The organism is Rhodoferax sp. (assembly GCF_028688795.1).
GTDB lineage: Bacteria > Pseudomonadota > Gammaproteobacteria > Burkholderiales > Burkholderiaceae_C > Rhodoferax.
In genome coordinates this window covers 1-44,967 of sequence record NZ_JAQTXM010000035.1, presented here as the reverse complement: position 1 = coordinate 44,967, position 44,967 = coordinate 1, and the positions used below count along the sequence as shown (strand labels likewise).

Genomic DNA, 44,967 nt, shown 5'->3' with positions numbered 1-44,967 from the left:
TGTAGAGAAAGAAACCTTGCATTGGTATGAATTTGCCAATGACAGGCAACTCACTTCAAACGGCAATTGCCCATAACTGGGAACTGTGCATAACAGCCTCTATGTACATCTCTGCATAAAGACCCATTGCGGTCATCCAAGTTTCCAGACAGCAGACATTCAAACTACCAGATCTGATACCTTAACGTTGGAGGCAACCGGACCTCAACCATTGCGGCGAAGCCGCCTCCTGCAGTTGTAGTTCCGTATTGGCCGACCAGTTATGACTCATTGCTCTTCCCATATGGACCAACTTTCCGTCCAAGTACTGAGCCGACGAGCGCGAACGGTATGTAAATGACAAAAACAATGAAGGCGCCGGTCAGGGAAGCTTGCGGCGTGACCCAGTCCAGTGCCATTCCCATTTGGCCGGCCGCCCAGTGTATGACGGCACCCATCAGTGCCAGAAGGCCCACAAGAACAACCGTCCACATGAGGTGGGTTCGATAAACAATAAAGCCTACGGTGAACCCGTACAGCACCGACGCAGGGAACATCCAATAATTCTGCGCGAAGATGCTCCATTCAGATCTTCCCGGTATTGGCCCGGTCGTCTTCGACGCGTACCAAAAGCAAAGCAACGCGGCGTGCAATACGGCGACGCTCGCCAGTACATAGATCGTTCGCTTAGTGAGAACGCTGCGCATTGAGTCTTTACGATAGATGTATCCCGCAGTTTCGCGGGATAACAAGGCAACCAGTCAGATGACACTGAGGAAGAATTCCAATAATCCCTTTGAAAATCATGTGCTTACGTCTGACGGCTGGTTGAATGTACAGGTATATTGGAAACGACAAAGTCGCCGGGAAGCTTAGCGTATTTTTGATACGTTCTGTGCAAATTGGAAGCCAAGTCTGTATGGCCGCAAACGCTGCAAAAGAGCCATTGACGCCTGGACCCGAAACCCACAATTTTTCGATGGCCGACTTGGTGAAGCACCAGAGTGCAACCCAATGTCGACTCAAGCCGCAAAAGAGGCCAATGCCTGCACTCCGACTACTATCATATGAATAGCTAGTTGCGCTTATTTTAAAAGGCCTGTAGGCTAATTTCATACATAAATTTCCCAAGCACTGCAAGATGGCATGCGCTTGCGCCCGCTCAGATGTAAGTCGAATTGACGCGTGTGGGCGCGTGCCGCATGTGCAGCGACAGGCCCAGGGCAGCCATATGGTGTGAATTGCGCCCAAGGATGGTTTGCGACAGCGGCAAAAATGCCTGTTCCTCAAACTCGGCGTGGGCGCGGTACTGGCTAATCAGACGCCCGATGTCTGCCGCGCTGATGTCACTTTGCTGGCCTTTGGCAACTTTTTTCAGCTGTGACTCCAGCCGTTTCCACATGCCTTCCAGTTCACGGTGTTCATCCGTGAGGCGTTTGGCCATGGACTTGACGTGTGCATACTCTTCGCCCTCGTTGGCGCTGGCCAAAACAGCGGGAAACAGCTCGCGCTCTTCGTCCAGGTGGTGCTCAAAAATGGCTTCGCGGAAAAATTCAAGCGCCTTTTCCGCAATATCGCGCGCGCGGGCAGCGGGCTCCAGCAACGCAGGCAACTCACCCAGCATGTCGAGTTTTTTCAGGATGCCGGCGTGGCAATGCGAGAAGTCCTGGATCGGCTCATTGGGTGCCGCAGGGGTGGATGGATTGGCCATGTGGAGTCCCTTCAATGCGAAAAAATAAGTCAGGCCAGGCTACTTGGCGGTCATCAGCGCAGGCAGCCAGGTCGACAGCGCCGGCACGGCGGCAATCAGCACAAGCACCAGCAGCACTGCCGCTAGAAACGGCAGGGTGGCCTTAAACAGCGGCCCCATGCGGATGTCTGCCTGCACCATGGCGATGTACAGTCCCGGGCCCACCGGCGGCGTCACCAGACCAATCACCGTAGCCAAGGTGCACACCACACCAAAGTGAATGGGGTCGATACCCAATGTGACCACCACCGGCATCAGCAACGGCACGGTGACGATCAGCACGCTGATGCTTTCCAGGAACATGCCCAGAATGATCATCATCAAAATCACCAGCAACAAAAAGACAAACGGCGAATCCGTCAGGCCCTGCATGTAGGCCACCACCAGATCGGGCACGCCCTGAAAGGCCAGCACCCAACTCAGCACCGACGCAGCCGCAATCAACCCGGTGATGGTGGCGGTGTTGGTGGCCACGTCCAGAAAGATCTTGCTCAGGTCACGCAGCTTGATTTCGCGGTACACAAAACCCAGCGCCAGCGAGATGATGGCCGCCACCGCACCGGACTCGGTTGGGGTCATCACACCCAGCATGATGCCGGCAATCACCACCAGCGGGATCACGGCGGGCACCAGGCCTTCGAGCAACACCTTGATGGAGGCGGAGCGGCCGCTGCGGGTGCCCGCAGGTAAACCGGGGCCGAAAAAGTTGTGCGCAAAAATCACCAGCGCCAGCGCCACCACAATCAGAATGCCCGGCAATATGCCGGCAATGAACAGCGGCGCAATCGGCTGCACCGCCACCACGCCATAGATGATCATCAGCATCGACGGTGGAATGATGGGCCCCAGCAGGCCAGACGTGACCGTGACCGCACCGGAGAATGCGCGGTTGTAGCCCATGCGCTCCATGGCCGGAATCATCACCTTGCTCATCACACCAATCTGCGCCACAGCCGAGCCCAGAATCGACGCCGCCATGGCGTTGGTGAACAGGTTGGCATAGGCCAGCCCACCCCTCATGCTGCCCACCAGCACCTCGGCCACGGCGATCAGGCGCTGGGTCAAACCGGCCTTGTTCATGATTTCACCGACCAGCAGAAACAGCGGAATGGCCAGCAGGCTGTTGATTTCCAGCGCACCAAAAAACTGGATCGGGATTGAGTCGTACAGTACCGACAAATCGTTGGTGAGCATGAAGGCAAGCGCGCCCGCCAGAATGGCGCCGACAATCGGCAGGCCCGCAAACAACAGGCCAAAAAAGACAATCAGGGTGATCATTTGGACGCTCCCGTCAAGGCGCGCAGGTCACGCAAGATAGCGGCCAGTTGGTGCCAGGCCATGCATGCAAACGCCAGCGGCAGGGCCGAGAAGTTGTACCAGCGTGGCAGTTGTGTCGTGGCGCCGCGCTCCAGCCGGACGTCGGCACGGTTAACCCACTCCCACCCCAGCCAGGCAATGAAGACCAACAGCGCAAGCATCACCAGGCCCAGCACGGCCAGCAGGGCATGGCGGGCGCGTGGCGGCAAAGCCCGGGGCAAAAAGTCAATGGTGACCAGTTGCACTTGCTGGATGAGTAAAGAAAGACCGAACAGGGTCACAAAAACCAGCAACTGCACCGCAACCTCTTCGGCCCAGAAGATGGGTGCGCTGAAAAAATAGCGCATCACCACCTGCGTCATCATGATGCCGGCGATGCCGGCGGTGAGCGCAATGACCATTGCGCGCTCCAGCACGGCCAGGCGGCGGTCGATCAGTTGAATGGTCTGGAACATTGCCAGGGGCTCCTGTAGAAGGGATGTCGTCTCTGGCTGTCATCCCGGACCCGATCAGGTATCCATGGATGGCGGGCAGTGACCCGCAATGACAGCCGTTATTTCTTGCTGCGGCGTGGCATTGCGGCCACGCCAGTTGAAGCCGGAATCAAAGATCCTTGGCTTGCTTGTAGAAGTCAGCAATCAGCGGGTTTTTAGCGGTGTACTTGTCACGCACCTGTCCGCCAACAGCCTGGAAGGACTTGATGTCAAAGGGGATGACCTTGGCGCCGTCGGCCGTGGCTTTTTTCAGGTTGTTCACATCAGCATCAATGGCGGTCTGGTAGCCCCATTTTTCGGCATCCGTCACCACTTTGGTGACCATGGCGCGGTCCGCATCACTGCGGGTTGCCCACCATTTTTTCGACACCACAATCACTGCCGGAAAAGCCATGTGGTTGGTCAATGTCAGGTTGGGGGCTTGCTGGTGAAACTTCAGGCCGACGAGGGCATCCAGGTCCACATCGACCGCATCAAGCAGCTTTGTGGTCAGGGATGGCGCCACTTCTGACAAGGGCATGGCGGTGGGTGCGGCACCGTTGGCAATCCACCAGTCGTTGTAGATCGGGCTGGGGAATGAGCGGATTTTTTTGTTGGTCAGGTCTTTGGCACTGGTCACCGGTTGCAGCGACAGCACATGGCGCATGCCGGCAAAGGTGTAGCCCAGGCCAACGAGGCCGTGCTGGTCCAGGCGTTTGAGCATTTCCTTGGCAGCAGGCGTACCCGCCGCGCGAGATGCGTGCGCCACATCTTTGAACACATAGGGCAAGGACCAGCCCAGCAAGGATTCTTCGCGGTTGGACAGGCCACCCACGGTGAAGATGCCGAACTGTTGTGCACCTGCTTGCATCAGGTTGATCATCTGGGCTTCGGTACCGAGCTTTTGCAGGGGGCTGACCGCAATTTTCATCTTGCCGCCGGAGGCAATGTCCAGGTCAGCGGCGATTTTTTCCGACACCTGATGCCAGACGTGGGTGGGTGGCACGATATGGCCAAGCTTCAAGGCCTGGGCGCTGGCACCAAATGCGGTGCTGGCAAGCGTGGCAGCAAGCGCCAGAACGCGAAAGGATTTCAATGATTTCATGACAGTCTCCGATAGTTTTTTAGGCTTGTGGCAAGTTGCCATTCACCCTTGGTTTAAGAACTTTTTTTGCTTTCAGGCGGCGTCAGGCTGCACGGCGGGTGCAGCTTGTTTGAACGCATCCAGTTCTGCACAGGCACGGTCCACCGCGGTGATGAGCGGCCACCGGCTGACATCGACCTTAAAGCGGCGAGCACTTTCCACTTGCGGAATCAGGTAGACATCGGCCACCGTGGGGGTGTCGCCAAAGCTGTAGCTGCCACGCTTTGTGTCCGCGGCCAACAAGGCTTCATAGGCGTCAAAACCCGCCGTGATCCAGGTGGCACACCAGGTGTTGACCGCGGCCTCGTCTGCGCCCAGGGATTTGCGCAGGTACTCAAGAATGCGGCGGTTGTTGATGGGATGAATGTCACAGCCCACCAGCGCGGCCAGCGCCCGCACATGGGCGCGGTCATCTACACCGCTGGGCAGTAGCGCCGGGCTCGGGTGGGTTTCTTCCAGCCACTCGATGATGGCGGGGGACTGAATCAGCACCTTGCCATCAACCTCCAGCGCGGGCACCAACATTTGCGGGTTGACGGCCTTGAACTCGTCTTTGAGGTGCTGTTCGGTACGCAAATCAACCGGCACGTACTGCGTTTGCAGCCCTTTGAGGTTGAGCGCAATGCGCAGCCGGTGCGAGGTGCCGCTGCGAAAGAAGTTGTAGAGCTTCATGCTGGAGCGGGTGTTTATTCGGCGGAGCCAACCGTCAGGCTGACCTCTGACACGCCTTCAACACGGCCGGAGATCTTGTCGCCTGCCAGCACCGCGCCCACGCCTTCTGGCGTGCCGGTGTAAATCAGGTCACCAGGTTGCAGGTGGTAGAACAAGGACAAGTCGGCGATGATTTCGCGCACGTTCCAGATCAGCTTGTCGACGTTGGATTTCTGTTTGGTGACGCCATTGACCTCCAGCGCGATCTCGCCTTGGTCGATCACCACACCCGGCATGGGCACAATTTCAGAGCAGACCGAAGACTGCTCCACATCTTTGCCCAAATCCCAGGGGCGGCCCTTGTCACGGGCGACAAGTTGCAGGTCGCGCCGTGTCATGTCCAGGCCTGCGCCATAGCCAAAAATAATGTCGTGGGCATCTTCGGCCTTGACCCGGAAACCGGGTTTGCCGATGGCGACCACCATTTCCATCTCGAAATGGTAGTTGCTCGTCTCCGGCGGGTAGGCCACGGTTGCACCACTTTCAGTCAGTGTCTGCGGTGCCTTGGTGAAGTAAAACGGCCGCTCGACTGTTTTGTCGACCGGGCGGCCCATTTCGACGGCATGCGCATGGTAATTGCGCCCGACAAAAAACAGGCGGTTGATGGGCAGGCGCTCGGTCATGCCGCGTACCGGCAGGGATTGAACGGCGGGTGGGGTCCAGAGGTATTGGGTCATAGGGTCTTCCTTTAAGTGGTGGGCAGGCGCTTAGCCACGGTTCTCAAACACACCCAGCTTGCGGTGCAACGGCGATTCATCGGCGATAAAAACGAACGATGGCTTGTCAGCCGACAGGTTGGACAGCGTCACCCGCTCGTAGCCTGGCGCGCAACAGGTGTCGGCTTCTGCCAAGGTGAAGGTGCTGTCGACAATTTGGGCCCGGACGCTGCCTTCGATCAGGTGAAAGACTTGCGCTGGAGAGCGGGCGGGCAAGGTCAGCACCTGACCAGGTCGCAGCATCAACGCGTAGAACCCCAGGATGTTTTCCGCGTCCAAGCCGTTCTCAGGCTGGGCATAGGTGACTTGCACGGCTTCCACGTTCGAGTCGTCGTCTGCCAGTTCCAACAGGGCGGCGCGGGCTTGCGCCCAGGGGTAGCGCAGCATCGGGTAGGCCTTGGTTGCACGCTCAAACATTGGACTGGGGCGCAGACCGCCACGCGCATAGGCCTTGTGGCCTTGGCCTGGCAGCACGGTCTGATTCGGAACTTCCTCGTGGTACGAGGCTTCCATGTAATAAACCAGCGGCAGGTCCAATACATCAAGCCAGACCACGGGTTTGTCACCATCGTGTCCATGTTCGTGCCACAGCCCGGTTGGCGTCAGGATCAGGTCGCCGCGGCTCATCGGGCATTTTTCACCGTTCACGATGGTCCAGGCACCGTCACCCTCAACCACCATACGCACCGCGTTTGGCGTGTGTTTGTGGGCTGGGGCGCGTTCACCCGGCAACAGCAATTGCATCCCCAGATACATGGCGGCGCTGGCCTGCATCTTTTCCAGGCCATGGCCCGGGTTGGCCAGCACGAGCACACGACGTTCGGCTTTTTCAATCGGGGTCAGTTCACCGGCTTTTATCAGCAGCGGCCGGATAGTGTCATACGCCCAGCAAGTCGGCTGGGTTTTGCGGGCAGGGATTCCGGGTGGTAACACGGCCCGCAGACTGGGCCACAGCGGGACCAGATTTTTGCTGGTCAACTCATCGCGGTAGTCCTGTGGCAGGTCTTCCAGACGGCCCAGGGTGTCAAAACGATCTTGCGGTTGCATGAGATTTCCTTCAGTCGTGGTTGGTGAAAGTGGTCAAGCTTTGGCCAGGCAATTGGTCACGTTCCAGCCGTAGAGCCATTCCATTGCGTCGTAAAACCGCTCAGCCGAACGACCTCTCCACAAATCGTTGCGCACCAGCCGCTCCACCCCTTCAGCGTGGTACAGGCGACCCATTTCTCGCCCCGACAACACGATGCGGGCGGTGCGGGCCACACGTGAGCGTTGGTACAAGTCAAGGGCCTTGGGCCAGTCGTTGTGGTTCACGCGCAGCGCTTCACCCAGCGTCACCGCATCTTCCAGTGCCATACACGCACCTTGCGCCATGTACTGCGTGGTGGGGTGTGCGGCATCGCCCAGGAGGGTGGCGCGGCCAAATGCCCAGGTGGCGATGGGTTCGCGGTCGGCGGTGGCCCAGCGTTTCCAGCTCTTGGGCAGGTCGATCAGCTGGCGCGCTTTGGGGCAGATGTCCTTGAAATAGCTTTGCACTTCTTCCTTGCTGCCGTCGGTCACGCCCCACTCTTCGGTCTTGCGGCTATGGAAGGTGACCACCACGTTGTACTGTTCCCCGCCACGCAGCGGGTAGTGCACCAGGTGGCATTTGGGGCCGACCCAGATGCTGGCGGCGTTCCATTGCAGGTTTTCCGGAAAGTCTTTTTTGTCGATCACCGCACGGTACACCACATGACCAGTCACCCGGGGCGGGTCGTTGACGTATTGCTTGCGCACCACCGATTTGCCGCCATCGGCACCAATCAGTGCCACGCCCTTCCAGGCCTTGCCGTTTTGGTCAAACACGGTCACGCTGGTGTCGTCTTGCTCGACGCGCTCAATGCGTGTGTTGGTGTGGAAATCCACCTTGCCGGTGTCCGTTGCCCCTTCAAGCAGCGTGGTGTGGATGTCCACCCGATGGATCACCGCGTAAGGGTTGCCAAAACGTTTGCGAAAGGCCTCGTCGGTCGGAATCTTGCCTACCTGGTATTCGTCCAGCGCATCGTGCATCACCATGTAGTCGGTGAACACCGAGCGGCTACGCGCCTTGTCGCCCACACCCAGGGCGTCAAAGGCATGAAAAGCGTTGGGGCCGAGCTGGATGCCGGCACCGATTTCGCCGATTTCTGGCGCTTGCTCCAGCACCGTCACCCGAAAACCCTGGCGTACCAGAGCCAGGGCGGCCGCCAGGCCACCGATACCACCGCCCGCTACCAAGACGGGCAGATTTGATTGTTTGTCGCTCATCGTTTGAACTCCTGGATTGGTCTTTTCCGTTAATTATCAGTACACTGACGATAAGTATACTGATGCTTTGATTTTCCAAACCTAGGAGAAACCCTTAGATGAGGTGCTCCCTAAAATCAATTGAATGAACACCCCTGCCTTGAAAAACGTGCGTCTTGAGTTGCAACCTGGTCACGCCATTCGCCGGCTACACCAGATTTCTGTGGCTTTTTTTTCCCAGGAGACCCAGGGCTTGGGCATCACCCCGGTGCAATACGCCATTCTGCAAATGGTTCATAACCACCCGGGCTTTGACCAGCGCACCCTGGCGCGCAACATTGCGCTTGACACCTCAACCACGGCAGGCGTGGTGGACCGGCTGGAAGCCCGCGGACTGATGGCGCGCAGCGCATCGCCCGACGATCGCCGGGTTCGGCTACTAACACTCACCCCTGAAGGGGAACAGCTGCTGGCCGACGCCATTGGACCCATGGAACGCGCGCAAGAACTCATCCTGGCCCCGCTGACAAGCCCGCAACGTGATGAATTCATGCAGCTGCTGTCTTTGCTGGTCACCGACAACAGCATCCAAAACCCTGCTGCAACCGACACCAGCGCATAGTCTGCAAGTGCGAATTTGCCGGCTGCGCAGCCTGTGCATGGTAAGCATCCCCCCGCCTGACAGGTGCTTGCATCGGCCTTAATTTGCTATGTATAAAATAGCTACTTACGCATATAAAACAAGGGATACAGGCCGATTTATCATAAATTTTTAATACAGATGAACAAAGTGACATGGTCCCGGCGCACTTGAAAAATGGGGGTGATGGGGCCATCTGCCAACTTGTTGAAACCCATTCGGAAGCGATTCATGCCAGTTTTCATCGTTGCCTGTCTGGGCCTGCTGCTGGTGCTGTGGCTTTTGGGCGCGCCTTGGCTGACCGAGCGCAAACGCGCCAAACTGCGCGCCCAACCGTTTCCAGCCACCTGGCGCGTCATCTTGAAGCGGCGTGTGCCTTATGTGCGCCACTTACCGGCCGACCTGCAACTGCAACTCAAACAACACATGCAGGTGTTTCTGGCGGAAAAAGCTTTCATCGGCTGCAACGGCCTGCACATCACCGATGACATACGGGTCACGATTGCCGCCCACGCCTGCCTGCTGATCCTCAATCGCCCCAGCAACTATTACCCTAACCTGCGCCAAATCCTGGTCTACCCCGACAGTTTTGTGGTGGAGCGCGACCAGATTGACCCCGTCGGGCTGACGCACCGCGCACGTCAGGTGTTGTCAGGTGAGTCGTGGTCAGACGGCCAGGTCATCCTGTCGTGGCAAGACACCCTGGCCGGTGCCGCCGTGGTGGACGACGGGCAAAACGTGGCCATTCATGAATTTGCCCACCAACTGGATCAGGAAACGGGTAGCGCCAACGGTGCGCCAATGCTGGCCCGGCGCGCGCATTACAAGCGCTGGTCAAAGGTATTGGGAGCCGAATTTGCTGCACTGCAGGCGCGCGCTGCGCGTGGCGAAGCGTCGTTGCTGAACGACTACGGCGCCACCGACCCTGGCGAATTTTTCGCCGTGATCTCAGAGGTCTTTTTTGAGCAGCCCGCCCCCATGGCCGAGGCACACCCAAGCCTTTACCGTGAACTTTGCCAGTTTTACCAGTTGGACCCGCTGAGTTGGTAGCAACAAATCAGCGCTGCAGCCAACCAGATGCGTGAACCACGCGTGGCACCCCCCGCTGTTTGAGCCCGCCGCAGCGTTGCATCGCCACGGTGGCAGTGGTTACCATTGCCGGCAATGATCAAACCTCAAAAATTCACCCCGCCCGGGAAACCTCCCGCCAAACCTCCAGCTAGAACGCCAGAGCCAAGCGGCGAGCGTCTGTCCAAACACGTGGCGCACCTTATGCACTGCTCACGCCGCGAGGCCGAGCAATACATTGAGGGTGGCTGGGTCAGTGTCAACGGCAAAATCGTTGAAGAACCGATGGCGCGTGTGCTCGACCAGACCGTGGTGGTCGACCCACACGCCAGCCTGATGGCGCTCACCGACGTCACGCTGCTGTTGCACAAACCTGCTGGGTTTGAGGCCATGGCGGCACCGGGTGAGGCGGGCAAACGGGTCAAACCCGCACACCAGTTGCTGCTGCCCGCCAACCACTGGACGCAAGACCCATCAGGCATGCGCCTGCTGAAACACCACTTTGCCAAACTCACCGCCTGCGTGCCGCTGGAAGTGGCCGCCACTGGACTGGTGGTGTTCACGCAAGACTGGCGCGTGCTGCGCAAGCTGACCGAAGACGCTTCGGTGATGGAACACGAGCTGGTGGTGGAAGTGGCCGGTGAAGTGCCGCCCGAGGTGTTGCAGCGCCTGAACGCAGGCCTGACCACCGATGGCCACCCACTGCCACCGGTGAAGGTCAGCATCAACAGCACGTCAGACACATCAACCCGCTTGCGCGTGGCACTCAAAGGCACGCACCCGGGGCTGATGGCCTACCTGTGCGAGCGCGTTGGGCTGCAAATCAAAAGCCTGAAACGCCAGCGGGTTGGCCGTGTGGCCTTGTCCAATCTGCCCGAGGGTCAGTGGCGCTATCTGCAGGACGGAGAGCGGTTTTAGGCCGTTCAATCCATCAAGCAACTTCCCTCGGCGCCGTCGCTGAGCAACGGGTAACGGGTCGCGTCGGGCAAGTTGTAGTGCCACCACTCGCAGGGGTGATGGGTCCAGCCCGCCAAGGTCATCAACCCCAGCAACAAGCAACGGTGCTGCTGCGCCGCCGGGGCGATGTCAGTTGCCCCATGAAACGACTGCACGGTCATCTCGTCAAAGTCCGTGCCCATATCCAGCGCGTTTCCTGAAGCATCAACCAGCGTCAGGTCAACCGCCACACCTCGGGTGTGGATGGAGCCCAAGTGCGGGTCGGCGACAAATCTGGGGTCTGGCACCGCTGCCCACAAGCGCCATTGAGCGGCAGTTGGCCGGTACGCATCCAGCACACGCACGCGCAGGCCTTGCGCAGCAGACAATTCAGCAACCCGCACCAAGGCGGCCAAGGCATCCTGGTGCAAATAAGCCACAGCGTGGTCGTATATGGTTTTGCCGGTGAAATTGTCTGGCGTGGCATAGCGCAGGTCAATGTCAATGGCGGCGTGGGAAATTTCTCGCAGAGGCATAGGATGTGATTATCCGGGTGCGGCCAGCCAGCCAGATCACACGCTGAACAGCTGTCCGCGAGCCGCATCGGTGATAGCCAACACGCATGGGTGCGTGATGCGCCGTTCAACCGACACCGCAAAAAACTCTTCAACCAATTCAGACGTGCGGCCAATCACCGTCACACCAAATTGGCTACAGGTTTCCTCCTCAAGCACGCTAGAGGTCATGAAGACGCCCTGGCCTTCGCGGCCAAAAGCCTTCATCAGCGCGGCATCATCAAACTCACCCACCACCACAGGTGCAATTCGGTACTGGGCAAACCAACCCTCCAACTGCCGCCGCACGGACACTGCAGCCCCAGGCACCAGCATCGGCACACCATCAAGGCAAGCCGGAAAACTGCCCTTGATGAGCGATGCCACGGCAGGCGCGGCAAAAAAACTCATGGCAGTGCGCCCCAGCGGGTGGCTAAAAGCTTTCACACTCACGCGCTTGGGCATGGGCTCGTCAGCGATCACCAAATCCAGCCGATGCAGGGCCAGTTGCGCCAGCAAGTCGTCGAACTTACCTTCGCTGGCCAACAATTTAACCGGTTGATCAAGCAAAAACGCCGGCTCCAGCAAGCGATATGCCACCGATTTGGAGACCGAGTCAGCCACCCCCACCCGAAAATCCAACCTGCGTTGGGCGCCGCGAGTCTGCCGCAGCGCGGTTTCCAGGTCTTGCCCCAAGCTGAAGATCTGATCGGCATAACCCAGCGCCAGCCGGCCGTGCTCGGTAAGCTCCAATTGCCGACCCTTTTTTTGAAACAGCTTGCGCCCCAACCAATCTTCCAGCAACTTGATCTGGCCCGAGAGCGTTTGGGGCGTGGTGTGCAGTTGCTCACCCGCGCGCATGATGCCGCCCGCTTTTGCAGTGACCCAAAAATAGTAAAGATGCTTGAAATTCATGCGGATCACCTCATTTATATGACCTATTATTCATTTTTTACGAAGTGAATTAGTCAATATTTCGAATTTACGCGAAGTGATTTGAACTTTATAGTTTGGACTGTGTCTGACTTACCGACATTGACAGGAGTAATAAATATGCGTTTAAGTACAAAAGGTCGTTTTGCCGTCACCGCGATGATTGATGTGGCGTTGCGTGAAAAGCTGGGCCCCGTGCCGCTGTCCGACATTGCTGTACGTCAGCAAATTTCGCTGTCTTACCTTGAGCAGATGTTCAGCAAGTTGCGCCAACAAGGTTTGGTGAGTAGTACGCGTGGGCCAGGTGGTGGTTACACGCTGGGCCATCGCACTGATGCCATCACTGTGGCAGACATCATCACTGCCGTGGAAGATGCGCCGCCAAAGACCAAGGTCCAGGAAACGGCGTCAGCGCAGGACATGGCGCAAGACTTGTGGGATTCCATGAACGCCAAAGTGCTGGATTTCATGCAGTCAGTAACCTTGCGCTCATTGGTGCTAGAGCAGTTGGCCAAGGGCGTGAAGATTGAACAAAAGCCTGCGCCAAATCGTGGCGTGTTCAAAAAGCCAGGGCACCAGCCGATGCGCACCAACGCGCCCAATTCGGTGTTTGCGCTGGGCCAGACACTGCTGGCACGCGGTTAAACGGTGAATCCTTGACGCCCGCCTGCCATGGCGGTGGCGCGAAGTAAAAAAGTGTGAAGCCCACCGATAAGCCGGATTTTGTGCACACCAGCACATCTTGCGATGTGCCAGCATGTGACTGCCATTAATCTGGGCCACTGATCACTCAGTGGCTCGGTGCTACCTACCCGCACACTCCGGGGGCCCCGTCAACGTGTGCCTACTTGGTATTGCTGCGCGTAGAGATTGCCCGTTTCACCCGAACTAAATCGGCTCGTCTCTGTTGCTCTGATCCTCACCTTATACCCAGCTCTTTCAAGCCAGGCTTTCAGTGGACAGCCGTTAGCTGCTACGCTGCCCTATGCAGTCCGGACGTTCCTCCAGTGCGGTGTTTCCACCCGACGCTTGCGCGTCGTCCTTGCGGCTTGCACCAGCGACAGTCTGGCGGGCTTCACACGTGCATTATCGGGGGTTCGAGCCGGCTTAAGGTCTAAGCCTTGTAGACAATTAATCAATTGGTAGAAATCGCCATTTGATCAACAAAAGACAAAGAAAAAGCCTGCAACTCTTTTGAAGTTGCAGGCTTTACTTTTTTGGTGCGGCTGGCAGGAATTGAACCCACGACCCCTTGGTTCGTAGCCAAGTACTCTATCCAACTGAGCTACAGCCGCGAAGCTATGAATTATAGCCTAAATAAAATGGTGGGCCGTCACAGACTTGAACTGTGGACCAAAGGATTATGAGTCCTCTGCTCTAACCAACTGAGCTAACGGCCCGAACCAGCATTGGATTGTAAGGGAGCTACTTGTGATGGCTCAGCGCGTTACTGACCAATTTGGAAGTGATATCCACGATCTGGATCATGCGGTCATAGGGCATGCGGGTGGGGCCGACCACACCCAACGTGCCAACCACCTGACCATCCACTTCATAAGGCGCACAAACGATCGACAAGTCTTCAAATGGAACCACCTGACTTTCCCCACCTATAAATATGCGAACACCCTCAGCTTGACCCGTCACATCAAGCAGACGCATCAATTGCGCTTTCTGCTCAAAAAGGTCAAAGGCCCGTCGAAGATGTCCCATGTCGTTGGAGAAGTCGCTCACAGAGAGCAAGTTTCGCTCACCTGAAATCACGACTTCGTCCTTGGTTTCAGACAGCACTTCTGAATTAGCCGCCACGGCGGCATTCATCAAGCTGGCGATTTCAGCGCGCAATGAGTCCACCTCATTCTTCAAGCGCTCGCGCACCTGCTCGATAGCCAGCCCCACGTAGTTGGCGTTCAGGTAATTGGCAGCTTCTACCAAATGCGCTTGGGAAAAGTCGACTTCGGTAAAGATAACCCGGTTTTGTACATCACCCTCAGGCGAAACGATGATGACCAATAAACGGCGCTCTGAAAGACGCAAGAACTCGATGTGACGAAACACCGAGGTCCGCCGAGGTGCAATCACGATACCTACAAACTGCGACAGGCTCGACAACAAATTGGCAGCATTTGAGATGACTTTTTGCGGCTGATCGGGCGCCAGGCTGTGGGCACCCAAATGTCCCCGTTGCACCGTCAACATGGTGTCAACAAACAACCGGTATCCGCGCGCTGTAGGAATACGTCCAGCAGAGGTGTGTGGGCTTGCAATGAGCCCCAACTCTTCCAGGTCGGACATGACATTGCGGATGGTGGCCGGCGACAACTCCAGCCCAGACGCGCGTGACAAGGTGCGAGAACCCACGGGTTGCCCGTCGGCAATATAACGCTCAACCAGCGCTTTTAACAATAACTTGGCACGGTCATCCAACATCGTTTCATTTTAGTGATGTAATTTGAAAATGAAGTCTAAATTCCATCACGTGGCATTGATCGGTAAATACCAGGCCATGGCTTCGGGCGCATCTGGCACAAGTTCGCGCAGCGCGCTGGAAGCCATCCTGGATTTTCTGGACGAACAGGGCTGCGAGGTGGTCATAGAACACGACACCGCCCGCAACATGGATTTGGCAGGTTACCCACTGCTCAGCTTGGCGGAAATCGGTGCGCAATGCGATTTGGGGCTGGTCGTGGGTGGTGACGGCACCATGCTAGGTATTGGCCGCCAGTTGGCTCCTTTCGGCGTCCCCCTGATCGGGATCAACCAGGGGCGACTGGGCTTCATCACCGATATTCCCTATGGCAGTTTTAAAGAAAGCCTTCGCCAGATGCTGCGCGGCGAATATGTGGAAGATCAACGTAGCCTGATTAATGCTCGGGTCATTCGTGATGGTCATTGCGTGTACAAGGCCATGGCCATGAACGATGTGGTGGTCAACCGCGGTGCAACCTCTGGCATGGTGGAATTGCGGGTGGAGGTCGACGGGCGTTTTGTGGCAAACCAACGTGCCGATGGCCTGATCATTGCCACGCCTACGGGCTCCACGGCCTACGCTCTGTCGTCAGGCGGCCCACTGCTACACCCATCAATTCCTGGCTGGGTGATGGTGCCGATTGCGCCACACACTTTATCAAATCGGCCTATAGTCCTTGCAAACACGTCACATATAGCTATTGAATTAGTAGCAGGACGAGATGCCAGCGCCAGTTTTGACCAACAGTCACTGGCCTCCCTGATGCATGGTGACCGCATCGAGGTGGTGCGCTCAGACCACCATGTGCGGTTTTTGCACCCCAAAGGCTGGTCTTACTTTGACACCTTGCGAGAAAAATTACACTGGAACGAAGGGGTGACCGCACCGTGAGCCTCAAACGCATTGTCCTGCGCGACTTTGTCATCGTCAGCGAGTTAGACCTGGATTTGGCAGAAAGCTTCACCGTGCTGACGGGTGAGACCGGCGCCGGCAAGTCCATTTTGATTGACGCGCTGCAACTTGTTACCGGCGGACGCGCCGACGTGAACGTGATCCGCGAGGGATGCGCCCGCACCGATGTCAGTGCCGAGTTCGACGTCACACCTGATATCAAACATTGGCTGGCGGACGCAGGTTTCGACCAAGACACCTCCCTGCTTCTGCGCCGCACCGTCGACAGTCAGGGAAAAAGCCGTGCCTGGATCAACGCCAGCCCTGCCACGGCCACCCAATTGCGTGCCATAGGTGAGCAATTGCTGGACATTCATGGCCAACACGCCTGGCAGAGCCTGACCCGGGCAGACGCCATACGCGCCTTGCTCGATGCCTACGCGCAGGTGTCGCCAGCCGCCACCGCCGCGGCCTGGCAACAGTGGCGCGCAGCACAAGACAAGCTGACCCAGGCGCGCGCATCACAGTCCACTCGGCTGAGTGAGCGTGAGCGCCTGACCTGGCAAATTGGCGAACTGGAGAAGCTGGCGCCGGGCACTGACGAGTGGCACACCCTGAACGCTGAGCACAGCAAGTTATCAAATGCGCAAGGTCTGCTTGACGCTGCGCAACTGGCCCTGCAAAGGCTTGAGGAAGACGATGACAGCGCCAGAAGCCGGGTCGGTACTGGCTTGGAAACACTGCAAAAACAAGAGCATATAGAGCCTATCTTTCAAGGTCTAGCACAGGTTTTAGCATCAAGCTTGGCGCAACTGGACGATGTGGTGCACTCGTTGCGCGCCTACCTGCATAAGACTGAGCTTGACCCGCAACGTTTAACCGAACTTGATGACCGCATGGGCCTCTGGATGTCCCTGGCCAGGCGCTACAAGCGCAATCCTCAAGACTTGCCAGAGTTGCTCCACAGTTGGCAAGACGAACTCGCCCAGCTTGATGCAGCGGCAGATCTGCAAGCCCTTGAACAAGCGCAAGAGGCGGCTTTGCAGAGCTACAAAAACCAGGCCCAATTGCTGACACAGGCCCGCCAAAAGCACGCACCAACACTCGGCAAAACCATCACCGCGGCCATGCAAGGCTTGGGCATGCAAGGTGGCCAGTTTGAGGTTAATTTGCAGACTTGCGAACAGCCCATGCAAAGCGGCATGGAGGACGTCAGCTTTCTGGTGGCCGGGCACGCTGGTAGCACACCACGCCCGATCAACAAAGTGGCCTCGGGCGGTGAACTGTCACGCATCGCGTTGGCCATTGCGGTCACCACCAGCCAGCTTGGTAGCGCACAAACATTGATTTTCGATGAGGTGGACGCCGGCGTTGGCGGGGCCGTGGCAGAGACAGTCGGCCGCCTGATGCGCCAGCTTGGCGCTGATCGCCAGGTGCTGGCCGTCACCCATCTGCCGCAAGTAGCAGCCTGTGCCGACCACCATCTAGTGGTACGCAAGCAGATGCAAGGTGCTCACACCGTAAGCCAGGTGACACCTGTCGCGGGTGAAGAGCGCGTGCTGGAGTTGGCGCGCATGCTGGGCGGCGAACGCTTGTTAAACAGCACATTGGCCCACGCGCGCGACATGCTTCAAACCCAGAACCCATAACATGACCAAAAAATCAGACACATTGCACCTGGTCTTGCTGACAGGCATGTCGGGCTCGGGCAAATCGGTGGCGTTGCATGCGCTGGAAGACCTGGGCTTTTACTGCGTCGACAACCTGCCACCTGAGTTGCTCACCTCGTTGGTCACACTGGAGCGAAGCGGTTTTACCAACCAGTTGGCCATTGCCATGGACGTGCGCAGCGCCGGTTCGCTGCCACAGGTACCCAAGCAACTGCAAGCGCTGAAAGCCCAAGGCATCCAGGTCGACTCCATTTTTCTGGATGCCACCACGGGCACCCTGATCCGCCGCTTTTCCGAAACGCGCAGGCGACATCCGCTGTCGCAAATCGCCCAGGACCGCACCCAACAAGACCAACGGCGCGCCTTGGCAGAAGCCATTGAGCTGGAACGTGACCTGCTTAGTGAGCTGCGCGCCGAGGCCCATGTGATTGACACCAGCATCATTAGGCCGACGCAGTTGCAGAGCTATATCAAAGCCATGATTGCCGCACCCGGCAATCAGCTGACCTTGGTGTTTGAGTCCTTTGCCTTCAAGCGCGGTATTCCTAGCGATGCCGACTACGTGTTTGATGTGCGGATGCTGCCCAATCCCCACTATGAACCAGGCTTGAAGGACCTCACAGGGCGCGACGCCGCTGTCATCGAGTTTTTACAGCAAGAGCCCGAAGTGGCCCGCATGCTCAGGCAAATTCATGATTTCTTGGATGGCTGGCTGGAGGCGCTTGCACTAAATCATCGCAGCTATGTCACCGTGGCAATTGGCTGCACCGGTGGTCAGCACCGGTCCGTTTACTTGGTAGAACAACTGGCCGCCCTCTTCCAACGCAAGTGGGACACCCTCAAAAGGCACCGCGAAATGGATGCCCGACAGGCCTAGCGAAGCAACTTGCTGATGGGTGCCGGCAAGCCCAAACGTTGCCACTGCAAAGGCTCAAACCAATCCCCTGAGGCCTCCGGGCGACTCGAACGCGGCATCACCACCTGCACCGGGTGAAGGTAAAGGTCCTTGTGGGTCAGCACGTGTTTGAAGGCCGGTATATCAACCAAGCCCGCACAACCATCCTTGGCTACGGCCGCCTGCAACGCCTGATAACTGTCAAACAACGCAAAGCAATACAGGCCGGCCCAGACACCCGGCGTGGGTCGTTGACTAAGCCAGAGCGCACCATCTTCGGACCGCGCCCACAACAACCACAGCGATTGCGCGCTGCGCTTGAGCTTGCGAGATTTCACCGGAAACGCCAGCGGATTGCCATTTGCGTAAGCCACACAACGTGCTTGCACCGGACAACTTGGGCAGTCAGGATTTTTGGTGGTGCACAGCGTGGCTCCCAAATCCATCATGCCCTGGGTGTAGCGTGGCATGTTGCGCCCCAATTCTTCGTCGGGCAGCAAGCGCGTGGCCTCTTGCCACAAGACCCTCTCATTTTTGGCTTGCGCCAGGTCAGCATCAAAACCCAGGTAACGGGTCAGCACGCGTTTGACATTGCCATCCAGAATTGCCACCCGCTCACTGAAACACAGCGAGGCCACTGCTGCTGCCGTGGACGGCCCGATGCCGGGCAACCCTTGCAATTGCTGGGCTGTGGCCGGAAAAAATCCCGCATGATGAGACATGACTTCTTGCGCACAGCGGTGCATGTTCCGGGCGCGGCTGTAGTACCCCAGACCGCTCCACAGACTCAGCACATCATCCAATGAGGCATTCGCCAGTGCTCCCACATCAGGAAAACGGGACAAAAAACGAGCAAAATAATCCAACACGGTGACCACTTGGGTCTGCTGCAGCATGATTTCAGACAGCCAAACCCGATACGGGTCACGGGTGTTTTGCCAGGGTAAATCGTGCCGACCATGGCGCACCTGCCAGGCGACCACAGCCTGCGCCAAAAACTGATCAGATCCGACTGTCAAACGGTCAACCTGCCGTGCCATTCATGGCAACACCGAACCGCTCGGGCGCTGTCATCAGAATCAAATAGTCGGTCAATTCAGCCAACTTGCGCTCAGCCTGATCAAGGTCTGCGCTGCGCCCGCTAATTTCTGCAATGCGCTCATCCAAGCCACCTGAGGCTTGCTCAATGCGATCAATCGCCTCCAGGCGACGCACAAAATTCTTGCGGCGCTCACGAAGTTGCGCATCCAATTGCGCAGCAGCAGACTTGCTCCAGGCCTCGATGTCGGTCAGAGCCATCTCATGCACCGTGCGCAAACGTGTCGACAAGGCCCGGACCAGCCGATCAGTGAACGCGGGCTGAGCCAAGCGAAAGGCATTACCCAGCCCCAGATACTGCACATGGCTGCGCTCGATCAGTTGCATGTCATGCAAATAGGCATCCACCTGAGGTTCGTCTGGCACCTGCAGGGAAAAGCCGTAATCGGTGTTCAACTGCAAAAAAGTGGCCAACAACATGGCGTGAATTTCAAGCCCCTTCGTGTGAACCTGATGCATGTTGGTTCGCAAGCGCTCAAAGGTGTCGCCATAGGCGCGCTTGATGCCTAACTTAAAGCCTTTTTGCTGCAGCGCAGCGGTCAGTTGCGCCATTTCCCGCTTGAGGTTGCTCGGGCCTAACAACGCAAATATCTCACGCAGCAATTTCAGGTGAACCGAGCGTACTGCGTGAATCTTGACGCCTCCCGCATCAAATTCAGCCTGCTCCTGCGCAATGCGCGAGCGCATGTTTTTGATCACCGGGGTGTTTTTTCCGCGCAAGCCCTTGAGTTCCATGGACTGCTCAAGCAAGTCACCCCGACGCATGTGCACCACGCGTGAGGTCTCGTTGCGCAATTCATTGATGCCACGCGCCACCGCTGCAGCCAGAATTTTTTGCCGTCGCCCCATGATGTTTTGACTGAGCGCATCTTCCAGAGCACCCAAACAGCTGCGCTGCAACAAGGCTGCGTCGTTGTTAACTTTGGCCAGCAGGCCTTTTTGCGCCGACACAGCCACCACCTGTTGCTCGGGCACGCCCAAAATACTGGCTGTGGTCTGCTTCTGCCCTTCAATCTGCAATTGCACCTGTAGCGGGCTATCCAGCGCGTCCCAAAGGGTGTCAATCTTGTTGAGTACTACCACTCGGGTTGAGGTGTCGCGGTCATCCTGCACCAAGTGCTCACGCCAGATCGACAGGTCAGACTGGGTGACACCTGTATCAGCCGCCAAAATAAACACAATTGCTTGGGCTTGAGGGATCAAACTCACCGTCAGCTCAGGTTCTGCACCAATTGCGTTCAGCCCGGGTGTGTCGAGAATCACCAAGCCTTGCTTGAGCAACGGGTGTGCAATATTGATCAAGGCGTGGCGCCACTTGGGCACTTCAATCAAGCCCTGCGCGTCCATCAGGACCGCAGACTGGTCGGCATTTTCTTGCCAAAACCCAAGCGCCTTGGCATCTTCGAGTGTGACGCGACGGGTTTCGGCCACTTTGGCAAAGGCCTCGGCAAGTTGCTTGGGGTTGGCCACGTCAAGGTCGGTGCGCTCCCATTTCTCAGGCGCCATGCGCCACTCCATCAAGCTCTGCGGCTGCAAACGTGACTCAATAGGCAACAAACGCAGACACGGCGGCACATCAGGGTCGTATCCCATCTCAGTCGGGCACATGGTGGTGCGCCCGGCGCTGGCCGGCATGATGCGTCGGCCATAGTCGGCAAAAAAGATGGCGTTGATCAACTCCGACTTGCCGCGCGAGAACTCGGCCACAAAAGCCACCATGACCTTGTCAACGCGCACCTGGGCTTCGAGTCGATGCAAGCGGTCTTCCACCGATGCGTCAAGCAAGTCCTGGTCTTTCAGCCACTGCGCGAGCAGTTTCAGGCGCAAGGCAAACTCACGTCGCCAAACACCATGCTGGTCAAATTTCTCGTTGAATGAACTTCCCAATGTGCCTCCGGGCTTACGGTTTGGTTTCAATATAGCACTGCTGCGGGAAACGCTTGGCGAAAGCGGATCAGCGTTTTTGACAACTGGGGCAGTAAAAAGTGGACCTCTGCCCCTGCCTGATCATTTTGATGGTGCTACCGCAGGCTTTGCACGGCAGCTCGGCCCGGCCATAGACCATGGCCTCCAGCTGAAAGTAGCCAGTCTGCCCGTCCGCGCTTGAAAAATCACGCAGGGTGCTGCCCCCTTTTTCAACCGCACGCGCCAACACATCGCGAATGGCGACCTGCAAGCGCGCCACCCGGGGCTTACTCAAGTCGGCAGCACTGATGGTGGGACGGATGCCAGCCAAAAACAAGGCTTCAGAGGCATAAATATTCCCTACCCCCACCACCACGTCGCCCGCCAGCAGCACCTGCTTGATGGCCGCCTTGCGCTGACCCAGCCCAGCCTGAAACTGACGCAAGTCAAACGCATCGGACAGCGGCTCCATGCCCAGACGCCCCAAAAGCTTGTGTGCCTGAGGGTCGGTCAAATTGTCCACATACACCACGGCACCAAAGCGCCTGGGGTCATTGAGCCGCAGGGTGCCCAGTGTGGTCACCAACTCAAAATGGTCATAAACACCGGACGGTGGCAGTTCCTGGGCAAATCGCAAGCTGCCCGACATGCCAAGGTGCACCAACAGCCAGCCCTGGCTCATTTCAATGAGCAAATATTTACCGCGCCGCTGCACCGATCGCACCTGTCGCCCCACCAACTGCGCCACATCGCAGCCCAGCGGCCAACGCAGTGGTTTCCCCAGGCGAGCGGCCAGCACACCAGCCCCCTGGATGTCTTTCGCAAAACTCAAGCGAGTGACTTCAACTTCGGGTAATTCAGGCATGAAAAATCTTTAATGCGGACATGAATTATTATGACCGGATGCGCCTCAAACACTGTCTTTTAATACCCTTGCTGCTGACGCTTGCCGTCACCGCGCAAGCCCAAACCACGCCCAGCCCAGAACCTGGCGGCAAAGTTTCAGCGCTGGACAGTGGCTTGTTTTATCAGCTCCTGCTGGGCGAATTGAACGCCCGTAGCGGCGAACCCGCAGCGGCTTTTTCGCTGATGCTTGATGCCGCGCGAAAAACAAACGACCCCAATTTATTCAGACGAGCGGTGCAGATCGCGCTGCAAGCCCGCTCCGGCGAATCAGCCTTGCTGGCCGCCAGGGCCTGGCTCCAGGCGGTGCCTGCGTCCCGCGAAGCCAACCGCTATGTCTTGCAGGTGCTGCTTGGGCTAAACCGCATCGCAGATACGCTTGAGCCCCTGAAACGCGACATCGCTCTGACCCCGGTTCAAGAACAGCGCGATGTCATTTGGTCCATTCCCGGTATTTTTGAGCGTGCAAGTGACCGCGCATTAGCAGCCAGCACGGTCAAAAAAGCGCTGGCCAGCTTTTTTCAAGACCGCGTGATGAGTCCTACCGCCTGGGCCGTGGTGGGCCGCATGGCCTTGAGTGCCGGCGACAAACCTGCGGCCTTGAGCGCAGCCGCCAATGGATTGGGTCAGGATCCCCGGTCTGAACACCCCGCATTGCTGGCACTTTCCCTGATGAGCCCCGAACTGCCCGCCGCAGAAGACTTGGTAGGTAAGCACTTGCCCCACGCGCGGCCGGAATTTCGCATGGCCTACGTCAAGGCGCTACTGAACGCCAAGCGCGAGGCAGATGCCAAGGCACAACTGGAAAGCATCAGGATTCAAAGCCCGGACTATCCCGACACTTGGCTGATCAACGGCGCACTGGCTTTGCAGGACGGGCAGTTCGATGATGCCCAGCGGCAACTGCAACGCTATCTTGACCTGACTGAGGCAACCACACCCAACGAGCCGCGCCCGGAATTTGTCCGCGGGCGCACGCAAGCGTTCCTGTCTCTGGCACAAATTGCGCAGCAGCGCAAAGATTTCAAAGCGGCCGATGCTTGGCTGCAGCGGGTTGACACGCCCGATGAACTCTTACGCGCCCAAATTCGGCGCGCCGCCCTGCTGGCCCAACAAGGCCAGCTAGAAGCCGGGCTCACATTGATCCGCAATCACGCGGCGCGTTCGGCGGAAGAGGCGCAGCAAAAAAGCGCAGCTGAGGTGCAATTACTCAAGGACGACAAGCAATTTGCGCGTGCTCGCAACCTGCTGCAAAGCAGCCTGCTACAGACCCCGGACGACCCAGACCTGATCTATGACCTGGCCATGGTGCATGAAAAACTGGGGGAGCTCGGTGACATGGAGCGACTACTGCGCGGCTTGATCGCCAGCAAGCCAGATGACCCACATGCCTACAACGCTTTGGGTTATTCATTTGCAGAACACGGCATGCGTTTGCCTGAAGCCAAGGCCCTGATCAGCAAGGCGCTGGAACTCTCCCCCAACGACCCCTTCATCATTGACAGCCTGGGTTGGGTTGAATTTCGCAGTGGCAACCTCAACGTGGCACTGGAGCTGCTGCAAGGCGCCTTCAAGGCCAAGCCCGATGCCGAAATTGCGGCGCATCTAGGTGAAGTGCTTTGGGCGCTCAAGCGCCAGCCTGAGGCGCTGCAGGTCTGGCGCGAAGGCGTCAAGCTCAACCCGACCAACGAGACTCTGGTGAATACCCTGAAACGTCTACAGGTCACCTTGTGACTCGCCGCGCCATTGTTTGGGTCAGCCAGCTAGTTGCTATTTTTTTAATAGCTGGTTGCGCTTTAAATCAGAGGGCTAGAGACCTAAATGATATAAATATGCCGAGCTGGCATGGACGTCTGGCCATGCAGGTGGAAGCCGACCCGGGCAACCCGCTGTCGCAGCGTCAGTCTTTCAGTGCGGCATTTGAGCTCACGGGCACACCAGACACCGGCACACTCACCTTTTTCACCCCCGTGGGAAGCACCGCCGCAGCCATCCGCTGGACACCCTATTTGGCGACACTGGCATCGCCCGGTGACACACGCACATTCACCGGTCTGAGCCCGTTGATTCAAAACCTGCTTGGCACCGATGTGCCGGTGCAGGCGCTGTTTGCCTGGCTGGACGGACGTGAACTGGCGGCCGACGGCTGGGAGGTCGACCTGGTGCAATTTGCGCAGGGCAAAATCACCGCGCATCGGCGCATGCCGCTGCCCCAGGCACAACTTCGCCTGATCTTGGAACCCTGAACGCGCCCCTGGTTGCCATGAAATCGTTGTACGACATTCCCGCCCCCGCCAAACTCAACTTGTTTTTGCACATCGTCGGTCGGCGCGCCGATGGCTACCACCTGCTCGAATCGGTATTCATGCTGATCGACTGGGTCGACACCCTGCACTTTGAACTGAGGGATGACGGACACATCAGCCGCGAAGACCTCAGCGTGCCACTGCCGCAGGATGACCTGGTGGTGCGCGCCGCGCATGCCCTGCAAAAACTCACCGGCACGCGTTTTGGCGCGCACATTGCCATCGACAAGCGCATTCCATCACAAGCCGGTCTGGGCGGTGGTTCGTCCGACGCGGCCAGCACCCTGCTGGCGCTGAACCGCTTGTGGCAACTCAATCTTGGGCTGGATGCCCTGCTGCCACTGGGTTTGGCGCTCGGCGCTGACGTGCCGTTTTTTCTGGGTGGCCGTAACGCCTGGGTCAGCGGGATTGGCGAAAAAATGGCCCCCATTGCACTGCCACCAGCGCAATTTTTGGTTGTCAAACCAGCGGATGGACTCGCCACCCAACGAATTTTTTCACATCCGCAATTAAAAAGAGACACTGAACCCGCTATACTTTCAGGCTTCGCTGCAGACGCATACGGCTTTGGCTGTAACGACTTGCAGGGCGTTGCTCAGCAAATTTGTCCTGATGTTTCCCAAGCTCTGGCTTGGTTAAGCAACTTGGGGTTAAATGGCAGAATGACTGGCTCTGGAAGCGCTGTGTTTGCTCGAACATTGCAAGACATGAACATTCCGGCACCGCCAGGTTTTCAGGTCAAGCAATGTAACAATCTGCCAGTCCACCCGCTTGAAGGCTGGGCTGCATAGGCTTCAAGCGCAGATTGTCAAAGTTATCGGTGATTCATGTCTCATGAGTCACCCGTGTAGGGGAGTCGCCAAGTTGGTTAAGGCACTGGATTTTGATTCCAGCATGCGAAGGTTCGAGTCCTTCTTCCCCTGCCAAATTTTTCAGGTGTGCACGTGAGGCACACCACCGCAAACAGCGACCTATAAGTTGGGATTTTCATGCAAGCCGAACAACCCCCTGAGTTCATGGTTTTTACAGGCAATGCCAATCCCTCGCTGGCAGCCGACATTGCGCGCTGCCTGAAGACCGAGCTGGGCGCCGCTGAAGTCGGGCGTTTTTCAGACGGTGAAGTCACCGTTGAAATCAAACAAAACGTGCGTGCCCGTGATGTCTTTGTCATTCAAAGCACCTGCGCCCCCACCAACGAAAACCTGATGGAATTGCTGATCATGGTTGATGCACTCAAGCGTGCCTCAGCTGAACGCATCAGCGCAGTGATACCCTACTTTGGTTACGCCCGCCAAGACCGCCGCCCGCGCTCTAGCCGGGTACCCATCTCGGCCAAAGTAGTAGCCAACATGTTGCAAGCCGTGGGCGTGGCCCGGGTTTTGACCATGGACTTGCACGCAGACCAGATTCAGGGCTTTTTTGACATCCCGGTCGACAACATTTACGCTTCACCCGTGCTGCTAGGTGATTTGCGGCAAAAAAATTACGACGACTTGATCGTGGTGTCGCCCGACGTGGGCGGTGTGGTGCGCGCACGTGCCCTGGCCAAGCAGCTCAATTGCGATCTGGCCATCATCGACAAGCGTCGGCCCAAAGCCAATGTCAGCGAAGTCATGCATGTGATCGGCGAAATTGAAGGCCGCAACTGCGTTGTCATGGACGACATGATTGACACCGCAGGCACATTGGTCAAGGCGGCTGAAGTATTGAAACAGCGTGGCGCCAAAAAGGTGTATGCCTACTGCACGCACCCCATTTTTTCAGGTCCGGCCATTGACCGCATCACCCATGGTGAAGCGCTTGATGAGGTAGTCGTCACCAACACCATTCCACTGAGCGCCGCAGGCTTGGCGTGCCCAAAAATCAGGCAACTCAATGTGGCCCCGCTAATCGCTGAAACCATTCAGCGCATCGCCGCAGGCCAATCAGTGATGAGTTTATTTTCTGACCAGGACAACCTGTTCTGATCAGAACTTCAAGTGGCTGGTGCATCCATTCGGGGTGCCCGGCTTTTTTTAATTGGGGTCACACTGGTCGCGGTGGACTCTTCCAGGAGTTAAGCATATGAAATTTACCGCTTTTGAGCGTTCCAAGCAGGGCACGGGTGCGAGCCGCCGTCTCCGCATCACCGGTCGCACACCGGGTATCGTTTATGGTGGCGGCACCACCCCACAAGCGATCGAAATTGATCACAACACGTTGTGGCACGCCCTTAAAAAAGAAGCGTTTCATGCCAGCGTGTTGACCATGGACATCGGCGGCACCGAGAGCCCCGTGTTGTTGCGCGACGTGCAAGTTCACCCCTTCAAGCAACTCATCTTGCATGTGGACTTTCAACGCGTAGACGCCACCACACGTTTGCACATGAAAGTGCCATTGCACTTCGTTGGCGATGAAAACTCATCCGCCATCAAGTCTGAAGGCTGCATTGCTAACCACGTCATCAGCGAACTGAACGTGCTGTGCCTGCCAAGCGACCTGCCAGAGTTCATCAAGGTGGACTTGAGCGGCTTGAAAAAGGGTTCTTCTCTGCATCTGGCAGCGATTCCCCTGCCCAAGGGTGTGAGCGTGGTCGTTCACGGTGGCGACAAGAACCCGGTCGTGGTGTCCGTGGTGGTGGTTGCAGCGCCAGAAGTCATTGCTGAGCCAGACGCAGCTGCCAAGCCGGCTGGTAAAGCGGGCGCCAAGCCAGCTGCCAAAACAGCTAAAAAATAAGCCTCCCCTGGCATGCAAAACGGCTCACTGTGTGGGCCGTTTTTTTTCGCCATCACTTTTGCATAATCACACCATGATTCGACTTTTTGTTGGCCTGGGAAACCCCGGCCCAGACTATGCAGACACCCGTCACAACGCAGGTTTTTGGTGGATTGATGCCTTGGCACGGGAACTCAAAACGACCTTGGTCATGGACAAGAGCTACCACGGCATAGTGGCCAGAGCCAATGTACAGGGCCAACCGATTTGGTTACTAAAGCCACAGACCTTTATGAACCTAAGCGGTAAATCGGTGGCGGCGCTGGCGAATTTTTTCAAGATCCCACCGCAGGACATTTTGGTCGCGCATGACGAGTTGGACATCGTCCCCGGGGAAGCCAAACTCAAACTGGGTGGCAGCCACGCCGGGCACAACGGCCTGCGCGACATTCACGCACAACTGGGCACCGACCAATATTGGCGCCTGCGGCTGGGCGTTGGGCATCCTGGCGTTAAGGCCGAAGTGATTCACTGGGTGCTGAAAAAGCCCTCACTCGACCACCGCATTGCGATTGAGCAGACGATTGACCGTGCCCTCAAGGCCTTGCCACAATTTTTGGCAGGTGACATGGAGCAAGCCATCCGACTGGTGCACACCAGCAAGCCGCCGCGCCCCAAACCACCGCGCCCAGCGACCAGCCCACCACCGGATGCACTAACGGACGACCCCATCAAACCAGCAAAGGCCGACACATGACCAAAGCAGCCCAAAGGACGCGGAAAAAAGGGACAAGAATTGCTACGTTATTGATACTTCTCTGCACTGTATCAAGTGGGCTACAGGCTCAAAACGTCTACAAATGTGGCAACACCTACAGCCAGACCCCTTGCCCGGGTGCCAGCACCTTGAACTTAAACGATGCACGTGAGCCTACGCAAAAACTGCAGATGGATGACGCCACACGACGTGATGCCAAGTTAGCAGACGAGCTTGAGAAAACCCGGTTGGCGCAGGAAAAAGCAGCACGCGTCCGACTGCCTGCAACGCAGCCTGCGACCGCGCCCACACCCAAACAAAGTGCAAACACCGTGGTCAGCAAAATCACGCCCAAGCGCATCAAACCAAAACACCACAAGCCAGATGCCTTCATCGCACTGGTGCCCGGATCGGACAAACAACCAGTCAAGACGAAACGGGCGAAGAAGAAAGCCACTCTGCCCGAATAAGGCGAGGCAGGCAGCACGCCACCAGCGTATCAGTGCGACGGCATCGGCACTGGTTGCGTCTCAATGATGGCACCCGTGCCATCGCCCCCCCCGCCAAGCGGGGTCGCCAGAGCTTGCAAGCGACGGTATTTTTGCCACAGGGTTTCCTGATCTTCCACCCATTGTGAATTCACCGGAATGCAATTCACCGGACACACCTGCACACACTGTGGCTCATCAAAATGGCCCACGCATTCGGTGCACTTTTGGGGGTCAATCTCGTAGATTTCAAGCCCCATGTAAATGGCCTCATTGGGGCATTCAGGCTCGCACACATCGCAGTTGATGCATTCATCGGTAATCAACAAGGCCATGTGCGCCATCCAAAGTCAGTGAACATGACCGGATTTTAAAAGGCTGGCCTATTCCGCGAGGTCAGCAGTGTCTTGCTCTTGGTCTGAACCTTTGACGATCATCACCGGCACACCAGCCGCATGCAACACTTCATTGGACACGGAGCCCAGCAAGGCGCTGCGCAGGGCACTGGTGCCACTGGCGCCGATCACCACCAGGTCACAGCCATAGTTTTCAAGAATATCGACCAGCGTGTGCGCGGGGTCTCCAGAAGCCACCTCGGTCTCGTATGGCAGGCCGGCTTCATCCAGTAAGGCCTGCGCCGGGCGCAAGGTGTTTGTACCGGCCGCCGCGCTGACCTGCTCAATCACTTGCGGGTCATGCGCCACCATCAACTCATATAAGCTGGCGGGCTCTTGCACGTTGGCCAACACGATGCTGGTGTTGAGGCCTTCCCCCGCCATGCGAATGGCGAAACGAACGGCGTCCAGGGCGGCAGCAGAGCCGTCAAAAGGCAAAAGAATCTTCATGGTTTCTCCAAAATGGTTGTCAAGGTGTTGCTGACTGGCTGCGCACTTTTTGCAATATGCGCAGGTTCACGCCCGGCGACACAAACTTGTCGACCTCTCCGCCCAGCGTGGCAATTTCGCGCACAAACGTGCTGGAAATGAATTGGAATTTGTCGCCAGGCGTCAAAAATACGGTTTCCACATCGGGCATCAGGCTGCGGTTCATGCCGGCCAGCTGGAATTCGTAGTCGAAATCGGTAACGGCCCGCAGGCCGCGCACCATGGCCCGAGCGCCGCGCGCCACCACAAAATCGCGCATCAGACCTTCAAAGCTTTCAACCTGCACGCCGGGGTAAGCCTGGACGGATTCACGCGCCATCTCAATGCGTTCAGTCAGCGAAAACAAGGTTTTTTTGTGGTGCCCTGCGGCCACGGCCACGATCACATGGCCAAACAACTGGGCGGCACGGCGCACCACGTCTTCATGGCCGAGCGTGATCGGGTCGAATGTGCCCGGATAGACGGCGATCAGGTCACTGGCCATGGCGATCTTTCTGCATCAATAGACACGTTTTCATTATCAACCCGCAGCGAGCGGGTCAGCGGCCAGGCGCTTAAGCAAATGGGCATGCACCATGCCCGCCTTGAGGTGGCGATGCAGTTGCAGGCCCATGGGCTGAAGTTGTTCATCGGTCCACTTTTTTGGCGCCTCCAGATAGACAAAACCAGCCAAGGCCACGGCCTGCGCTGCTGCCGAAATGGCTGAATCAAACACGTCAGAGTCAAACGGCGGGTCAATAAAAATCAGGTCCAGGCTAGCCAACGTGGCATGGCGCAACACCGCCACGCCGTCGCCGCGGGTGATTTGCACCGCATCCGCCTGCAACTGGATCTGCACGCGCTTGAGTTGAGCCACCAGCGCCGCATCGTGCTCCACCAATTGCACCTGCGCCGCCCCGCGTGAGGCGGCCTCGAAACCCAGCACGCCGGTGCCGGCAAAGGCATCCAGACAACGCCAGCCAGACAGGTCCTGGCCAAGCCAGTTGAAGAGGGTTTCACGTACCCGGTCAGGGGTCGGGCGCAAGCCGGGTTTGTCGGCCACCTGAAGCTTGGTGCGCTTCCAATCGCCGCCGATGATGCGCACTTCGTGGCTTTGCACCGCTTGTGAGCGGTGCGGTCGAACGGGTCGCTTGTTGGGGTCTTGTTTCTTCATGCGCTGCATCTTACCTGCGGGGCATCAAGCCCCAATGCCTGTGCAATCAGAGTTTGCTGGGTGCGCCGCCCAGCACCACCGTGGCCATGGTTTGCGGCTGCAATTTGCGCTGGAAGGCGGCACGTATGTCCGCAGCGGTAACTTTGTCAATCTGCTGGGTCCAAGTGTCCAGGTAGGTGAGCGGCAGATGGTTCCAGGCGATGTTGGCCACGTTGTCGAGCAGTTTTCGGTTGCTGTCGATGCGCAGGGCAAAACCACCAATCAGGTTGTCCTTGGCGGCTTTCAGCTCGTGCTGAGTTGGGCCGTCTGCCACAAAACGGGTTAACACCTCACGCGACACCTGCAGCGCCTGGTCTGCCTGGTCGGGGCGGGTTTGCAGGCCGATGGTGAACGCACCAGCGTGCAAGGCGGGCGAAAAATAACTGTAGACGCTGTAGCTGAGGCCGCGTTTTTCACGCACCTGGTTGGTCAACCTTGAGACAAAACCGCCGCCACCCAAAATGTAATTGCCCACGGTGAGCGCAAAGAAATCAGGGTCGTCACGTTTGAAGCCGGGCTGGCCCAGCAACACATGCGCCTGGGCTGACTCAAAGGCGATGCGTTGCTCGCTGGGTTGTTGCAGTGGCGCCACTTCCGCCACAGCGGGCAGTGCCGGACAGCTTACCACTGCGGCGGTTCCAGCAAGTTGCGCCTTGGCGCGCGGGCTGCCCTGCGATTGGTGCGTCAGGTCGGCTTCAGACGACAAGCGCCCCAGCAACTTCGCCACCAGCTGGTCGGCCTGGCTGCGGTTCAACGCCCCCACCACCGTCACCTTGGCGCGACACGGCAAAATCATCTGGCGGTACAAGGCGGCCATCTGCGACACGTCAATACGCGCCAACGACTCTTGCGTCATCTCGTAGCCATAAGGATGGCTGCCATACACGGCTTGGTTGAAGGCGCGACCTGCGATGGTGGCCGGACGGGTGTTGGCCTCGCGAATGGAAGCCTGCATGCCCTCGCGCTCACGTCCCCACACATCGGCCGGAAACGACGGCTCGGCCAGCTGGCGGGCTGCCAATTGCACGGCTTTAGCGAGTAAATCGGGGTAGGTGAGGGAACGCAAGGCAAAACTCATGCGGTCACTGGTGGCATGCGCCACAAAGCTGGCCCCCAAATCGGCCCAGGCCTCGCCCACAGCGTTTTCATCCAGTGCGGGCTCGGCGGGCGAAGTGCTGGCACGCACACCCTTGGCGGTCATAGCGGCGGCCACGCTGGCCAGACCCGCTTGATCGGCTGGGTCTCGGCGGCCACCGGCGTCAAAGTCAAGCTGCACGTCAACCATCGGAATGGCGGCACTTTGCACCAGATACACCTGCGCGCCACTGGGCTGCGTCCAGTGCTCAATGGGAATGCCGGCCCATGAGAAATTTATAAGAAATAAGGCGCTAACCCCTATGGATAATGCGTAGATAGCTATTTTTTTAATAGTATTCATAACTTGGGGTTTGTTGCGACGATCAATGCCGGGCGCCAGCTGGGGCGACGCGTGGCTTACGGGTTTTGTCCAGGGGCTGTGGCACCAGCTGCGCCACGGTGAGCGCATCGTCGCCAAAATAGCGCTGAGCCACCGACTGCACCTGCTCGGCTGTGACGCCACGCAGTTGCGTGATCAATTGGTCACCGGCGTCCAATGCCCAACCCTGCGCCCACTGCGTGCCAAGCTCACGCGCCTGGTTGAAGATCGAGTCAAGCTTGTAAATCTCGCCCGCCACCCACTGGGTCTTGACACGCGCCAACTCCTGCGGCGTGACTCCCTCACGGGCAATGCGCGCCACCTGCGCCTTCAGGGCTTCTTCGACTTGCGTGGCCGTTTTGCCCTGTGCCGGTACACCCATCAACAAAAACAGTTGCGGGCCGCGGCCCCACAAACCGTTGTCAGCCCCCGCGCTGTCAGCCACGCGGTCAGGGCCTTGCGTCAGGGCGCGCTCCAGACGTGCGCCGCTGTAGCCGTCCAGCACCGCAGCCAGCACGGTCAGGGCCAAGGCGTCGGGGTCATCTTTGGCATCCGGGCGCAATTGAAAGCTGGGCACCTTGAAGGCCAGCGTGACCGTGGCCTGATCGGCAGGGGCTTTGAATGCAATGCGCTTGTAGCCACTCTGCAACGGTTCTTCACGCGGTTTGCGGACTGGTACGGCCCGGCTGGGCAAAGACCCATAATATTTTTCAGCCAGGGCCTTGACCTGGTTCACATCCACGTCACCAGCCACCACCACTGCCGCATTGGCAGGCCCATACCAGCGTTGGTAAAAGGCACGGGCATCATCGGCGGTCAGGGCGTCCAAGTCGCTCATCCAGCCCACGATGGGGCGGCGATACGGCGACGCCACAAACACCGCGGCGTTCAGCGCCTCATTCATCAGGGCGCGGGGGTTGTCCTCGGTGCGCATGCGGCGCTCTTCCTTGACCACTTCAAGTTCTTTTTTAAATTCGTCGTCCGACCACTGGTTGTGGGCAAAACGGTCAGCCTCCAGCTTCATCACGTCTTCGAGCCGATTGGCTGGAATTTGTTGGTAATAACCGGTGTAGTCGCGGCTGGTGAACGCGTTTTCGCGCCCACCCAAGGCCGCCACGCGGCGCGAAAACTCACCCGCCGGCACCGTGGGCGTGCCCTTGAACAACATGTGCTCCAGCACATGGGCCACGCCAGATGTGCCATCGACCTCGTCCATCGACCCCACGCGCACCCAGAGCATATGCACCGCAGTGGGGGCGCGCCGGTCAGGTTTGACGATCAGCGTCATGCCGTTGGACAAGGTAAATTGCTGGGCGTTGGCTGTGGCGGGCGCCGTTGCGCTTGGTGCTGGCACCGACACAGGTGCGGTAGCGGTCGCTTCAGCTGCTGCAGTCACTGCGGTTGCGGCCAAAGCAGTAAAGATGACGCCAGCCATTGCCCAGCGGGGCAAGGCGGGGCCAAAAGAAAGAGTTGCGTTGTGTTTCATAGAATGTAGTGATACCACGAACCCACAAAATGTTCAGTTTTTTCAAAAAAAAGCCCCCCACACCGATCACGCCTGCCATCAACCCGGCCACGCAAGCGCTGCCCGTCAGCGTGCCAGCGCCGGTGACACTGCCAACAGCGGGCGCAGTCACGCCTGAAGCGCCCAGCAAGACGCCAGCTACACCGGCGCTTGCAAGCGCGCCCATGGTGGTGCCGGCCGATGCGCCTGCCCCGGCGCGCAAATCGTGGATCGACAAGCTTAAAACCGGCTTGCGCAAGACCGGTGCCAGCATTGCCACGGTGTTCACCGGCACGCAAATTGACGACGCACTCTATGAAGACTTGGAAACCGCCCTACTGATGGCCGACACGGGCGTCAAAGCCACCGAGCATTTGCTGCAAGACCTGAAACGCCGCGTCAAAGAGATCAAGGCCACCGACCCGGCGGCGGTCAAGGGCTTGCTGGTTGAATCGCTCACCAGCCTGCTGACACCGCTGCAAAAATCGCTGGTCATTGGCCGTTTCAAACCCAGCGTGATCATGGTTGCGGGGGTCAATGGCGCGGGCAAGACCACCTCGATTGGCAAGCTCACGCGGCATCTGGCCGCATCGAACGCCAGCGTGCTGTTGGCTGCAGCTGACACCTTTCGGGCGGCCGCCCGCGAGCAACTGACCGTCTGGGCCGACCGCACCGCCGTCGACATCATCAGCCAGGAGGGTGGCGACCCGGCGGCCGTGGCCTTTGACGCGGTGAGCGCAGGCAAAGCGCGTGGCCGTGACGTGGTGCTGGTAGACACCGCCGGGCGGCTACCGACCCAGCTGCACCTGATGGAAGAGCTGAAGAAAATCAAGCGCGTGATCCAGAAAGCCGGGCCGACCGACACCGGCGCGCCAGATAGCTTGCCGCCGCATGAAATTTTGCTGGTGATTGATGGCAACACCGGGCAAAACGCGCTGAGCCAGGTCAAGGCCTTTGACGATGCGCTGGGCCTGACCGGCCTGATCGTCACCAAGCTCGACGGCACTGCCAAGGGCGGCGTGCTGGCTGCCATTGCGCGCGAGCGACCGATACCGGTGTACTTCATCGGCGTGGGCGAAAAGCTCGAAGATCTGGAAACTTTCAACGCCCGGGAATTTGCCCAGGCGCTGCTGTCCTGACGTTTTATTTTCATTGCTTTATGACCCCTGTGCTCCCCCACGTTCAAATCGAGACCACCTCCAACCCAACCGCTGCCGTGATCTGGCTGCATGGCCTGGGCGCGGATGGCCATGACTTTGCGGGCCTGGTGCCTGAGCTGGACCTTTCCGGCTGCCCCGGGATTCGCTTCATTTTTCCCCACGCGCCCAGCATGCCAGTGACCGTCAACGGCGGCTACGTGATGCCCGCCTGGTATGACATTCGGGGGGCTGACCTGCTCAGCCAGCAGGATGAGGCGGGGATCCGCACCTCTGAGCGAGCCATTCAGGCGCTAATCGCGCGCGAAGTCGCACGCGGCATTCCCACTGAGCGCATCGTGCTGGCCGGATTCTCACAGGGCTGCGCCATGGCCTTGCACACCGGCTTGCGCTACCCGCAACGCCTGGCGGGCATTGTGGCGCTGTCGGGCTACTTGCCGCTGGCGCAGACCTTTGCAGCAGAACGCGCTGAGGCCAACGCAAAAACCCCCATTTTCATGGCGCACGGCAGCCAGGACCCTGTGGTGATCCCGGCGCGCGGCGAAGCCTCGCGCGAGCTGCTGAGCGACTTGGGTTATGCGGTGCAATGGCACAGCTACCCCATGCCACACAGCGTGCACCCACGTGAAATTGCGGACATCTCCGCCTTCTTGACACACGAGCTGGCGCGCCCCGCCCTTTAAGCAAGATGGTTCGAGAACTCGCCGCGTCACGGCCATCTGTACCCACGCCTGAAACTATCGCCACCGGCCCGGTGCTGGGCATCGACTTTGGCACCTCCAATTCTGCTGCCGCTCTGGTCGATGCCCGTGGGCAGCTGCACACCATCGCCCTGGAAGGCGCGCGCACCTCCATGCCCACGGCGCTGTACTTCTCCAGCGAAGACGCCCACCTGTCCTTTGGCACAGCGGCCATGCAGGACTACCTGAACGATGTGCAGGATGGCTTTGGCGCCGGGCGCCTGATGCGCGCCATCAAGAGCCTGCTGGGCAGCACCCTGATGGACGAGCAGACCATGGTGAACGGGCAGGCCATGAGTTTTTTTGACGTGGTGGTGCTGTTTTTCAAAGAGCTGAAACGCCGCGCTGAAGCCCAACTGGGCTACCCGGTCAGCGCCGCCATGCTGGGGCGCCCGGTGCATTTTGTCGACGACAACCCACAGCGTGACGCACTGGCGCAGGCTACCCTGCAACGCGCAGCCGTGGCCGCGGGCTTTGAGCGCGTGGCGTTTGAGTTGGAACCGATAGCCGCAGCGTTTGATTTCGAGCGCCGCATTCAAACCCAAGCGCAGGTGCTGGTGGTTGACATTGGCGGCGGCACCTCGGACTTCACCGTGATTCAGCTGCGCCCCGGGCAGCCGCTGGGGCATGACCGCCGCAGTGACATTCTGGCCACCAGCGGCATCCACCTGGGCGGCACCGACTTTGACCGCCTGCTTGATTTGGGCTGCGTCATGCCCCTGCTGGGCTACGGCCAACGCACCCCCGGCGGGCGCGAGCTGCCCAACCGCGTTTTTTACGAACTGGCCACCTGGCACCTGGTGCACCACGCCAGCAGCCGCAAAAGCCTGGCTGAAACACGCGGCTTGTGGCGCGACTTCACCGACCAAGCGCAGCACCAGCGCTTGCTGCATGTGCTGACCGAACGGCTTGGACACCAGTTGCTCGCCGTTGTGGAGATGGCCAAAATTGGATGCTCCGAAAGCCAACGTAGCCAGCGCATCGACCTGAGCTGCCTGCACTTGCCCAGCCAAACCCAAGCCGCGCTGGCCGAACTCAGCCCCGCCACCTTGCACAGCCTGCTGCGAACCCAGTTGACGGCCATCACCCAATGCGCCCGCCAATGCGTGGCCGATGCCGGGCTGGCGCAACCCAGCACGCTGTACCTCACCGGCGGCTCATCGGCCCTGAGCCCGTTGGTGGGCGAACTGCAGGCAGCCTTCCCGAATGCCCACCTGGTGCATGGCGACCGGTTTGGTGGTGTCGCCAGTGGGCTGGCCTGGGCCGCGCAACAACACCCGCACTGGGAACGTTAGCCAACATCATCTGGTAGCTATTAAAAATATAGCTACTTGCGCAATATTTAAAAGGGCTAGAGGCCTATTTAGCTAATATTTTTCAAGCCTGATCAAAGCAGCGCGCCAGTGCGAAAATAACGCACTCCAAAAGCGTCACGCCATGCCTCACACGCCCACTGCCGTCATTCCACTTGCCATACGCCAGCGTCGCTGGTGGCTGGTTTTTTTACTGGTCTGGGCGGCCGTGGTGGGTGGCGCGTTCTACGCACACACCTTGAACATGCGCCAACAGGGCATTGCGGTGGCCCTGGAAGGGGCACGCAACATGTTCAACATGGTGGTGCTCACACGCAGCTGGAACGCCAGCCACGGCGGCGTCTACGTGCCCATTACCCCCGAAACCCAGCCCAACCCCTACCTGGAAGACCCGCAGCGCGACGTGCTCACCACCACTGGCGTGGCGCTGACCAAAGTCAACCCGGCTTACATGACGCGTCTGATTGGCAACCTGGCCAACGCACAAAGCGGCGCTGTTTTCCGCCTCACCAGCCTGCACCCGATTCGCCCGGCCAACGCGCCTGATGCCTGGGAGTTGGGCGCCCTGAGCTTGTTCGAGCAAGGCCAAAAAGAAGTCATGTCGGTGCAAGCCGACGCGCAAGGTGGGCACCTGCGCTACATGGCGCCGCTCCCGGTGTTGCAGTCGTGTCTGGCCTGTCACGCCAAGCAGGGCTACAAGGTGGGCGATGTGCGCGGTGGCATCAGCGTGTCGCTGCCATTCGCCCCCATTACGCGGGCCACGCAAGCCAACGTACAAGAAGACGCGCTGATCTATGGCTTGGTCTTTTTGCTGGTGGCCGGGTCGGGCTGGGCTCTGCTGGAATTGCTACGTCGGCGCTGGTTTGACCTGGTGGAGAAGGCGCTGGCCTTGAGCGAATCACAGCGCCAGCTGCTGCAGGCCGAGAAACTGGCCTCAGTCGGCCAACTTGCGGCTGGCATGGCCCATGAAATCAACAACCCAGTGGGCTTTGTCACATCCAACCTGGGCAGCCTGAAGCACTACACCGACAACTTGATGCAACTGCTGGAAGCCAGCCGCGCCGGGCGTGCCACGGCGGCCGACTTTGCCGCAGCCGACATCGACTTCATCAAAGAAGACCTTGGCGATCTATTTCAGGAGTCGCAAGACGGCCTCAAACGTGTCAAGACGCTGGTGGCACAGCTCACCAGCTTTTCACAAGTTGACAAAGTGGCGTGGCAGTTGACCGACCTGAATGCCAACCTGGAAGACGCCTTGCAAATGGCTTGGCCCCGCCTTCAGGACAAGGCTGAGATGGTGCGTGAATTTGACCAGTTGCCCCCGGTGCCCTGCAAGGTGGCCCACATCAACCAGGTGGCGATGGCCCTGCTGCTGAACGCCGCGCAGGCCATCGCGGGTCGTGGCCAGATCACCGTGCGCACCGGTGCTGACGCCACACACGCCTGGTTTGAGGTCAGTGACACCGGCTGCGGCATGTCTGCAGAGGTGAGACAGCGCCTGTTTGAGCCGTTTTTTACCACCCGTGAGGTCGGCCAGGGCACAGGCCTGGGGCTATCGGTTGCTTATGACACCGTGCGGGCCCACGGTGGTCGTATTGAGGTTCACAGCACACCGGGCCACGGCAGCACGCTGCGCGTTTGGCTACCGCTCAAACCACACGCGCCCCAGCCTGACATCTGAGCCTGCCAGATCGCCCGCAAGCGTTGGATAATGACACGTTGTATGCGCCACTGACGCTGTTTTTTTCACCCCTGTACAGCCACCCGCCCAGCCAGCACACCTGTTCAAGTACATTCCTGCCATATGCATGCCCCTGACTCGTTCCTGCCCGCAGCTACTGACATCACCCTAACGGGCTTGGGGCGCACGCTGGTCATGTCAGGAAAGCTTGGGCAAAAGTTTGCCCAAGACATTTTTCGCAAGGCGCAGGTCAATCGCTCCAGCTTTATCGCCGAGCTCACCGGCTCGGGCGCGGTGTCGGCCACCGATTTGGCGCACACCTTGTCGTTGGCGTTTGGCGCCCCGCAAATTGACCTCGCCGCCGTGGACCCGCAACGCTTGCCCAAGGGCTTGCTGGACAACAAGATTTGCCAGGATTACCGCTTGGTGGTGCTGGGCAAGCGGCAAAACCGCCTGATTGTGGCCACCGCCGACCCAACCGATCACAAGGCAGCGGAAAGAATCAAGTTCTCGACCCAGCTGACGGTCGACTGGGTCATTGCCGAATACGACAAGCTGCTCAAACTGGTGTCAACCAACTCGGCCTCAGCCACCGAATCGATCGAAAACATCGTCGGCACCGACTTTGAATTTGATGAGCTGGCGGCCGAGCCCGCCGGTGACGACGTGGCCATGACCAGCTCTGAGGTCGACGACGCGCCAGTGGTCAAGTTCCTGCACAAGATGCTGATTGACGCCTTCACCATGCGCGCCTCCGATTTGCACTTTGAGCCCTATGAGCACAACTACCGGGTGCGCTTTCGCATTGACGGCGAGCTGCGCGAAATTGCCTCGCCCCCGATTGCCATCAAGGACAAACTGGCCTCGCGCATCAAGGTGATCTCGCGCATGGACATCTCCGAAAAGCGGGTACCACAAGACGGCAAGATGAAGCTCAAGATCGGCCCCGACCGAATGATCGATTTCCGCGTCAGCACCCTGCCCACGCTGTTTGGCGAAAAAATCGTGATCCGTATCCTGGACCCGAACAGCGCCAAACTGGGCATTGACGCGCTAGGCTACGAGCCAGTGGAAAAAGAGCGCCTGATGCAGGCCATCTCCCGGCCCTACGGCATGATTTTGGTCACGGGCCCAACCGGCTCAGGCAAAACCGTGTCGCTCTACACCTGCCTGAACCTGCTCAACAAGCCCGGCGTGAACATTGCCACGGCCGAAGACCCTTCTGAAATCAACCTGCCCGGCGTCAACCAGGTCAATGTGAACGACAAGGCTGGGCTGACCTTTGCCGTGGCGCTAAGAGCGTTCCTGCGGCAAGACCCAGACATCATCATGGTGGGTGAAATTCGCGACCTTGAAACGGCAGATATTGCCATCAAGGCGGCCCAAACCGGTCACCTGGTGCTATCAACCTTGCACACCAATGACGCGCCATCCACCCTGGTGCGCATGCGCAACATGGGTGTGGCGCCGTTCAACGTGGCGTCCAGCGTGATTTTGATCACCGCCCAGCGCCTGGCGCGCCGCCTGTGCCCTGCTTGCAAAAAAGTCATCAACATTCCTGACAAGGCACTGCTCGCCGCCGGCTTCAAACCTGATGAGCTGGACGGTAGCTGGAAACCCTACCACCCGGTGGGCTGCAGCGCCTGCAACAACGGCTACAAGGGCCGCGTCGGGCTTTACCAGGTGATGCCCATCAGCGATGAAATCCAGCGCATCATCTTGCGCGATGGCAGCGCCCTGGAAATCGGTGAGCAGGCCAAGCGCGAGGGCGTGCGCAGTCTGCGCGACGCCGGTTTGCACAAAGTCAAAATGGGACTGACCTCACTCGAAGAAGTGCTGAACGTCAGCAACGAATAATCAAGGGACCCGAACACCATGGCCACTGACAAGTCAAAACCCAAAGAATTTGTCTTTGAATGGGAAGGCAAAGACCGCAACGGCAAACAAGTGCGCGGCGAGATTCGCGCTGGCGGCGAGAACCAGGTCAAGTCGTCCCTGCGCCGCCAGGGTGTGATGCCGAGCAAAATCAAAAAACGGCGCATGAGTGCCGGCAAGCGCATCAAGCCCAAAGACATGGCCATTTTCACGCGCCAGCTGGCCACCATGATGAAAGCCGGTGTGCCGCTGTTGCAGGCGTTTGACATTGTGGGCCGGGGCAACCCCAACCCCAGCGTGACCCGGCTGCTCAACGACATTCGCACCGATGTCGAAACTGGCACATCGCTCTCGGTGGCCTTTCGCAAATACCCGCTGTACTTTGACGCGTTGTACTGCAACCTGGTCGAGGCTGGTGAAGCTGCCGGTATTCTGGACCAGCTGCTGGACCGCTTGGCGGTCTACATGGAAAAGACCGAGGCCATGAAGTCCAAGATCAAAAGTGCCCTGATGTACCCGATCTCGGTGCTGGTGGTGGCCTTTGTGGTCACGGCAGTGATCATGATTTTTGTCGTGCCGGCGTTCAAAGAGGTGTTTTCCAACTTTGGCGCTGACCTGCCCGGCCCCACGCTGGTGGTGATTGCCATCAGTGAAATTTTTGTGAGCTATTGGTGGCTGATTTTTGGCGGCATTGGTGGCGGCTTCTACTTTTTCATGCAGGCTTGGCGACGCAACGTCAAGATGCAGCAGGTCATGGACCGCCTGTTGCTGAAAATGCCGATTTTTGGCGTGCTGGTCGACAAATCATGCACCGCACGCTGGACGCGCACCCTGTCCACCATGTTTGCCGCCGGTGTGCCACTGGTGGAAGCGCTGGACTCGGTGGGCGGCGCCTCTGGCAACTGGGTATACGAGTCAGCCACGCTCAAAATCCAGCAGGAAGTGTCAACCGGCACAGCGCTCACGGCGGCCATGACCAATGCCAACCTGTTTCCCAGCATGGTGCTGCAAATGTGCGCCATTGGTGAAGAATCCGGCTCGATTGACCACATGCTGGGCAAAGCGGCCGACTTCTACGAGTCCGAGGTGGACGACATGGTGGCCGGTATTTCCAGCCTGATGGAGCCCATCATCATCGTCATTCTGGGCACCGTGATTGGCGGCATTGTGGTCGCCATGTACCTGCCCATCTTCAAATTGGGACAGGTGGTTTGATGCTGGTATTGTAGGGACTCAATATACATTGCAGCGAATCACTATAGTTTGCACCTACTTTGCACTAAAGTCAAATCCAATCACTATTTTGCACCGAACCTGATAGACTCCCCACCTCTTTAACGGATGAGGTGTCATGGGTACTGGCCACGACGAACAGCTGATTTCGCTCATTCTTGCTTCTGGAGAACTTATCCAGAAGCGAGAGATTGCGTTAATCACTAAGTTCGAACGAAGTGAGCTGGCGCTTTTCAGGGTGCCCGGTGTTCACAAGACTCAAAAGCACATCCCCGGATTCTTCTGGGTGTCGCAGGTGAATGAACTGGTTTGGTATGAGAGCCGGCTTGAGATGTTTATCCTTAAACAGCTTGATTTCAGTCAAAAAATCAAGGCTATCCTTCCACAACCGTTCTGCTTGCACTTCAAATCAGACGGGGAGCGCAGACGCCACATCCCGGATTTTTTGGTATGGCTAGAAGGTGGGAAACGACTCTTGGTCAATGTCAAGCCAAGACGCCATGTAGAAAAGCCACTCAACCAGAGGTCATTCAAAGCTTGTACCGAGTTGTGCGAAGCCTTTGGCTGGGCGTATGTAACCCTGAGCGAACCAAATCCCATCTTTTTGGCCAACTTGAACTGGCTTGCTGGTTATCGCCGAATTCCAGCCAAATTCAATGACTTCGCTGCACCGATCATTGACAAAGCGTCTAAACGTCAATCGATTCAAGACCTTTTAGCTGATCTTGGACCTGAAGCCTTGGTGCGCCCCGTGCTTTTTTTCTTAATGTGGAAACGACAGCTCGACTTTGATACACGCTCCCTCTTAACCAATAAATCCGAAGTTTGGTTAGCGGCCTAACACCATCACCAAAGATGCTCTCGACAACCAAGCAGGACCCGCCATGATGAAAATGCCCAAACTTACCATTGGCGCCGAAATCGAGTTTGAGGCTACAGCCTATGTTGTTGAAGGGTTCGCTGGTTCGGTAATTGTTATGCGCTCCAATCAAGGCGAAGTCATCAGGATAGGGCTGAGACATCTCGTCACGTCCGATTCGTTCAAACTAATCGGACGAGTTGACGATGAGGTGGTGCCAATTTTTATTGAGGGCGTTTCTAACGCTGAACTGAAGGCCATCAAAGAATTGGCTGCTCACTTAATGGAAGCAATGACCGGGTATCGATCTGGTACAGAGGCTGACGCACTGCCAGGTGAACCAAGAGCAGGATATGACTCCGTAGCCACTACGATGCGGTCCAGATTTGAATTAAAGGCGAATGAACTCAAGGTTAGTTTACGAACACTGTGGAATCAAAAAAAATCTTATGAAAACCATGGTCTGCATGGTTTGCTGGATGGCCGAAAGTCCAAACTGGGCACTGCAAAGCTTGATGACCGCATTCAGAAAGCCATTTTTATGGTTACTGACTCACTTGTTGATGTATCGAATACCACCAACAATCGAATCCGCCGACTTGTTGAACGCGAACTAAAGGCACAGTACCCCAACGAAGATATTTCATTGCCATCAGAGGCCACTTTCAACCGTAGGCTGAAAGAGTTGACAAAGGGTGTCGGGCTCAAAGGTGCGGCCAAACAGCGTCGAAGCATCTCAAATAGACCAGACAAACCGTACTCACACTTTGTGGCCACAAGACCAGGAGAGATGGTTTTGATCGACTCCACCCCACTGGATGCCTACGCCATGGATCCGTACTCATTCGAGTGGATCCCAGTTGAGTTAACCATCGCGCTTGACCTTTTTACACGGTCCCTGGTGGCTTGGCGATTTACCCCCAGGGGCACCAAAGCGGTGGATGCTGCGTTTCTATTGGCAGACATGATCAAGCCCAAATTCAAAGGTTATGACTGGGCCGAAACCACAAAGTTTGCATATATTGGCATTCCCGAGAGCATCGTTGTTGAGGTTGGTGATGACGCACCTGGATCGCCACTTGCAGCCATTCCTTTTATTCACCCAGAATCCGTGATCGTTGATCGAGGCCGCGTGTTTCTTTCCGAAGCGTTCTCCAGTGCTTGTAACTACCTTGGCATCAATTTGTTTATAGCGAGGCCGTACACCCCAACAGACAAGGCTCATGTTGAAAGGATTTTCAAGACTATCCGCGAAAGTTTTGTCCTAAATTTGGATGGTTACAAAGGTCCAGACGTCTGGTCACGAGGAAGCGATCCGGGCGAAAAAGCATTTTGGTTTCTCGATGAAATCGAAATGAAATTCGCAGAATGGGTGGCGACCTACTGGCAGCCCAAGCATCATGACGGGCTGTCACTGCCAAACGTCCCCCACTTGCACATTAGCCCCAATCATATGTTCGAGGAAGGAATTGCCAGGGCAGGCTTTCTCTATGTTGTCCCCGATAAGAACTTGTACTACGAGCTGCTACCAACGGATTGGCGAACCATTCAGCACTATGGCATCGACCTAAGAGGCTTGCGCTATGACGGCGACATTTTGAATGATTTCCGTGATCAGACATCTCCATACCACGCTCAAAATGGCAAATGGCCCATCCGTTATGACCCCCGGGACAGGACGTTTGTAGCCTTTTACGACCACACGTTGAACCAATGGCATGAGCTTCACTGGACTGGAATGGGCCCGATTCATCGTCCCTTCAATGAAATGACCGTCAGCTATGCGAAGGCGTTGGTCATTCAGAATGGCGGAAACAAAAACAACCAAAAAGAACTGGAGACCAGTCTCCATAAATTGCTCAATCGTATTGACGATCAACAGATGCTTGGGCGAAAAGAGCGACGGCTTGCCGCCGTCAACATGATGAACACAACAGCAGCAGCTAGGGACCGACCGCTCAAACCCTCCATTGCCGCGCCAGATACAGAAATGCAAGTCTTAAACTCCGATGGTGATCTTGACATCTGGGCACCTGCCAAACCGGCTGCGGACAATGACGTCACCAAAAACGCCACGGGTTCGAAGCTGTTTAGAACCGTTGCCGAGGCTCAAGAGGAAGATGACGACGACGACATGTTCAACTTTTGATCCTAAACATGGCATTTCGCTCGGCAAGTACACACAGCAGCAGGATACCGCTTCGCGGCGCTTACTGCGTGCCCGGGCGGCTCGAACTTTTTGCCCACAAATAAACACAACAACGGGAAATCATGGCAACCAACAACATTATTGAGCTCGATTTCAACGACAAGCTGCAAATCACGATCAACAACACAAAGCCGGTGGTTCTCACTGACCTGACTATGGCTCTGCTTGGTGTTGGTCTGTCAGCGCCGATTGAATATTGAGCCACCCTGCCGATTCAATATTGAGCCAGGGCGTGTTGCCGAATTTTGAATTGGCAACTGTGGACAAGTGTACTGAATTGCTGGTTTTGGCTATCCCCTGACTT

At 57.8% G+C, this 44,967-nt stretch carries 44 protein-coding genes, 3 tRNA genes and 1 other RNA gene; 24 read left to right on the top strand and 24 right to left on the bottom strand.

Going from position 1 to position 44,967, the window contains the following annotated elements; all coding sequences use genetic code 11:
- Positions 1-260: 260 nt before the first annotated feature.
- The 9 genes from PHQ58_RS19985 to PHQ58_RS19945 form a co-directional block, all read right to left on the bottom strand.
- On the bottom strand, positions 261-686 hold the full coding sequence (locus PHQ58_RS19985) for a hypothetical protein (RefSeq protein ID WP_300114758.1): 426 nt from the start codon (positions 684-686) through the stop codon (positions 261-263).
- 455 nt (positions 687-1,141) lie between these two features.
- Positions 1,142-1,690: a hemerythrin domain-containing protein gene (locus PHQ58_RS19980; protein WP_300114755.1), complete on the bottom strand. Its 549-nt coding sequence runs from the start codon at positions 1,688-1,690 to the stop codon at positions 1,142-1,144.
- A 39-nt stretch (positions 1,691-1,729) separates the two neighbouring features.
- Positions 1,730-3,007 (bottom strand): TRAP transporter large permease, encoded by a 1,278-nt coding sequence (locus PHQ58_RS19975; protein WP_300114753.1) that lies wholly within the window; start codon positions 3,005-3,007, stop codon positions 1,730-1,732.
- Entirely contained in the window at positions 3,004-3,501 is a 498-nt protein-coding gene (locus PHQ58_RS19970) for a TRAP transporter small permease (RefSeq protein WP_300114750.1), read from the bottom strand. Before PHQ58_RS19970 ends, PHQ58_RS19975 begins: the two co-directional genes overlap by 4 nt.
- Before the next feature lie 148 nt (positions 3,502-3,649).
- Entirely contained in the window at positions 3,650-4,624 is a 975-nt protein-coding gene (locus PHQ58_RS19965; RefSeq protein ID WP_300114748.1) for a TRAP transporter substrate-binding protein, read from the bottom strand.
- A 72-nt stretch (positions 4,625-4,696) separates the two neighbouring features.
- Positions 4,697-5,335: a maleylacetoacetate isomerase gene (gene maiA / locus PHQ58_RS19960; protein ID WP_300114746.1), complete on the bottom strand. Its 639-nt coding sequence runs from the start codon at positions 5,333-5,335 to the stop codon at positions 4,697-4,699.
- A gap of 14 nt (positions 5,336-5,349) precedes the next feature.
- Positions 5,350-6,051, bottom strand: a complete 702-nt coding sequence (locus PHQ58_RS19955) for a fumarylacetoacetate hydrolase family protein (protein ID WP_300114743.1) — start codon at positions 6,049-6,051, stop codon at positions 5,350-5,352.
- A gap of 30 nt (positions 6,052-6,081) precedes the next feature.
- Positions 6,082-7,137 carry a cupin domain-containing protein gene (locus tag PHQ58_RS19950; RefSeq protein WP_300114740.1) on the bottom strand — a complete coding sequence of 352 codons (1,056 nt, stop codon included), beginning with the start codon at positions 7,135-7,137 and terminating at the stop codon, positions 6,082-6,084.
- 33 nt (positions 7,138-7,170) lie between these two features.
- Positions 7,171-8,373 carry a 3-hydroxybenzoate 6-monooxygenase gene (locus tag PHQ58_RS19945; protein ID WP_300114737.1) on the bottom strand — a complete coding sequence of 401 codons (1,203 nt, stop codon included), beginning with the start codon at positions 8,371-8,373 and terminating at the stop codon, positions 7,171-7,173.
- A gap of 124 nt (positions 8,374-8,497) precedes the next feature.
- On the opposite strand from PHQ58_RS19945, the gene PHQ58_RS19940 reads away from it, so the two are divergent.
- The 3 genes from PHQ58_RS19940 to PHQ58_RS19930 all read left to right on the top strand — a co-directional run bounded on the left by PHQ58_RS19940 (position 8,498) and on the right by PHQ58_RS19930 (position 10,978).
- Positions 8,498-8,974: a MarR family winged helix-turn-helix transcriptional regulator gene (locus PHQ58_RS19940; RefSeq protein ID WP_300114734.1), complete on the top strand. Its 477-nt coding sequence runs from the start codon at positions 8,498-8,500 to the stop codon at positions 8,972-8,974.
- 249 nt (positions 8,975-9,223) lie between these two features.
- The gene (locus PHQ58_RS19935; protein ID WP_300114731.1) at positions 9,224-10,042 is read left to right on the top strand and encodes a zinc-dependent peptidase; all 819 of its coding nucleotides are present in this window, start codon (positions 9,224-9,226) and stop codon (positions 10,040-10,042) included.
- Positions 10,043-10,156: 114 nt separating this feature from the next.
- Complete coding sequence (locus tag PHQ58_RS19930) at positions 10,157-10,978, top strand: RNA pseudouridine synthase (RefSeq protein ID WP_300114728.1); 822 nt, start codon at positions 10,157-10,159, stop codon at positions 10,976-10,978.
- Between the two features lie 5 nt (positions 10,979-10,983).
- On the opposite strand, the gene ddpX is transcribed toward PHQ58_RS19930, so the two are convergent.
- On the bottom strand, positions 10,984-11,532 hold the full coding sequence (gene ddpX, locus PHQ58_RS19925; RefSeq protein WP_300114726.1) for a D-alanyl-D-alanine dipeptidase: 549 nt from the start codon (positions 11,530-11,532) through the stop codon (positions 10,984-10,986).
- A 36-nt stretch (positions 11,533-11,568) separates the two neighbouring features.
- Positions 11,569-12,465, bottom strand: coding sequence for a transcriptional activator NhaR (nhaR, locus tag PHQ58_RS19920; protein WP_300114723.1), 897 nt, complete (start codon positions 12,463-12,465; stop codon positions 11,569-11,571).
- 138 nt (positions 12,466-12,603) lie between these two features.
- On the opposite strand from nhaR, the gene PHQ58_RS19915 reads away from it, so the two are divergent.
- A complete protein-coding gene (locus PHQ58_RS19915; protein ID WP_300114720.1) occupies positions 12,604-13,128 on the top strand; it encodes an Rrf2 family transcriptional regulator in 525 nt (174 codons plus the stop codon).
- Between the two features lie 51 nt (positions 13,129-13,179).
- Here PHQ58_RS19915 and rnpB read toward each other — a convergent pair.
- The 4 genes from rnpB to hrcA form a co-directional block, all read right to left on the bottom strand.
- Positions 13,180-13,560, bottom strand: an RNA gene (gene rnpB, locus PHQ58_RS19910) — RNase P RNA component class A.
- 141 nt (positions 13,561-13,701) lie between these two features.
- Positions 13,702-13,778: transfer RNA gene (locus PHQ58_RS19905), tRNA-Arg, on the bottom strand.
- A 28-nt stretch (positions 13,779-13,806) separates the two neighbouring features.
- Positions 13,807-13,883: transfer RNA gene (locus tag PHQ58_RS19900), tRNA-Ile, on the bottom strand.
- Positions 13,884-13,908: 25 nt separating this feature from the next.
- Positions 13,909-14,913, bottom strand: coding sequence for a heat-inducible transcriptional repressor HrcA (hrcA, locus tag PHQ58_RS19895; protein WP_300114717.1), 1,005 nt, complete (start codon positions 14,911-14,913; stop codon positions 13,909-13,911).
- Positions 14,914-14,941: 28 nt separating this feature from the next.
- Between hrcA and PHQ58_RS19890 the strand changes: the two genes are divergently transcribed.
- From PHQ58_RS19890 to rapZ, 3 genes are read left to right on the top strand one after another with little or no spacing between them, the layout of a single operon-like run.
- On the top strand, positions 14,942-15,844 hold the full coding sequence (locus PHQ58_RS19890; protein ID WP_300114714.1) for an NAD kinase: 903 nt from the start codon (positions 14,942-14,944) through the stop codon (positions 15,842-15,844).
- Positions 15,841-17,493 (top strand): DNA repair protein RecN, encoded by a 1,653-nt coding sequence (gene recN / locus PHQ58_RS19885; protein WP_300114711.1) that lies wholly within the window; start codon positions 15,841-15,843, stop codon positions 17,491-17,493. The genes PHQ58_RS19890 and recN overlap by 4 nt, the downstream gene beginning before the upstream one ends.
- Position 17,494: 1 nt before the next feature.
- A complete protein-coding gene (gene rapZ / locus PHQ58_RS19880) occupies positions 17,495-18,391 on the top strand; it encodes an RNase adapter RapZ (protein WP_300114708.1) in 897 nt (298 codons plus the stop codon).
- Here the strand turns inward: rapZ and mutY are convergent.
- The 3 genes from mutY to mutM all read right to left on the bottom strand — a co-directional run bounded on the left by mutY (position 18,388) and on the right by mutM (position 22,277).
- Positions 18,388-19,428, bottom strand: coding sequence for an A/G-specific adenine glycosylase (gene mutY, locus PHQ58_RS19875; RefSeq protein WP_300114706.1), 1,041 nt, complete (start codon positions 19,426-19,428; stop codon positions 18,388-18,390). The two genes, rapZ and mutY, sit on opposite strands and share 4 nt — an antisense overlap.
- Positions 19,429-19,432: 4 nt before the next feature.
- Complete coding sequence (locus PHQ58_RS19870; RefSeq protein ID WP_300114702.1) at positions 19,433-21,394, bottom strand: dynamin family protein; 1,962 nt, start codon at positions 21,392-21,394, stop codon at positions 19,433-19,435.
- Between the two features lie 67 nt (positions 21,395-21,461).
- Positions 21,462-22,277 (bottom strand): bifunctional DNA-formamidopyrimidine glycosylase/DNA-(apurinic or apyrimidinic site) lyase, encoded by an 816-nt coding sequence (mutM, locus tag PHQ58_RS19865; RefSeq protein WP_300114699.1) that lies wholly within the window; start codon positions 22,275-22,277, stop codon positions 21,462-21,464.
- A 20-nt stretch (positions 22,278-22,297) separates the two neighbouring features.
- Between mutM and PHQ58_RS19860 the strand changes: the two genes are divergently transcribed.
- The 8 genes from PHQ58_RS19860 to PHQ58_RS19825 all read left to right on the top strand — a co-directional run bounded on the left by PHQ58_RS19860 (position 22,298) and on the right by PHQ58_RS19825 (position 28,542).
- The gene (locus tag PHQ58_RS19860; RefSeq protein ID WP_300114696.1) at positions 22,298-24,049 is read left to right on the top strand and encodes a tetratricopeptide repeat protein; all 1,752 of its coding nucleotides are present in this window, start codon (positions 22,298-22,300) and stop codon (positions 24,047-24,049) included.
- A gap of 98 nt (positions 24,050-24,147) precedes the next feature.
- On the top strand, positions 24,148-24,561 hold the full coding sequence (locus PHQ58_RS19855; protein ID WP_300114692.1) for a lipoprotein insertase outer membrane protein LolB: 414 nt from the start codon (positions 24,148-24,150) through the stop codon (positions 24,559-24,561).
- A gap of 17 nt (positions 24,562-24,578) precedes the next feature.
- Positions 24,579-25,412 (top strand): 4-(cytidine 5'-diphospho)-2-C-methyl-D-erythritol kinase, encoded by an 834-nt coding sequence (gene ispE, locus PHQ58_RS19850; RefSeq protein ID WP_300114690.1) that lies wholly within the window; start codon positions 24,579-24,581, stop codon positions 25,410-25,412.
- Positions 25,413-25,470: 58 nt separating this feature from the next.
- Positions 25,471-25,547: transfer RNA gene (locus tag PHQ58_RS19845), tRNA-Gln, on the top strand.
- A 63-nt stretch (positions 25,548-25,610) separates the two neighbouring features.
- A complete protein-coding gene (locus PHQ58_RS19840; protein ID WP_300114688.1) occupies positions 25,611-26,588 on the top strand; it encodes a ribose-phosphate pyrophosphokinase in 978 nt (325 codons plus the stop codon).
- 97 nt (positions 26,589-26,685) lie between these two features.
- Entirely contained in the window at positions 26,686-27,336 is a 651-nt protein-coding gene (locus PHQ58_RS19835) for a 50S ribosomal protein L25/general stress protein Ctc (protein WP_300114685.1), read from the top strand.
- 73 nt (positions 27,337-27,409) lie between these two features.
- Positions 27,410-28,072 carry an aminoacyl-tRNA hydrolase gene (pth, locus tag PHQ58_RS19830; protein ID WP_300114682.1) on the top strand — a complete coding sequence of 221 codons (663 nt, stop codon included), beginning with the start codon at positions 27,410-27,412 and terminating at the stop codon, positions 28,070-28,072.
- Between the two features lie 149 nt (positions 28,073-28,221).
- Complete coding sequence (locus PHQ58_RS19825; RefSeq protein WP_300114679.1) at positions 28,222-28,542, top strand: hypothetical protein; 321 nt, start codon at positions 28,222-28,224, stop codon at positions 28,540-28,542.
- A 29-nt stretch (positions 28,543-28,571) separates the two neighbouring features.
- Here PHQ58_RS19825 and PHQ58_RS19820 read toward each other — a convergent pair whose 3' ends face one another.
- Genes PHQ58_RS19820 through PHQ58_RS19795 form a run of 6 tightly spaced genes read right to left on the bottom strand, consistent with a single transcriptional unit; the run spans position 28,572 to position 33,380 of the window.
- A complete protein-coding gene (locus PHQ58_RS19820) occupies positions 28,572-28,895 on the bottom strand; it encodes a YfhL family 4Fe-4S dicluster ferredoxin (RefSeq protein ID WP_300114678.1) in 324 nt (107 codons plus the stop codon).
- Positions 28,896-28,943: 48 nt separating this feature from the next.
- Entirely contained in the window at positions 28,944-29,405 is a 462-nt protein-coding gene (locus PHQ58_RS19815; protein ID WP_300114675.1) for a universal stress protein, read from the bottom strand.
- A gap of 19 nt (positions 29,406-29,424) precedes the next feature.
- Entirely contained in the window at positions 29,425-29,928 is a 504-nt protein-coding gene (gene coaD, locus PHQ58_RS19810) for a pantetheine-phosphate adenylyltransferase (protein WP_300114672.1), read from the bottom strand.
- Between the two features lie 36 nt (positions 29,929-29,964).
- Positions 29,965-30,597, bottom strand: coding sequence for a 16S rRNA (guanine(966)-N(2))-methyltransferase RsmD (gene rsmD, locus PHQ58_RS19805; protein WP_300114669.1), 633 nt, complete (start codon positions 30,595-30,597; stop codon positions 29,965-29,967).
- A gap of 46 nt (positions 30,598-30,643) precedes the next feature.
- A complete protein-coding gene (locus PHQ58_RS19800; RefSeq protein ID WP_300114666.1) occupies positions 30,644-32,074 on the bottom strand; it encodes a pitrilysin family protein in 1,431 nt (476 codons plus the stop codon).
- 22 nt (positions 32,075-32,096) lie between these two features.
- Positions 32,097-33,380, bottom strand: coding sequence for a pitrilysin family protein (locus tag PHQ58_RS19795; protein WP_300114760.1), 1,284 nt, complete (start codon positions 33,378-33,380; stop codon positions 32,097-32,099).
- Between the two features lie 227 nt (positions 33,381-33,607).
- Between PHQ58_RS19795 and ftsY the strand changes: the two genes are divergently transcribed.
- The 9 genes from ftsY to PHQ58_RS19750 all read left to right on the top strand — a co-directional run bounded on the left by ftsY (position 33,608) and on the right by PHQ58_RS19750 (position 44,863).
- Entirely contained in the window at positions 33,608-34,735 is a 1,128-nt protein-coding gene (gene ftsY, locus PHQ58_RS19790) for a signal recognition particle-docking protein FtsY (protein WP_300114663.1), read from the top strand.
- A gap of 20 nt (positions 34,736-34,755) precedes the next feature.
- The gene (locus PHQ58_RS19785; RefSeq protein ID WP_300114660.1) at positions 34,756-35,436 is read left to right on the top strand and encodes an alpha/beta fold hydrolase; all 681 of its coding nucleotides are present in this window, start codon (positions 34,756-34,758) and stop codon (positions 35,434-35,436) included.
- Between the two features lie 5 nt (positions 35,437-35,441).
- Entirely contained in the window at positions 35,442-36,788 is a 1,347-nt protein-coding gene (locus tag PHQ58_RS19780) for an Hsp70 family protein (protein WP_300114658.1), read from the top strand.
- A gap of 142 nt (positions 36,789-36,930) precedes the next feature.
- Positions 36,931-38,487 (top strand): ATP-binding protein, encoded by a 1,557-nt coding sequence (locus tag PHQ58_RS19775; protein WP_300114656.1) that lies wholly within the window; start codon positions 36,931-36,933, stop codon positions 38,485-38,487.
- Positions 38,488-38,610: 123 nt separating this feature from the next.
- Positions 38,611-40,344 carry a type IV-A pilus assembly ATPase PilB gene (gene pilB / locus PHQ58_RS19770; RefSeq protein ID WP_300114653.1) on the top strand — a complete coding sequence of 578 codons (1,734 nt, stop codon included), beginning with the start codon at positions 38,611-38,613 and terminating at the stop codon, positions 40,342-40,344.
- A gap of 18 nt (positions 40,345-40,362) precedes the next feature.
- On the top strand, positions 40,363-41,577 hold the full coding sequence (locus PHQ58_RS19765; protein WP_300114650.1) for a type II secretion system F family protein: 1,215 nt from the start codon (positions 40,363-40,365) through the stop codon (positions 41,575-41,577).
- A gap of 136 nt (positions 41,578-41,713) precedes the next feature.
- Positions 41,714-42,436, top strand: a complete 723-nt coding sequence (locus PHQ58_RS19760; protein ID WP_300114647.1) for a TnsA-like heteromeric transposase endonuclease subunit — start codon at positions 41,714-41,716, stop codon at positions 42,434-42,436.
- A 43-nt stretch (positions 42,437-42,479) separates the two neighbouring features.
- The gene (locus PHQ58_RS19755) at positions 42,480-44,603 is read left to right on the top strand and encodes a Mu transposase C-terminal domain-containing protein (RefSeq protein WP_300114644.1); all 2,124 of its coding nucleotides are present in this window, start codon (positions 42,480-42,482) and stop codon (positions 44,601-44,603) included.
- Positions 44,604-44,725: 122 nt separating this feature from the next.
- Positions 44,726-44,863, top strand: a complete 138-nt coding sequence (locus PHQ58_RS19750) for a hypothetical protein (RefSeq protein ID WP_300114641.1) — start codon at positions 44,726-44,728, stop codon at positions 44,861-44,863.
- Positions 44,864-44,967 lie beyond the last annotated feature (104 nt).

Excerpts from the sequence above, each read along its gene's own strand:
- PHQ58_RS19820 (WP_300114678.1), bottom strand. The coding sequence starts at position 28,895 with ATGGCCTTGTTGATTACCGATGAATGCATCAACTGCGATGTGTGCGAG.
- pth (WP_300114682.1), top strand. The coding sequence starts at position 27,410 with ATGATTCGACTTTTTGTTGGCCTGGGAAACCCCGGCCCAGACTATGCA.
- mutM (WP_300114699.1), bottom strand. The coding sequence starts at position 22,277 with ATGCCTGAATTACCCGAAGTTGAAGTCACTCGCTTGAGTTTTGCGAAA.
- PHQ58_RS19750 (WP_300114641.1), top strand. The coding sequence starts at position 44,726 with ATGGCAACCAACAACATTATTGAGCTCGATTTCAACGACAAGCTGCAA.
- nhaR (WP_300114723.1), bottom strand. The coding sequence starts at position 12,465 with ATGAATTTCAAGCATCTTTACTATTTTTGGGTCACTGCAAAAGCGGGC.
- PHQ58_RS19980 (WP_300114755.1), bottom strand. The coding sequence starts at position 1,690 with ATGGCCAATCCATCCACCCCTGCGGCACCCAATGAGCCGATCCAGGAC.
- PHQ58_RS19890 (WP_300114714.1), top strand. The coding sequence starts at position 14,942 with ATGAAGTCTAAATTCCATCACGTGGCATTGATCGGTAAATACCAGGCC.
- PHQ58_RS19755 (WP_300114644.1), top strand. The coding sequence starts at position 42,480 with ATGATGAAAATGCCCAAACTTACCATTGGCGCCGAAATCGAGTTTGAG.
- PHQ58_RS19975 (WP_300114753.1), bottom strand. The coding sequence starts at position 3,007 with ATGATCACCCTGATTGTCTTTTTTGGCCTGTTGTTTGCGGGCCTGCCG.
- PHQ58_RS19815 (WP_300114675.1), bottom strand. The coding sequence starts at position 29,405 with ATGAAGATTCTTTTGCCTTTTGACGGCTCTGCTGCCGCCCTGGACGCC.
- ddpX (WP_300114726.1), bottom strand. The coding sequence starts at position 11,532 with ATGCCTCTGCGAGAAATTTCCCACGCCGCCATTGACATTGACCTGCGC.
- PHQ58_RS19970 (WP_300114750.1), bottom strand. The coding sequence starts at position 3,501 with ATGTTCCAGACCATTCAACTGATCGACCGCCGCCTGGCCGTGCTGGAG.
- PHQ58_RS19955 (WP_300114743.1), bottom strand. The coding sequence starts at position 6,051 with ATGACCCAATACCTCTGGACCCCACCCGCCGTTCAATCCCTGCCGGTA.
- rapZ (WP_300114708.1), top strand. The coding sequence starts at position 17,495 with ATGACCAAAAAATCAGACACATTGCACCTGGTCTTGCTGACAGGCATG.
- PHQ58_RS19950 (WP_300114740.1), bottom strand. The coding sequence starts at position 7,137 with ATGCAACCGCAAGATCGTTTTGACACCCTGGGCCGTCTGGAAGACCTG.
- PHQ58_RS19935 (WP_300114731.1), top strand. The coding sequence starts at position 9,224 with ATGCCAGTTTTCATCGTTGCCTGTCTGGGCCTGCTGCTGGTGCTGTGG.
- PHQ58_RS19800 (WP_300114666.1), bottom strand. The coding sequence starts at position 32,074 with ATGAATACTATTAAAAAAATAGCTATCTACGCATTATCCATAGGGGTT.
- PHQ58_RS19965 (WP_300114748.1), bottom strand. The coding sequence starts at position 4,624 with ATGAAATCATTGAAATCCTTTCGCGTTCTGGCGCTTGCTGCCACGCTT.
- PHQ58_RS19840 (WP_300114688.1), top strand. The coding sequence starts at position 25,611 with ATGCAAGCCGAACAACCCCCTGAGTTCATGGTTTTTACAGGCAATGCC.
- PHQ58_RS19860 (WP_300114696.1), top strand. The coding sequence starts at position 22,298 with ATGAATTATTATGACCGGATGCGCCTCAAACACTGTCTTTTAATACCC.
- hrcA (WP_300114717.1), bottom strand. The coding sequence starts at position 14,913 with ATGTTGGATGACCGTGCCAAGTTATTGTTAAAAGCGCTGGTTGAGCGT.
- PHQ58_RS19835 (WP_300114685.1), top strand. The coding sequence starts at position 26,686 with ATGAAATTTACCGCTTTTGAGCGTTCCAAGCAGGGCACGGGTGCGAGC.
- PHQ58_RS19780 (WP_300114658.1), top strand. The coding sequence starts at position 35,442 with ATGGTTCGAGAACTCGCCGCGTCACGGCCATCTGTACCCACGCCTGAA.
- PHQ58_RS19930 (WP_300114728.1), top strand. The coding sequence starts at position 10,157 with ATGATCAAACCTCAAAAATTCACCCCGCCCGGGAAACCTCCCGCCAAA.
- PHQ58_RS19915 (WP_300114720.1), top strand. The coding sequence starts at position 12,604 with ATGCGTTTAAGTACAAAAGGTCGTTTTGCCGTCACCGCGATGATTGAT.
- PHQ58_RS19795 (WP_300114760.1), bottom strand. The coding sequence starts at position 33,380 with ATGACGCTGATCGTCAAACCTGACCGGCGCGCCCCCACTGCGGTGCAT.
- ftsY (WP_300114663.1), top strand. The coding sequence starts at position 33,608 with ATGTTCAGTTTTTTCAAAAAAAAGCCCCCCACACCGATCACGCCTGCC.
- maiA (WP_300114746.1), bottom strand. The coding sequence starts at position 5,335 with ATGAAGCTCTACAACTTCTTTCGCAGCGGCACCTCGCACCGGCTGCGC.
- PHQ58_RS19760 (WP_300114647.1), top strand. The coding sequence starts at position 41,714 with ATGGGTACTGGCCACGACGAACAGCTGATTTCGCTCATTCTTGCTTCT.
- PHQ58_RS19945 (WP_300114737.1), bottom strand. The coding sequence starts at position 8,373 with ATGAGCGACAAACAATCAAATCTGCCCGTCTTGGTAGCGGGCGGTGGT.
- PHQ58_RS19985 (WP_300114758.1), bottom strand. The coding sequence starts at position 686 with ATGCGCAGCGTTCTCACTAAGCGAACGATCTATGTACTGGCGAGCGTC.
- PHQ58_RS19775 (WP_300114656.1), top strand. The coding sequence starts at position 36,931 with ATGCCTCACACGCCCACTGCCGTCATTCCACTTGCCATACGCCAGCGT.
- ispE (WP_300114690.1), top strand. The coding sequence starts at position 24,579 with ATGAAATCGTTGTACGACATTCCCGCCCCCGCCAAACTCAACTTGTTT.
- rsmD (WP_300114669.1), bottom strand. The coding sequence starts at position 30,597 with ATGAAGAAACAAGACCCCAACAAGCGACCCGTTCGACCGCACCGCTCA.
- PHQ58_RS19785 (WP_300114660.1), top strand. The coding sequence starts at position 34,756 with ATGACCCCTGTGCTCCCCCACGTTCAAATCGAGACCACCTCCAACCCA.
- coaD (WP_300114672.1), bottom strand. The coding sequence starts at position 29,928 with ATGGCCAGTGACCTGATCGCCGTCTATCCGGGCACATTCGACCCGATC.
- PHQ58_RS19855 (WP_300114692.1), top strand. The coding sequence starts at position 24,148 with ATGCCGAGCTGGCATGGACGTCTGGCCATGCAGGTGGAAGCCGACCCG.
- PHQ58_RS19765 (WP_300114650.1), top strand. The coding sequence starts at position 40,363 with ATGGCCACTGACAAGTCAAAACCCAAAGAATTTGTCTTTGAATGGGAA.
- PHQ58_RS19940 (WP_300114734.1), top strand. The coding sequence starts at position 8,498 with ATGAACACCCCTGCCTTGAAAAACGTGCGTCTTGAGTTGCAACCTGGT.
- pilB (WP_300114653.1), top strand. The coding sequence starts at position 38,611 with ATGCATGCCCCTGACTCGTTCCTGCCCGCAGCTACTGACATCACCCTA.